The sequence below is a fragment of the Cypionkella sp. genome (assembly GCF_028290025.1).
Lineage (GTDB): Bacteria > Pseudomonadota > Alphaproteobacteria > Rhodobacterales > Rhodobacteraceae > Cypionkella.
In genome coordinates this window covers 1-47,851 of record NZ_JAQGKQ010000065.1, presented here as the reverse complement: position 1 = coordinate 47,851, position 47,851 = coordinate 1, and the positions used below count along the sequence as shown (strand labels likewise).

Genomic DNA, 47,851 nt, shown 5'->3' with positions numbered 1-47,851 from the left:
GACGGCCCCGGACCCAATCTGGTGATCGAGGTGACCGGTGTAGCCAATGGCGAAATCGTCATCGACCTGAACCCTGATATTGCGCCCAAACACGTGGCGCAGATCGTCACCCTCGCCAAAGCGGGCGCTTACAACAACGTGGTGTTTCACCGCGTGATCGACGGCTTCATGGCGCAAACCGGCGACGTGCAAAACGGCAAGGCATCGGGCGATACTTCGATGGCTGGCATGGGTGGGTCGGATTTGCCGAATATCCCGGCAGAGTTCTCGGCGGTCCCGTTTGAGCGTGGCATCGTTGGCATGGCGCGGTCCTCTGACCCGGATTCCGCCAACAGCCAGTTCTTCATCATGTTCGCACCGGGCGATTTTCTGAACGGCCAATATACTGTGGTCGGCAAAGTGATCAAAGGCATGGACGTGGTTGACGCCATCCAACGCGGCGAGCCGCCAGCCAAGCCTGACGTGATGACCAAAGTGACTGTGCAGGAATAATAGTTTTACCGCACAATTTAAAAAGCGGCCCGGATCAACCGGGCCGCTTTTTGTTTGCGCTCATAAATCTCCGCTGATTCGTGCGACATGGTTAACCGCTTAACCCCGCCGAAAAATCGGCGATTTATATGGCCGCTTTCCATACGGAATATGGCCGCTTTCTGGGTCGTTAACCTTTGATTAAATCGGCCAGTTAACGCCGCGCTCTCAAGCCCTTAGAGCGCAGGCCGCTCGCCTAATCCAAAACCACCAATGCATGACGCTTCTTGCCCGCCGTCAGCTTCAACGGCTCCGCCAACATGCCAGCCCCAACACGCAAGCCCGCATCCGTCACCACCTCATCATTCATCCGCGCTCCACCCTCTTGGATCAGCCGTTTGGCATCCTTGCCGGTCGCTGCCAGCCCGGCCCGCACGAACAGTTGCACGATGCCCAGACCCTCAACCATCTCCGCAGCCATCACCCGCAAGGTCGGCAAATCGTCACCAACGCCGCCCTTTTCAAACACTTCCCGCGCCGTCGCTTCCGCCGCAGCCGCAGCCTCCGCGCCATGCAGCAAAGTCGTCACTGCATTGGCGAGAACGATCTTGCCATCGTTGATAGCCGAGCCTTCAAGCGCCCCCAAACGGTCACATTCCTCCAGCGGCAACTCGGTATACAGCTTCAAAAACCTACCCACATCGGCGTCGGTGGTGTTGCGCCAATACTGCCAAAACTCATACGACGAATACATGTCCGCATTCAGCCAAACCGCGCCATTTTGCGACTTGCCCATCTTTTTGCCATCCGAAGTGGTCAGCAGATGCGAGGTCAAACCATAGACTTCATGGTCCACCACCCGCCGGGTCAAATCAACGCCGTTAACGATATTGCCCCACTGATCCGAGCCGCCCATCTGCACCAAGCAGCCATAACGGCGGTTCAGCTCCAGAAAGTCATAAGCCTGCAAAATCATATAGTTGAACTCTAGGAACGATAGGCTTTGCTCCCGGTCCAACCGTGACTTCACGCTCTCAAAACTCAGCATCCGGTTGACGGAGAAATGCTTGCCAATGTCGCGCAGGAAGCCAAGGTAGTTCAGATCATCCAGCCATTCAGCATTGTTGACCATCACCGCATCGGTAGGCCCATCGCCAAACGTCACATACGGCGAAAACGCCCGCTTGATGCCAGCGATATTGTCATCAATCTGCGCGTTGGTCAGCAAAGGCCGCTCGTCCGCGCGGAACGAAGGATCGCCCACCTTGGTCGTCCCTCCGCCCATCAACACAATCGGCTTGCCGCCGCATTTCTGCAACCAGCGCAGCATCATGATCTGAATCAGCGAACCCACATGCAGGCTTTTCGCCGTCGCATCAAAGCCGATATAACCCGGCACCACGCCCTTGGCCAAAGCCTCGTCAAGCGCCTGATAGTCCGTGCAATCGGCGAGAAAGCCGCGGGTCATCATCACGCGCATGAAATCAGATTTCGGATGGTAGGTCATGGTACACTCATGCTTTAAGGTAGGGCGGGTATAGCGGGCGAGGGGGCCAAGGGGAAGATGGCGAAACAGCGCGCAATTTGGGTTTTGGGGGCAATGTCGGGCACGTCGCTGGACGGCGTCGATGCCGCGATGGTGCGTACCGATGGGCATGAGATATTCGAGTTTGGCCCCGATGCCTACCGCCCCTACACCCCAGCTGAGCAGGCCACCATCCGCAAAGCCTTCGGCCAATGGCCCGGTCATCCAGACGTCGCAGCCGCCGCCGAAATCGTTGAAACCGCCCATGCCGAGGTGCTCTCGCGCTTTTCTGGCGCCGAGATGATCGGCTTTCACGGCCAAACCCTTGCGCATGATCCGAGCCATGGCCGCACCCATCAGGCGGGCAGCGGGCAACTTCTGGCTGAGGCGCTAAACCTGCCTGTGGTATGGGATTTTCGCTCCAACGACGTGCTAATGGGCGGGCAGGGCGCGCCTTTAGCACCGTTTTTCCACCACGCCTGCGCGCGCTGGACCCGCGCCACCGAGCCGCTCGCGATGCTCAATCTCGGCGGCGTCGGCAACGTCACTTGGATCGACCCGAGCCTTCCCAGCCCTGAAACTCCCGGCGCGCTGTTGGCCTTCGACACCGGCCCCGCCAACGCCCCCATCAACGATCTGATGCAAACCCGCCTTGGCCTTTCCCAAGACGCAGGCGGCGCTTTGGCCGCGAGCGGACGCGTCGATGAAAAGTTGGTGCAAGCCTTCCTCGCCCAAGCCTATTTCCACAAAATCCCGCCAAAATCGTTAGATCGCAATGACTTCCAGCCGTTCTTCAAAAAAACCCACAAACTCTCCGACGCCGATGCCGCAGCCACCTTAACCGCCATCGCTGCTGCCTGCGTCGCCAAAGCCGCCGAGCATTTCCCGCGCCCCGTCACCCGCCTTCTGGTCGCAGGTGGAGGCCGCCACAACGCGACCATGATGGCGCAGCTGAGCCAGCGCATGAACTGCACCGTCGAACCGGTTGAAACTGTTGGGCTAAATGGAGATATGCTAGAGGCGCAAGCCTTCGCCTACCTTGCCGCCCGCGTCGCATATGGCCTGCCAACGTCCGCCCCAAGCACAACCGGAGTGCCCGCAGCGATCGGCGGCGGCCAAATCAGCCGCCCGTAGCCTACTTCCCCACAGCCCGCGCTTGGCGTACCATCGACACCGTATAGATCACCAGCGCCACCCAGATCATCGGAAAGGCGATCATTTTGCCGCGCCCGAATGGCTCGCCGAATAGAAACACCGCCGTCAGGAAGATCATCGTCGGCGCGATATATTGCATGATGCCAATGGTCGACAGCCGCAGCAATTTGGCGCCATTGGCATAAACCATCAGCGGCACCGCCGTCACCAATCCGCAAGACAGCAGCAGCACGGTATCCGACGTCACGCCCACCATGAAATGACTGCGCCCGGTCACTTGCGCCCAGACCACATAGGCGAGCGCAAACGGCAGCAAAATCAGCACCTCAAGGAAAAACCCTTGGTTCGGCCCAATTGGCAGCGACTTTTTCAGATACGCATAAATCCCCCAAGTCACCGTCAGCCCCAAAGCCACCAGCGGCAGCCGGCCCGCCTCAATCGTCAGCACCACCACGGCCAAAGCAGCCAACGCAATCGCGCATTTCTGCGCCACGCTCAACCGCTCCCCCAGCAGCATCGCGCCGAGAAACACCGAGAACAGCGGGTTGACGTAATAGCCCAAAGCCGCATCCAGCGCGTGACCTGCCCCGATCGACCAGACATAAATCCCCCAGTTGACCGAGATCAGCGCCGCCGTCGCAAGCCCCATCAGCAGCATTTTCGGGTTGCGCAAAGCCACCCACAAATCCGCCGTCCGCCCCGTCGCCCACAACACAGCGCCCGCAATCGGAATTGACCAGATCACCCGATGCGCGATGACTTCCGCAGGCGAGATATGCCCGACCGCCTTCATAAATATCGGCAAAAACCCCCACAGCAGATAGGCAGTGAGCGCAAAGCCAAAGCCACGCAGCGAGTCTTCGTTCTTGGGGGGTAAATTTTCCATGCGCCCTAGCTACCCCCGCGCCAAGCCCCACGCCACGGCTAACTTGTAACCATTACATTCGCCGCGCGAGATAGCCCTTGGTAAACGCCGCATAGCCGTCCGCCGTCACCCGCAACTCCGCCTTCATCAACCGATGCAACGCAGGCAGTTGGTGAAACGGCACCGCCGGATAGACATGGTGTTCGACGTGATAGGGCATGTTCCACGCCAAAAATCGCATCAGCGCGGTGGTAAAAGTAGTGCGGGTATTCTCAAACATATTCGCCACCTGCGGACAGTCGCCATGCTCGGCGAGCAGATACAAACGCAGCGCAGGTTGGCCCAACAGCACGGGCAGCAGCCAGACCCAAAACAGCAGTGGGCTTACAAACAAACTCCCCAGAACCAGCGCGTAGCCCAGCAGCATCCACCGCGCCTCGGTCACAATCCGGGGCAGGGCGCTGATGGGCAGATACTCGCCCTCCGCCCGTCCGCGACCCAGATCAAACAACAGCCGCGCGCCTGAGATCCAGTAGGGCAGACCCGACACATGCCAGACCCAAGCCCTAAGATTACCGGGCTTTTCCGAAGCCAATTCGGGGTCTTTGCCCGCAATGTTGGTCCAGCGGTGATGCGCCAAATGGAAGTAACGAAACCACTGGGAAGGCAGCAGCAACAGAAACCCGCAGAGATGCCCGACAGCCTCATTCAACCGCTCGGATGCGAAGGGGGTCTTATGCGTCGCCTCATGCTCCAGCGTGAACAAAAACACGATCAACACACCCTGCACGGCCAGCAGCAGCCACCAGCCGGGGACGCCAAAACCAATCAGCGCGCCCGTCAGAAGTATCGCGCCAAGATGCCCCGCCAGATGCAGCAACCCCGCGCGGTCAGACCGTGCCAACAGCCGCGCTTTGACCGCTGGCTCCAGCCCAGAAACAAAACTTTTGTGATCCATGCGGCCAGTTTGCCGCAAGCAATTTTGAGCCGCAAGGCCCCCTTTTCAAGCCCGCTGCATCCTGTCAGCCTATAGCGAAAAGGAGCAGTCATGCCGAAAACCATCAATATTGTCGGCGCAGGCATCATCGGTGCCAATCTCGCCTTTCAACTGAGCCGCCTCGGCGCGCAAGTGACGGTGTTTGAGTCCGAAAAACCCGCCGATGCCGCTTCGGGGTGCAACTTTGGCTGGATCAACGCTAGCTTTTACGAAAACCCCGCGCATCGCCGCTTGCGGGTTGAGGCTATGGCCGCGCATCGCCGTCTGGCGAGCCTGATGCCAGCCTGCGCGCCCAACTGGCAAGGCACGCTTTGGTTTGAGGATGAGGGCGCTGGCTTTGACAGAATGGCGGCCGATCTTGCTGGTTTCGGCTATCCCGTTGCCCAACTTACCCGCGCTGAAATCGTCAAGTTAGAGCCGCATCTGGCCCACCCACCCAGCCGTGCTTTGCACTTTCCAAACGAAGGCGCGGTCGATGCGGCAGCCTTAACGCACGCCTTGCTCGCAGCGTCTGGCGCGCGGCTCCTAAGCGGCATTGCGGTGAAATCGCTGATCGAGACCGCTGATCAGATCACGGGCGTGCGCACCGCAATCGGCCCGTTTATCGCCGATCACAACATCGTTGCGGCGGGCGTTGCATCGCCCGCATTGCTTGCGCCGCTGGGCCTAGATCTGCCGATGCTCAGCCGCCCCGGCGTGCTTGTCCACACCAAGCCGGTCGATTGGCGCGTCCACCATATCCTTGTCACACCCGATCAGGAAATCCGTCAGGATGCGACCGGTCGGCTGCTCGCCCCCGGCATCGCCAACCATCAGGCGGATGCGCGCGAAGTCATCGATGATCCAGCGGCCGAGGCCGAGGCCACGGTTGCACGGCTGCGTCTGCGGTTTGATGCGCCCGATTTGGCACTGGATCGGTGGCTGCTGGGGCATCGTCCGGTGCCGGGAGACGGTCTGCCGCTGATCGGTGAAGTGCAACAGGGCCTGAGTCTTGCCGTGATGCACTCCGGCGTGACACTGTCGGCGCTGGTGGGTGAGGCTTTGGCAGCGGAGATCATGGGGCAGGGCGATCATCCGTTGCTGGCCGATTTCCGCCCCTGCCGACTGTTGAAACCGCTGCCCTAGCCCATGAAAAAACCACGCAAAGATGTGCTTTGCGTGGTTCAATTCTTGGTTCAATCGCTCTGATAACCTTAGCCGCGCAGGATCGAGCGCCCAGCGTATTCCGCCGTCTCACCTAGCATTTCCTCAATACGGATCAACTGGTTGTATTTTGCCAACCGATCCGAGCGCGACAGCGAGCCGGTTTTGATCTGGCCGCAATTCGTCGCAACTGCCAAGTCAGCAATCGTGCTATCCTCAGTCTCACCCGAACGATGGCTCATCACGTTTGTATAGCGCGCACGATGCGCCATATCGACGGCTTGCAACGTCTCGGTCAGGGTGCCGATTTGGTTGACCTTCACCAGCATCGAGTTGGCGCAACCAGCCTTGATGCCTTCGGCCAAACGGCGCGGATTGGTCACGAACAGATCGTCACCAACCAGCTGGATTTTATCGCCAAGCTTGTCGGTCAGCAGCTTCCAGCCAGCCCAATCGTCTTCCGAGCAACCATCTTCAATCGAGATGATCGGGTAGTCCGCCGCCAGACCCGCGAGGAAATCGACGTTCTCCTCGACGGACAAGGATTTGCCCTCACCCTTCATCTCATACTTGCCGCCCTTGAAGTATTCAGTGGCAGCACAATCCAATGCGAGGAACATATCCTCGCCGGGGCGATAGCCGGCCTTCTCGATAGATTTCAGAATGAAATCAAGCGCATCGCGGGCGGAGTTCAAGTTCGGAGCGAAACCGCCCTCATCACCGACATTGGTGTTATGACCCGCCGCCGACAGCTCTTTTTTCAGAGTGTGGAACACTTCCGACCCCATCCGAATGGCCTCGCGGATGTTTTCCGCGCCCACCGGCATGATCATGAATTCTTGAATATCAATCGGGTTATCAGCATGTTCGCCGCCATTGATGATGTTCATCATCGGCACTGGCAACATCCGCGCCGAGGTGCCGCCGATATAGCGGAACAGCGGCTGTCCAGTGAATTGCGCTGCGGCCTTGGCGACTGCCAAAGACACGCCCAAGATCGCATTGGCGCCCAGACGCGACTTGTTTGGTGTGCCGTCCAACTCGATCATGGTGCGGTCAATGCCAACTTGTTCGGTCGCATCGAAGCCGACGATTTCTTCGGCCAACTCGCCGTTGACTGCGGCCACAGCCTCCAACACGCCCTTGCCCATGTAGCGCGATTTGTCGCCATCGCGGCGCTCGTTCGCCTCATGCGCGCCAGTCGAGGCACCCGACGGCACCGCCGCACGACCCTGGGCGCCGCTTTCCAGCAGCACGTCGACTTCAACGGTGGGATTGCCGCGGCTGTCAAGAATTTCGCGGGCGTGGATATCAATGATCGTGCTCATGTCAGGCCTCCAAATGGGCGGATATGGTGCTCTCTCGGGCGTATTAGCCGAAGGGTGCGCTCAAGGAAAGCGCGCGTTTGCGGTATCGTTCGCGCGCGAAGGAATAGAGCCCCGACGCCACGATAAGCCCCGAGCCGCACAGGGTTATGACATCAGGCCATTCGTGAAATACAAACGCACCGATCAGCACGGCAAACACCAAGCGCACATAGCGGAAAGGGGCTACGACCGAAACTTCGCCGGTCCGGGTGGCTCCGATGATCGCCCAATAGCCGCCGGTGCCAAACACCAGCGCACCGATCAAAGCGTAGCATTCCCATAGGGTTGGCACGGCAACTTCACCTGATCCAGCCATCATCAGCGCGCCAAGTAATGTCACCGCAATCAGCCCCCAAGCCGAGACTTGCGCGGTAGAGCTTTCCGGTGGGATCTTGCGCGCCGCCAGATCGCGTAAGGTCAAGCCTGCCACCGTGATCAGCACCCACAAAGCCTCGGGGCGAAAACCGTCCAAGCCCGGACGGATAACCAGCAGCACGCCCGCAAAACCGACAGCGATCGCCAACCAGCGGCGCCAGCCCACTTGCTCTTGCATGAACAACGCCGCAGCCATCGTCACGGCCAACGGCATCGCTTGCAAAACCGCCGAGACGGTAGACAACGGCACAGTGGCAAGCGCCGTGATATAGGCAAACGTGCCAATCATTTCCCCGAGGCCGCGCGCAAGGACCCAAGGGTGCAAGCCAGCCTTGGTGAAGACTTTCTGACTTTGCTGCCATGCCATAAGCACGATCACCACGACGCCAAACACGCCTGAGACAAACACAATCTCACCCACCGGAAGGCTGGCGGCGGCCCATTTAAGAAACATATCTTCAAGCCCGAACAGGGCCATCGACACCACCATCAACAGGATGCCGCGCAGGTTATCCGAGGCCAAACTTTATCCCTTCTTGACCGGAACGCCGAGCAGTTCCAGCCTGTGCCCGATCAAGCGATAACCCAGCCGAGCCGCAATGCGTTCCTGCAAGGCTTCAATTTCCGGATCAACAAATTCAATGACTTGCCCGGTGTTCACGTCAATCAGATGGTCATGGTGATCACGCTCGGCATCTTCATAGCGCGCGCGGCCATCGCCAAACTCCAAGCGTTCCAGCAGGCCACATTCTTCGAACAGCTTCACGGTGCGGTACACCGTGGCGAGCGAGATTTTTGGATCGACCTGCGCCGCGCGCGCATAAAGTTCTTCGACATCAGGGTGGTCGTCGGCCACCGCAATCACCCGGGCTACAACGCGGCGCTGGTCGGTCATTCGCAAGCCCTTGGCGACCCCGCGTGAGATCAGATCGGTCATGGCTTGGCTCCCCGTCCCTTGGATAATGCGCGTTTACGGCAAAGCGTATGGTGCTGCCAGCAGTTTTGCGCGGCTTGACTTAACCGGGCTGCCCCCGGCAGGTTGGCGCGAAAGCGAGGGCAATGATGCGCAAAGAGCGGCTGGACGGTATTGGCTTGGCGGCGCTTATCGTGGTGACCTTGCTGCTGGCAATCAATCAAATCGCAGTGAAAGAGGTCAATCGGGGCCTGCAACCGGTGTTTTTCGCGGGACTGCGGTCCGCCTTGGCGATCGTGTTCGTATATGGCTGGCTGAGATATCGTGGACTCTGGGCGCGGGTTCGGGTCGCAGACCTTGGCCCCGGCCTCGCACTTGGCAGCGTATTCGCGATCGAGTTTATGTGCCTTTTCATGGCGCTAGACTTAACAGCGGTGGGCCGGGCCTCGGTCATCTTCTATTCAATGCCGCTTTGGTTGGCCGTCGCTGCGCATTTTTGGCTACCGAATGAGCGTATTACACCCAAACGCGGGTTTGGTCTTGGGTTGGCCTTTATTGGCACAGCTTGGGTGATTCTCTCTAAAAGCCCGTCCGGTCATGCAAGCATCGCAGGAGACCTTTGCGCTTTGGTGGGCGCGTGGGGCTGGGCAGGCACGGCACTTTTGGCGCGCAAAACCCGGTTGCGTGAAGCGGGGCCAGAAGCACAGTTATTCTGGATGGTGTTGATTTCGGCGCCAATTTTGCTGGCGGCAAGCCCATTCTTCGGCCCGCTGATCCGCGAGGTAGAACCAATCCACTGGGTCTGGCTCGTACTGCAGGCGGGGGTCGTGGTGGCCGGAGTTTTCATCACTTGGCTGTGGTTGCTGTCGGTTTACCCGACTTCGACCGTCGCCAGCTTTTCCTTCCTTACGCCGCTGTTCGCGATCATTTTGGGCCATTTTATTTTCAACGAAGCGTTGTCTTTTGGCCTCATCATGGCAGCGGGATTGATTGCGGCGGGAATCGTTTTGATTAACCGGCGGTAGCGCAGAAGATCAGACGCAGCTGTCTAGGGAATCGCTCTGCTACGACTCGTTCTCAACAAGAACCGGCAAGCGTGCCACGATACTTGGGTTTTTGCAGCAGTTGCGACCCTACATTAAGCACGCTTTTTGCACGAAACTCCTCGAATGCGCGGACAGGGACATGGGTAGATGTAGGGACACGTCCTCCGTCAAGCACAAAATCTGGTGTATAAGTCAAAATTTCATTTGATGCGGTCGAAGATTTGCGACAGTTTGACGACGCGCCGTACAAGGCCACAAGATGTAGTGTGCCAGTGAACTCCTGCAACAGTTTTCCAGACCCGCAATAAGGGTCTTTCCCAACCTAATCGGCAGGGATGGCAAGCTGTGGAACGGGTGGCGACAGTATAGCAAAATGACGCGGCTTATTAGAAACCGCGCTAAAACATGGGATAGGCAGATGAAAATCGAGCGGAAGTTTACCACCGAAGCAACCGGTGCCTACGGCGCGATTGCGTTTTCGACCACCGTGTCAGAGATACGCAATCCCGATGGAACAATTGTGTTCCGCAACGAAGCCGTCGAGGTTCCGCAGGGTTGGAGCCAAGTTGCCTCCGACGTTTTGGCGCAGAAGTATTTCCGCAAAGCTGGCATCCCGGCAGTTCTTAAACGCCTGAAAGAAAAGAATATTCCGAACTTTTTGTGGCGTTCTGTCCCGGACGAAGATGCCTTGGCTAAACTCCCCGTCGAGGATCGTCTTGTCGGCGAGACCTCTGCCAAGCAAGTATTCGACCGTCTTGCAGGCGCGTGGACGTATTGGGGTTGGAAGGGCGGTTATTTCAGCACTGAATCCGATGCGCGCGTCTATTATGACGAGATGCGTTTCATGCTGGCGCGTCAAATGGCAGCGCCGAATAGCCCGCAGTGGTTCAACACTGGTCTGCACTGGGCTTATGGCATCGACGGCCCATCGCAGGGTCATTACTACGTTGATCATCTGACGGGCGTGCTAACTAAATCTAGTAGCGCTTATGAGCATCCGCAGCCGCACGCCTGCTTTATCCAATCGGTTAAGGATGATCTGGTCGGCGACGGCGGCATCATGGACCTGTGGGTGCGTGAGGCGCGGCTGTTCAAATACGGCTCGGGCACCGGCACCAACTTCTCAAGCCTGCGCGGCGCGGGTGAAAAGCTGTCAGGCGGCGGCAAATCTTCCGGCCTAATGGGCTTCCTGAAAATTGGCGACCGGGCAGCGGGCGCTATCAAATCCGGCGGCACCACGCGCCGCGCTGCCAAAATGGTGATCTGCGACATGGATCACCCCGATGTTGAGGCTTTCGTAAATTGGAAAGTCATTGAGGAACAAAAGGTTGCCTCGCTGGTGGCAGGCTCCAAAGCCCATGAATTGAAGCTGAATGAGATTTTTACCGCGATCCGTCAATGGGATGGCGCTGGCGATGACTCGGTTGATCCGGCGAAGAATCCGGCGCTGAAAGCTGCGATCCGCTCGGCGAAAAAGGCGATGATCCCTGACACTTACACCAACCGCATCCTGCAATACGCCAAGCAAGGCTTCACCAGCATCGAATTCCCGACCTATGACGTCGATTGGGATTCCGAAGCCTACATCACGGTTTCCGGCCAAAACTCGAACAATTCGGTGCGTGTCACCGATGCGTTCCTGACCACCGTTAAGGATGACGCCGATTGGGCGCTGATCCGCCGCACCGACGGCAAGATCGCAAAAACGCTGAAAGCCCGCGATTTGTGGGATCAGGTCGGCCATGCCGCTTGGGCCTGCGCCGATCCCGGCATCCAGTTTCACGACACGGTTAACGCGTGGCACACTTGTCCGGAAGATGGCGCCATTCGCGGCTCTAATCCTTGCTCGGAGTATATGTTTCTCGACGATACAGCTTGTAACTTGGCGTCGATGAACTTGCTGACCTTCTTCAAAGACGGCCAGTTTGACAGCGACGCCTACATTCATGCCACTCGGCTTTGGACGGTCACACTGGAAATCTCGGTAATGATGGCGCAATTCCCATCGAAGGAAATCGCGCAACTTTCCTACGATTTCCGCACCTTGGGCTTGGGTTATGCCAACATCGGTGGCCTTTTGATGAACATGGGGCTTGGCTACGATTCCATCGAGGGCAGGGCGTTCTGTGGCGCTTTGACAGCGCTGATGACCGGGGTGGCTTACGCGACTTCGGCCGAGATGGCGGCGGAACTCGGTGCCTTCAGCGGCTATGCCCGCAACGCCCAGCACATGCTGCGGGTGATCCGCAACCACCGCGCGGCGGCTTATGGTAAAACAACTTACGAGGCAGTTAACGTCAATCCGGTCGCCTTGGATGCTGCCAACTGCCCGGATCAAACCTTGGTCACTTTAGCCAAATCCGCTTGGGATGAGGCGTTGACGCTTGGCCAAGCCCACGGCTTCCGCAACGCGCAAACCACGGTGATCGCGCCCACGGGCACCATCGGTCTGGTGATGGATTGCGACACCACCGGCATCGAGCCTGACTTCGCGCTGGTGAAATTCAAAAAACTCGCGGGCGGTGGCTATTTCAAGATCATTAACCAATCGGTCCCGGCGGCACTCGAGAAACTTGGCTATTCCACCAGCCAAGCCGCTGAAATGGTGGCCTACGCGGTCGGTCACGGCTCCATCGGCAATTGCCCGGGCATCAACACCACTTCGCTGGTCGGCCACGGCTTTGGCCCCCGCGAATTGGAAAAGATTGAAGCAGCACTGCCCTCGGCTTTCGACATCCGCTTTGTGTTCAACCAATGGACGATTGGCGAGGATTTCTGCAAGAAAACCCTTGGCATCCCGGCTGAAAAGCTGGCCGACCCTAGCTTTGATTTGCTGCGCCACCTCGGCTTTACCAAAGCGCAGATTGACGCCGCGAACGATCATGTTTGTGGCACGATGACGCTGGAAGGCGCACCCTTCCTGAAACCGCAGCACTATTCGGTGTTCGATTGCGCCAATCCCTGCGGCAAAACCGGCAAGCGGTATCTCTCGGTGGAAAGCCACATTCACATGATGGCGGCGGCGCAGTCGTTCATCTCGGGGGCGATCTCCAAGACCATCAACATGCCAAATTCTGCAACGATTGCAGAGACTTTGGCCGCCTATGAGCTCAGCCACTCGCTTGGCATCAAGGCCAACGCGCTCTATCGCGACGGCTCGAAACTGTCGCAGCCCTTAGCCTCGGCCTTGGTTGAAGACGATGAGGAGGCCGAAGAAATCCTTGCCTCGGGCTCCAACCAAGAAAAAGCCGCCGTTCTGGCCGAAAAAATCGTCGAAAAGATCATCTACAAGGAAATCATCCGAACCAATCGCGAAAAGCTGCCCGAGCGCCGCAAAGGCTACACGCAAAAAGCCATCGTTGGCGGCCATAAGGTCTATCTGCGCACCGGCGAGTATGTTGACGGTCGCTTGGGCGAGATTTTCATCGACATGCATAAGGAAGGCGCCGGCTTCCGCGCCATGATGAACAATTTCGCCATCGCGATCTCGGTTGGCCTGCAATATGGGGTGCCGTTGGAGGAATATGTCGATGCGTTCACCTTCACGCGCTTTGAGCCTGCAGGCATGGTGCAGGGCAACGACAGCATCAAAAACGCCACCTCAATCCTCGACTATATCTTCCGCGAGTTGGCAATTTCTTACCTCGACCGCACCGACCTTGCGCATGTCAAACCCACCGGTGCTTCGTTCGATGATCTCGGCCGCGGTGAAGACGAGGGCAAGCGCAACGTCTCGGAGGTCTCGGATCAGGCCGCCACCCGTGGGTTGGAGGTGCTGAAGCAAATCAGCTCGACCGGCTATCTGCGCAAGCGTCTGCCTTCCGAATTGGTGGTGCTGCAAGGCGGTATGGGGGCCACAGCACTGGCAAATGGCACCGATCCGGTCTCGGCCTTGAACATGCTGATCCCCGATACCGCCCGCGCGCTGGCTGGAGCGATGGGCAGCATGATGACCAGCGGCACCGCACTCGGCACCGGCACAGTCACGATGGATTTGCGGGTGAAAGCCAAAATGCAAGGCTACGAGGGCGACCCCTGCGGCGAATGCGGCAACTACACCCTTGTCCGCAACGGCACCTGCATGAAGTGCAACACCTGCGGTGGCACGAGCGGGTGTAGTTGAGAAGAATTGAGCTTGGGGTGTGCCGCGCCAACGGCACACCCCAGCTTTCCAGCGTGTATAAGGCACAGCGCCAGAAGCTGTCTCGCCCCTCGCGGGACGATGGTTCTTTAGGACCATGGTTTTCGGAAACAGCAATACCGCGCCTGAAACTGTCCACCGTTTACAGCGAGGCCGTGGATAAGTGTGGATAACTTGAAAGGAGATTTGCCATGAACGGCAAGTCAAAAATTACTGTAACCAGTGAGTCTGAAACAGGACGCAATACCCGATTCAATGTGCAAGGTCAGGGTGATATGTCTCGTCGTGAGTTGGTTCAACAAATTCGGGCGGGCGAACATGACGGCTACCATGTTCGGATTATCAACGGGCTGGCAACTCCAGTGTCAAATCCAAACGCAACTGATCGCGACAACCTAGGTTGAAACGCCTGGTTCGGTAAAATCGCGCGGATACTGCTGCTAACAGACGGGCGGGTTCTGCTACTCGCCCGTTTCAATTATAAACCGCATCGTTAGATTGCGATTCAGACACTAAGCTCGCTTAGCGCAACGACAAAAATACGTCCACCTCATTGAAGTTGGCTGGGGCGGGAGGGCATTATTACAACTTTTTTTAAGCCCATGTTTTCCTGTAACTATGTGACATATCTTGACTATCCTGCGAAAAAATGTAACACATGACTGTAACGCACGACCGTTCCACATGTGACAGGGCAGGGCAAAATGAGCAACCTTCTGAGACGCGGTGCAAGTTATTCTGCGCGCATCCGTGTTCCTGTTGATCTGGTTGAAGTGATCGGCAAAACCGAACTTGTGAAAGCCTTAGGCACCAAAGAGTTGTCAGAGGCCAAACGGAGGCTGCATCCGCAAATGCAAATGTGGCACCTTGAGTTTGAAGATCTACGCGCCCGCAAGAGCCTAACCAAAGACGACGATGCGGCAGCGGCGTGGTCGCACTACAACCAGACACTTGCCGACGACGAAGCCGCGCGGGTGAACCTGCCGACCGAAGGCGACGTGCAAGCGGCTAAGGCCGAGGCAGTTGCAACAGTGCAGGCCGAGGGACTGGACCTGACCGACCGTCTGGCGATGCTGGCGGCGACCGTGGGATTTCAGGCGAAGCAAAACGCCGCAGACTTCAACAGCGCCATGCGCAAGGCGAAGCTGGCCGATACGCGCGCGAACCTGATCAAGGGTGAGATGACGCCCATCGCCGATGACGTGAACGAGTTCCTGCGCGCAAACCGGCTGTATGCAGCGCCCGGTTCGCCTGAGTGGGTGGGCATCGCCCGTGCTATGATGCGTGGCGGCATAGAGGGGCTACAGCGCACCCTAGAGCGCGATGCTGGTGATTATGCTGGCGAACCCCGCGACCAGCTGGTGCGGCCCGCCAGCGGGCGGCGCCGCGCCTCTGCGAAGCCGGGTGAGACGATCATGGACCTTTTCGCAATCTTCACCAGAGAAAACCCCAGCGGCGTTGCTGTTGATCGGCTTCACCAGATGCGCCGTGACATTGGCACGTTCGTTGAACTGGTAGGTGCCAGCTTTCCCATCGCCTCGATCAGCAAAGTCGAAGTGCGAAACTGGAAGCAGTTGCTTGTCAAATACCCTGTCAAGGCGACCGAAACCAATGTGTTCGCGGGCATGACCATATCGCAAATCGTCAAGGCGAATGAGAAGATCGGCAAGCCGGTGATCGCTGACCGGACCGTAAACCGCTACCTGTCCAGCCTTGGCGCGTTTCTGTCGTGGGCTGTGGACAACGGCTATGTGAACGAGAACGTCACCTTGGGCTTGGCACTCAAGAAAGAGACAAAAACCACCACGCTGCCGTTCAACACCGACCAGCTAAAAGCGCTGTTTGCTTCGCCGTGGTTTGCAGGGTGCCAGAGTGATGATGAATGGCGCAAGCTAGCAAAACCCGGCAACTTCCTGATCCGCGATCATCGTTATTGGCTGCCGTTGATCATGCTGTTCTCTGGCGCGCGGCCCGCAGAGATCGGTCAGCTTGCCGTCAACGACGTTCGGCAACAGCACGGCCACTGGATCATGCACGTCACGACCGAAGGCGACGAAACCACGCAAGGCAAGTCGGTGAAAACCGAAGGGTCGATGCGGGTGATCCCGGTTCACCCGGAACTGATCAGGCTTGGCTTCATCACTTACCACGAAACCCGCGTTAGAGAGGGCGGCACGGCGTTGTTCCCCGGCGCGGTGCGAAACCTGCGCGGTCAGATGATGGCCGATGTGTCGCGTGAGTTCGGGCGGTATCTGACAAGGATCGGGCTGAAAACGGGCAGGGGGCTTTCGCTTTATTCATTCCGGCATGGCGCGGCAGATGCTTTGCGACGTGGTGGTTTTCTCGATCAGCAGTTCGGTTTTATTTTAGGTCACACTGAAAAATCTATGACAGGCAGATACGGCATCATGCCGCAAGGTATGCTTGAACAGCGCGTGGAACTGGTAAACGCAATTCTGTATCCCGGTCTAAATCTCGATCATTTAGTTCTTGACAAAATAAAATAACGCAAACCCCTTACAACTGATTCGGCAGATTCTACATTGAACCTATGACCTTGCTTCATAGGACGAACGCCGATGACTGGATTTCTCGACACCGTAAAATCGGCACTTGGTTTTAAGCCAGAGGTCAAATCATTTTCGCTTTCAGACGATGAAGCCTTTTCCGTTTTCGGCGGTATCTCAAATATCGGCGGTCTGTCTTTTAGCGCTTCGGGCGCAATGCGTATCCCGGCTGTCGCTTGCGCTGTCGCGTTAATTTCTGAAACCGCTGGCACGCTGCCCGTAAAACTCTTTGAGCGGGACACTAAGGCGACGGCAAAGGATCACCCGGCCTACCACCTGATCCACGACGAGGCGAATCCGTGGACCTCTGCCGAAGCCCTACGCACGACCCTGACCGCAGACGCTCTGTTGCACGGTGCGGGCTATGCCGTGGCTGTCCGCGCCGCCGATGGCACCCCCCTTGAGCTTCACCGCCTCGACCCTGCCTCTGTCCAGTTCAAGCATGATGATGACGGTGAACCATATTATCTGATGCAGACTGCGCGCGGCACAGTGCGTTATCCATACACCGAAATCCTGCATATCCAGCCGTTTTTTGACGCTTCCCCAATAAGCTTAGGCCGTGAAGCCCTCGCTACGGCAGCAGCACTTTCCAGCCACCTCGCGAAGTTGCTGGCGAACGGTGCATCACCCGGCGGCATCATCACCGCCCCTAAGTCGGTAACAGAAGAAGGTAAGGGCAAGCTGAAAAAGGCGTGGACCGACACCCATTCCGGCCCGAAATCTGGCGGCGTGGCGCTGCTTGATGAAGGCATGGCCTATCAGCAAATCACCATGACGCTGACAGATGCGCAATTCAGTGAAAACCGCCTTGAGCAAATCCACGAAGTCGCGCGCATTTTTAGAGTGCCGCCAACAATGCTTTTTGAATTGTCGCGTAGCACTTGGTCAAACGCCGAAGAAATGCAGCGCCAGTTTATTCAAACCACGCTTCGGCCTTGGCTTAATAAGTGGCAGGCGGCTTATGCGCGCGTGTTGCTGACACCAGAGGAACGGCGCGCTTATTATATCGAGTTTATCACCGAAGATTTATCCACGGTAAAACTTGCCGAACGCGCCACAGCCTACGGTCAATTCCGTTCAATGGGTGCGATGACAGCTAACGAGGTTCGCGGTGGTTTGAACCTGCCCGCCCATGCCGAAGGCAACACCCTGCAAAACCCCTACACCACGACAGGCGAAAATGACGCCGTTAAAAAGGAACCTCAAGATGCCTGATAAAATCTCACATCGGGGGTTCTTTGGAACAACCGATTACACTTTTTGCCTGACCGATGAAATGCTTGCTGAATTGGAGCATATGACGGCCCGCGGCATTGGCGCAATTTACGCCGACTTCATTGCGGGGCAATTCACCGCAGAGATGCTGCGCGAAATCATCCGACTTGGGATGATCGGCGGCGGCGCTGGACCTGACTACGCCCTGCGCAAGGTAAACGCCTACGCGACCAACCGCCCGCTGGGTGAACTGGTGGCGCTGGCCTTGAGTATCCTTGATGCCCGGTGGTCAGGCGTTCCAGAGGTGGCGGCATGACCGACCGTATCGAGTTCAAGGCGGCGTTCGCTGTTGACGACGCGGGCGAGATCACAGGCACCGCATGGCCGTTCGGTTCACCTGATCGAGTTGGCGACGTTATCACCAAAGGCGCGTTCACCGCCCCGGCCTCGCTGCCGATGCTGTTTGCGCATGATCAGGCACAGGTGATCGGCGTCTGGAATGAGATCACTGAAACCCCGGACGGTTTAACCGTCAAAGGCCGCTTGCTTGTCGATGACGTGGCCCGCGCCGCTGAGGTTCGCGCCATGATCCAAGCTGGCGCTGTTTCCGGCCTCTCAATCGGTTTCGTCACAAAATCGGCCACGCCTCGCCCCCGTGGTCGCACGATCACCGCCCTCGATCTCCACGAAATTAGCGTTGTCGCCATCCCGTCCCACCCCGGCGCGCAGATCACTTCCATCAAAGCCGCAAACGCGGCCAACACCCCAGAGGAAAACACAATGCTTGACGAAACCCAAACACCGGCCAACGCTCAGCAGATCGACACCAAAGCGTTCGACGCGATGAAAGCCCGCCTCGATCAGCTTGAGGCCAAGAGCAACCGCCCGCGCGGCAACAACGCATCGGTGATCTACGGTGCCGACGACCAGACCGAAAAGAAGGCATTTGCAGGCTTCCTTCGCACTGGTGATGCGACTGAAGTGAAGGCGCTGTCAGTCGGCGCGCCCTCGACTGGTGGCATCCTCGCCCCTGAGACCGTCGCCTCGACTATCCTCGAAAAGGTGGCTGAGTTTTCGCCCGTCCGCACGCTGGCACAGACCCTCGCTATGTCCGGCCCGCTGCTGCAGCTTCCCCGGCTGGTGAACGAGATCACCGTGGGCGACGTGACCGAGATCAGCACCCGGCCCGAAAGCGAACCCACCTTTGAACAGATCGACCTCAAGCCGCACGAGATGGCAGTCATCTTGCCGATCACCAAGACATTGCTTGAAGATGCGCAGATCGACCTTTCGGCCTACCTGTCTAACCACGTTGCGCGCCGCTTCGGTCAGAAAGAGGCCGCGTGGTTTGTGAATGGCAACGGCACCAGTCAAGCCGAAGGCGTGCTGAACTCGACTGAGGTGCAAAATACCCAGATCGCCAACATCGCTGCTTTGACCTCTAACGCGCTGATTGACTTGTTCTACAGCGTCAAGAGTGTCTACGCCGCCAACGGTGCTTGGCTGATGAATCGAGCAACGATGGCCCGTATCCGCAAGCTGCAAGACACCCAAGGTTCTTACTTGTGGCAGAGCGGTATCGCCGCAGGCCAGCCGCCAACCCTGCTTGGCCGCCCGGTCTACGAGTCGGTGGATATGCCTAACGCCGTGGCGGCCGCATCGCCCATCATTTTTGGTGACTTCGCATCCGGCTACGTCGTTGCAGATCGCATCGGCTTTGAGATCGTGCGCGATGATCTTACTGGGGCAGCGAACGGTCTGGTGAAGCTGGTGGCACGCCGCCGTGTCGGTGGTCGCGTCATCATGGGCGAAGCCCTGTCCAAGCTGTCGCTGGCAGCATAAGCCATGAACCCGCTGGCCGCAGAGACAGAGTTCACGCTTTCGCACGGTGGCAACACCGTGCGGCTGCGCGCGTCTTTGCGGTCAGCACTTCGGCTTGAGCGCCTGCATGATGGCTTCGGCCCGCTGATCACCAAACTCGATCAATTCGACACCGCCACCATCGGCAACATGATCAAGATCGCAGCGACCGATCACAGCGCCGCACAGCGCTTCCTTGCCTCAATCAGCACCGAACCCCTGCAAGTCTACAAGCAGGCCGTCACAGGCACGCTATCGAGTCTGCTGGCGGCTTTCCTGCCCACACCCGCCACCGACACCACCAGCGGCAAGCCCAAAGGCAAAACGCTTTCGTGGTCAGAGGCATACGCGCAGCTTTACCAGATCGGCACAGGCTGGCTTGGCTGGACCCCGGCAGAGACTTGGCACGCAACACCGACCGAGATCACCGAAGCCCTGACCGGGCATATCGCCCGCCTAGAAGCCATCAACGGCACCACAGCCGACAAAGATGACACCACCCAAACCGAGGCAGATCGTGACGCCAATATCGCCGCTGGCCTCGATCCGACCTTTGACCGCGCAGGCTTTGAAGCCCTGCGCCTGATGACCTTTTGAGGCCCGCCATGTCCAGACCCCCACACCTCTGCAACTGTGGCCGCACCGTCGCGCACGGCACCCGCTGCCAGTGTCAGATCGCTGCCACCCGCGCCCGCAATGCCCGCCATGACGCCAAGCGCCCGACTGCCCGCCAGCGTGGTTACAGCCGCAAATGGGAACAGGCGCGCACAGAATGGCTGTTCCATCATCCGTGCTGCGCAATGTGCGGCAAGGCTGGTGCAACCGTGGTTGATCACATCATCCCGCACCGTGGCGACGAAAAGCTGTTCTGGGATTGGCGCAACTGGCAGTCGCTTTGCGCCCGCTGCCATAACAGCGCAAAACAACGGCTGGAGCGCCGCGCATGAAACGCACCATCGCATTACCCGTCAAGCGCCCCATCGACGTCAGCGCCATCAGCTTCGGCGGTGAAACCCTGACCATCAAAGAGTGGTCGCAGCGCACAGGTATCCCGGCATTCACGATATACAGCCGTCTCACCTTGGGGTGGTCAGAGGCCGACGCCATAGCAAAGTCGAACGAGATAAAGCAGATCGCAGCACGCACAAAGACCGGGCCGAAGCTGATCACCTATCAAGGCGAAACTCTCACGATCCCTGAGTGGTCAGAGCGCACAGGCATCGGCATCAAAGTGATCCACAACCGTCTGCGCTCCAACTGGACACCAGAACGCACCCTCACAGAGCCGCTGAACGATATGACCAAATTCGTTCGGAAGGCACAGCGGGGGGTGGGTAACGATTTTGCGGAGTGTCAGGGGACCGGCGGGGGGAGGCTCTTACAAGAGATGGCCGAAATAGCTTTTTCGGGTGAAGACCATGTTTGACCTACTTAGCGCGCGGCTGCTTTGGTTCCCACCTGTCCAGAGTGCGACCGAACCCTACGGTTTGGGCGAGGCCACGCTTGCGAATAATTTCAAGAGAACCCGAACAACCGCAAGTTTGGGTGTTTCCGGGGCAGGCACAACCTTCACAAATCGCACCGTCTGCCATCGCATCCGACCAATCACCCACGGCAAAAACTCCCTAATGCCAAACGTTGTATCGTTATCTACAGAGATTGAGGCAGCACTATGACATCACTTACACTTCTTAGCCTGCTGAAATCGCAGATGAATATCGAACATGATCTCGACGACGTGCTGTTACAGCACAAGATCGAAGCGGCCGAAGGCTACGCGCATAGCTACAGCGGTGATTGGGTCAGTGACCCGGCACCCGCTGCTTTCACCCAAGCCGTGCTAATGCTGGCGGCATACTGGTATGAAATCCGCGAAGCCGCCGTGGTCGGTGGCAACGCCTACATGATCCCGTTCGGCGTGCATGACCTTTTGCACCCCTATCGCAGATGGGTGGTGTAAGATGGCTTCGCAATCGTTTGATCTCGCTGCGCAATCTCGCGCTTTGGCGAAGCGCCTTGAGGCCATCCCGGCTGAAATCGTGGCACACGTTCGGCCCGCGCTGATTGCGTCTGCCGAGGAACTTGCCGCGACCATGAAGGCGCTGGCACCTCAAGACGAAGGCGACTTGATCGCCTCGATTGCAGTTACCGCACCCGGCCAAACGACCCCGCCCTACGCCGCTGGTGGTGGCAAGCGCACCGCTGCCGAAAATGAGGCGCTGGTGACTGTCGGCAACCCCGATATGCGCCACGGTCATCTGCAGGAATTTGGCACCGTAAACCACGAGGCACAGCCGTTTATGCGCCCGGCCGAACGACTGACCCGCGCAAAGTTCAAGGCGCGCATCGGCCGTGCCGTGGGTGCCGCCATCCGCGCGGCCGCAAAAGCCGGGGGTGCAACCGATGCTTGAACCCACACTCGCCTTCCAAGATGCAACCGCCGCCGCGCTGGTGGCCTCGCCAGAGGTGCTTGCTCTGGTGCCAGTGGCGCATATTCGCGCAGGCTCGACCCGGCCCGACAAAACGCCGTGCATCATTCTTGCGGGTGCGCAGACCGAATATCTTGGCCGCGCGCCCGTATCGCAGCACGTCGCGCGCGTTTTTCTCGATCTGCATATCTGGGCGATTGAAGACGGTGCAGAGACGGCCAAGGCCATCGGCATGGCGGTGTTGCAAGCCCTGATCGACGCCCCGGCTGGCATTGGCTTTGCCGTGGATGAATACGCCAAGCCCCGCACGATCTGGATGCGCGACCCGCAACCTGACCTCGCCTACACGCACGGGGTTATGACGCTGGAAGCCGTTATTCGGTGGGGGTTCTGATCATGGAAGCTGGAAAACTTGATCGCATCATCACTGTGCAACGCGGCGTTGAAACAGTCTTACCGGGCCGGGTGCCAACAATCGCCTGGACTAATTTATTGACCGTTCGGGCCGAGGTGCGCGAACAAAACGCGGATGAGATTGCCACAGGCTTCGGTCAGGCCGAAGCGGAAACGCTGATTTTCGTTGTTCGCTGGCACCCGACGCCGATCACCACAGGTGACCGCATCCTGTTCCAAGGCCGCACCTACGACCTGAAAGCAATCACAGAGATCGGGCGGCGCGACGGCTGGAAACTGCGCGCGGTGGGGGTGGTGCTATGAGTATTCACAACCGAGGCATAAAGCCCGCCCTGACCACCGATGATGACGCCCTGACCAAAGCGCCGCCCGTGCCGTCATGGCTGGCACCCCATGCGAAAGCAGAGTGGAAACGCATCATGCCGCAACTGATCACGCGGCAGATCATCACCCGCGCCGATCTGGCGGGCGTGGAAAACTACGTCACCTGCATCGGTATCATCCGGCAGATCGAGACTGACCGCCAAGCCATCGGCGGCATGATCGACGCCAAGTTGTTCGGGGTTCTTAACCGGGCTGCGCAGACCGCGCGCCAGTTGGCCGCCGAATACGGCCTGACACCCACAAGCCGCGCACGCATCGGCAACAACGCCGAAGCCGACGACGACACCGACAACCCGCTGGCGGTGTAGCATGACCGCCACCACATACCCGGCATGGATATACGACAACAGCCCGATCCCGGACCCGTTCGGCTTCGGTGAACGCGCCGTGCGTTTCTTGCGCCTGTTGCGCCACCCTAACAGCACCATGCCGAAGCGTGCTTTCCAGTTGTTTCCTTGGCAGGAACGTATCGTGCGGCGCATCTACGGCCCGCGCCACCCGGATGGCAGCCGTATCGTGCGCAACGTCTTTCTGATGATCCCACGCGGAAACCGCAAAACCAGCCTCGCTGCTGCGCTGGCGTTGCTGCACACCATCGGCCCGGAAAAGGTGCCAGCCGGACAGGTGATCTTTGCCGCATCTGACCGCGAACAAGCTGGCATCGGCTTTCGGGAAGCGGCGAATATCGTGCGCATGGATAATAGGCTGGTGGCGGCAACCAAAATCTATGACGCCCACAACAGCGCCAAAAAAATCGTGCTCAAAGCGCAGGACGTGACCTTGATCGCCGTTTCCAGCGACGGCGGCGCGCAGCACGGCAAAACACCTAGCTTCACCCTGATCGACGAAATCCACGTCTGGAAAGGCCGCGACCTCTGGGAAGCCCTGAAATCCGGCATGGTGAAGGTGGATCAAAGCCTGACCGTCATCGCCACCACGGCGGGGCGCGGTTCTGAAAACCTAGGCGCAGAGCAATACAGCTACGCGCGCCGGGTGGCTTTGGGCGAAATCGACAACCCCGAATATCTGCCGATCATATTTGAGGCCGCACCCGATGACGATTGGCTTGACGAAACGGTATGGCAGCGGGTGAACCCCGGCCTTGTCCACGGCTTTCCAAGCCTAGGCGGGCTGCGCGCAGCGGCCAAAGAAGCCGAAGGCCGACCATCCGACCGCTACGCCTTTCAACAGTTCAACTTGAACCTCTGGATGGCACACAGCCGCGATCCGCTGTTTGACCTCGATACCTATGACGCCCGGTGCTTTGCCGATGACCTGACCGACCTAGAGGCGCTGCCGTGCTGGATTGGCGTGGATATGTCGATCAGCGGCGACCTTACCGCCGTTGTGGCAGCGTTCCTGCATGATGACGGGCAGATCACGGTCAAACCGTGGTTCTTTGTGCCGGGTGATGATCTGAAAGAGCGTGGCGACCGCGACGGGGTGCCATATGAGCGCTGGCGTGACGAAGGTCTGATCACCGCGGTTCCCGGCCCGATCATCGCACCAGCCGCGGTTGAAGATTGTGTGCGTGAACTTTGCGGGCGGTTTGACGTGCAAGAGGTGGCCTTTGACCCGCACCTTGCGCGCGTCACCATGCAACACCTCTATGATGACGGCATCCCAACCGTGGAAATGCGCCAAGCACCTCTGACTATGGGTGTAGCGGCAGGCGACCTAGAGCGCACCGTGAACGGTCATCTTATCAGGCATGATGGCAACCCGATCTTGCGCCATCACTTCGCCAGCGTGGTCGCCAGCCGCAGCGATGCTGGCGTGATCAGGATGCACAAGGGCAAAAAAACTGATCGCATAGACGGTGCTATTGCGGCCGCGATGGCTGTCTCACGCGCCTGCGCGGCCGAAACAAATCAGTCTGCTTACAATGCCGCCGACGCGGACCTGTTCACTTTCTAGGAGTTACCGCCATGACCGAATTACCCGGCTTAATTATCCCGCTTGAGGCCCGTATCGACGGCCTTGAGCGCGCCCTGAAAAAAGCGAACGGCGCACAGCGTAAGTTTGCCACCGACCTGCAACGCAACAGCAAAAAGTCAGCCGACGCGATGGCGAAAAGCTATGAGTCCGCAGGCACCCGTATGTCTGCCGCGTTCAAAGGCATCGCCATGCCTAAGATCGCGGGCTTGGCCGGAACTGTCGCAGGCATCGGCGTGGCAGGTGGTGTTGCTGCCGTTCGGCAGACGGTGAAAGGCATCGCAGAGATCGGTGATGCAGCCAAGCGCGCAGGTATGCAGACTTCGGCCTTTCAAGAATGGTCTTTCGTTGCTGATCAAAACCGCATCAGCGTTGACGCGCTGGTGGACAGCTTCAAGGAAATGTCACTTCGGTCTGACGAATTTATCGTGAACGGCAGCGGCAGTGCCGCAGAGGCTTTCCAGCGCCTTGGCTTTAGCGCCGTGGACCTGAAAGAGAAGCTGAAAGACCCTTCGGCCCTGATGCTTGAGATCATCAAGCGGATGGAAGGACTTGATCAGGCTGCACAGATCAGGGTCGCAGATGAGATTTTCGGCGGTCAGGGTGAGCAATTCACGCAGCTACTCGACAAAGGCGCGGCTGGCATCACCGCGCAGATCGCCCGCGCCCGTGATCTTGGCTTGGTGCTTGACGAAGGCGCAGTGAAGAAAGCCGCCGAACTGGACTCGAAATTCAGTGAGGTGGAAACCCGGCTGGCATCTGTTTGGCGCACAGGCGTTGTCGAAGCCGGATATTTCTTCGGCTTGATTGACCGAGAAACACCAAAGCTGACCTTTGACCCTGTTGATACCGCGCGGTTGCTTGGCAAGGGAACGACCGGGCAGCTTTCAGAATTGCCAGAGGTTCCGCAAGACGCGCTTGAACAGATCGAAGCCCTCAAGATCGAGTATAGTGATCTGGCAACCGAAGCGCGGTTGCTTGTCCCGGCTTTGAGCGAAGCCTCGACCATGCTGCGCGGTGTTGGCAATGAAGCGGGTGCGCAGGCACTCACTGGCCTTGCGACGAAGATCGGTGAGGCAGCGCGTGAATTTGAGGCAGGCACGATCAGCGGCGAGCAATACGCGGCCAAGCTGCGCGACGTTGTGACAGACGCACAAGACACCCTGACCGCGATGGGTGAACTCGATCAGGCGCGGCTTGCTGGCGTCATCGGCCAAGTCAGTTCGTTGTTAGAGTGGATCGGGCTGCTGCCCGGTGCGGCCAAAGCTGCGCGCGATGCTGTCGCAGGCATCTCTTTGATGGACAGTGGCACCCCGCTTACCGCTCGCGGTGATCTGTTGCCGCCTGAACCCGGTTCGCCGCTGGCACCCACAACCAGCGTCAAGCCTAAGCGCGCGCCGAACGATCCTGACTTCGGCGTTCCGGACGCCCCCAAAGCGGCTGGTGGCGGTGGTGGTGCGGCCAAGCAAGATGACTTTGCCAAGGCGCTGGCCTCGATCCAGCAAGAAACAGCGGCGCTAGAGCGTGAAGCCGTGGTGATGCTTGCGGTGGCGGCTGGCGGCAAAGATTATGGCGATGCGCTAGAGTTTGCCCGGCAAAAGGCCGAGTTGCTGACCGCTGCGCAGGCCGCAGGCAAGACGATAACCCCGGAACTTGTGGCCCAAATTGACCAGCTTGCGGGTGCTTATGCGACCGCAGGCCAGAACGCCGAAACCGCCACCGATAAGCTGCAACAGATTGAACAAGCCGGGGCGAAAGGCGCGCAAGCCCTGACCGACATTTTCATGGGTATGGCCGATGGCAGCATGACGGCGGGTGAAGCCTTGAAAGGTTTGCTGTTGCAGATGCTCAGAGTGGCGGCACAGAAAAAGCTGATGGCAATGTTTGAGGGCGCTGGTGCGGGTTCTTTCATGGGTTTCATCGGCGGGCTGCTTGGCTTTTCGGGCGGTGGCTACACTGGCGACGGTGGCAGGCTTGAACCCGCTGGCGTGGTGCATCGCGGCGAGTTCGTCATGTCCAAAGCCGCCACGCAACGCCTTGGCGTGGCAAACCTCGAAGGACTCCATAGGAGCGCGCTACAGGGCTACAACGACGGCGGGGCGGCGGGTGTAGCAAAAAAGGCCGCAAGGGCGTCTGGTGACTCGCCTATGAGTCGTGGCGGTGTATCTGCCCCCAGCGTGACCATTAACGCGCCTGTCACCGTGAACGCCAGCGGTGGGACGCCAGAGCAAAACTTCGATCTTGCCAAGCAGGTGGCGCGTGAAACCGAACTGTCTATGCGGGCGGTGGTGCGGGATGAACTTGGCCGTCAGTTCCGACCGGGTGCAATGCTGAATAAAAAGGGGTAAATTGCTTCAGGTTCGCCTCGTCAAAGGCTCGCTCTGCTTCCTTGTCTTTCTGGACTTGTTCATCAAAGCGGGCCTTTCGAAGTTTAAGATATTCGAATGTGCTTTCTGAGTGCTCGATTTTCTTGATTTTGTAGGCATTGAAGAAATCTACCGACAAAGCGTAGGCGTCCAGCGCAGCCTTGTATTGCGCGGACAACCCACGCACTTCGTCGGGTTCGTCATCTGGTCCCATCAAATCCTCAAAGCCAGCGCTGATGCCGTCATTTTCATATTCAACCCACGGGCCAAACCCGAACGCTCGCCGAGCAAGTGCGTGGTCAATATCGGACCATGCGGCATCTTCAACCGCAAGTTTTGGTGGCGTGGGTATCAGGAGATTGAACTCGCCCACATGACCACTGCTTGAAATGTGGTTGTGAGTGCTCGTGATGTTGTCCACGCAAGCGCGAAAGTATGCCTCAAACTGAATGCCTGTTTTCATGGCCAGCATTCTCGCTTTCCGTGTTCGTTCGTAGCGGGCAGGAAACAGTGTGAAGATTGCCGAGATGATCGCACTGATCACACCCGCAGAACCCGCAAAGGCAACAAAATCCCAGAACGTCCACACCATCCTGCAAGTTCCTCATTTTCTGCTGCGTTTTAGCTTTCAAGCTGAAACCCTACTACAGTCGCCAGAGGCCCGTCTATCGCCGTAGCGCCGGAACGCGGCAGATGATCCACCCCATGCCGAGGTGAGGGCGCAAGCCCGATCCAAACCGGGGTATGATCATCTGCCAGCCGGGGATGCCTGACCCCTACGGGACCGAGAGGTGTTCTTTCCAGCCGGAAGGGTTTCTCGCCAGCCGGAAGGGTTCAACCTGTCACCGTCATGCTTTTGCCCGAAGTTATAGAAAACCAAGAAAGTAAAGAATAACTATAATATGCTTTCTTACTTAATATCTCTTAAGACGTGCAAAAGCATGACGCTGGCGCTGACCATCCCGGCTGGAAAAGACCGGGCAAAAGCATGATGTCGGCACAGTTCCCGGTTGGAAAAACGCCGGGCAAAAGCATGACGGCTTTCTTTTCAGCACCCCCTTGCATGTCACAACCAGAGGCCCGAAATGAAGATGGCCGGGAGCGCTTGCGACGCAACCCGGCCTAAAACAGTGTGTGAGATCAATATGACCCAACTTACCCAAACAAACAAGGCTTTCTCGTTCGATCACGATGAAGTTGACGAGGAATATCCCCCGGCGGTGATGATCCGCGAGGTGGTGCTGACACGGTATGACAAAGCCCATCAGAAGGTGCGCACCGCCGAGGCGAAGTGTGACGCCATGCGGGCGCTGCCCAACCTGACGCCACGCCAGCGCCAGCAACTCGGCGTCTACGAACGCGATCTGGTCAAAGCACAGGCGGCTTTCAGCAAAGAGATGGCGCGCGGCATGACCGACGAAGGCCGCAAGCAAGACCGCCTTGATGCTTATCGCAAAACGCCCGAAGGCAGGGAAATCTACAATACATCGCGGCGCAAAAATCGTGCCACCGCGAACGCTGATCTGTCCGGCATGACCACCGAGGAAAAAGCTGCGCACAAGCGCGAACAGAACGCCATCTCGGCACGCCTGTATCGCCAACGCGCGAAAGATGCTGTGGCGCAACCACTTCTCGCAGACGCGCAGCCTGACGCCTACACAAACGAGGAACTGACTCTGGCGCTTTGTGACGTGCTGCAAGCTGCGGTGGCAATCGCAGCACCCGCACCCATCCCGGAAATCAATGCGGACTTCGCCACACACGAAGCAACGATCGAGAGCATGACGAACCTCGCAAGAAAATCTGGCCTCGCTGGTCCACTGGAACTGAGCGAGCCGTTTCTGTCGAAATACCTGAGTGCTATGGCCGCGCTTGGAAGGCCAATCTAAGACAGCTCAAGCCGAATGCCGGTGATCTAAGACCTGTAAAAATGTTATTACCGGATTACATATTAACTTGACAAAAATATCAAATAGTGGGTTGCAGAGTTGATTCGGGCGAACTAGGTTGATTCTGTGGCGAACGAAGTAAGGCGCGTTCGACATTCTCCGGTGCCAAAGCCGGGGGCGGCAGTTCAGTCATCTTGCCGCCCCCAGCGACCCAAATCATCAATCAAGGATACCAAAAATGCCCGAACAGTTGTTCGTCCGGTCTGCGCTTTTCCACGCCCTTGTCGCAAAAATCGCAAGCCTCGACAAAGACCACCCTGAGTTTGAAAATCAGATCGTCACCACGTTAGGCGAAGATGGCGGTATCTGGCCGGACTCGATCCAAGCAGAGGCAGTGGAAGCATGACCACGCTTCGCCAGACCATCGCTGTGCAGCTAGACGCCGAACTCGCCAAGAGTGGCTTGCTGGACGCGGTGAAGACGCCAGACGACAAGAAGGTGTTTGACCGCCACCGCCGCACCCTGATCGACAACGCTATGATGACGGTGAAGTTGGGTCCGATGCCACGGACCTGACCGCGCCTGCGGACCAGCGTGAACCTCGTGATGCTTACACAGTGAAAACCGAACCACCGTGTCGCCAACCGGGGTGACGAAGCGTCCTATGCAGGCTAACCTGTCGGCGGATAACCTTGGGGTAAACTGATTTGGCAAAAGTGTTTTCTGGAATGTTTGGTGACACGGCAGGCTGGATGCTGGTCAACGACTACACAATTCACGAGGAAAGGCGTCTTTCGGATCGGCCATTTATGCTAACGCGGGTTCCGAACCGAGTCAGCGTTGTGATGCACAACGTTCGGGCAGTCGAAAGTATCGAGTGGGCTAACAACCACTGGACTGGTGACCTGACCGTTGACGACGACGGCAATCTTGTTTCTGGAGACTCGGCTAAGGACCGCAACGAGGGCTATGCTCGAAGGCGAATAATTACCGGCTCTGGAACGTTTGACGACAAGATTACCGTCTTTAACTTGGAAGAAGGTGCTGTCGCGCACTTTACGTCGTTTGATAACATCAGAATCGAATCACTTCCACGCGGCAAAGTCGGCGGGAAACACAAGGCAACCACGTCGGACGGTATCAGTTTTTCTGGCATGTCGTCGCGTGATGTGCCAGCTCGCGGCTTGATGGAGGGCGAACCGGGCAAGCTTTGGGTTGACGACGGCAAGCATGAGCCTACTGAAAAGCCTGAAACCTTGAACGCCGAACTTTACATTGACGAGGAACAATTCGACGAAATTTTCCATGCTATCCGCGACGGTGCGCAGAACATTGAAGCAGTGCATCTTGGCATCGTGGCAGAGCTGTTCGAGAGCGAGGTGGACGCATCATTATCGGATTGGTGGATGTCTCACGAATACGGCATGCTCAAGAAAAAAGACTGGGTGCAGACCCGTGCGCGGTTGGATAGCATTCGTGCTTCGTTCTGTGGCAAACTTCTGCCTGAGCCGACTGACACTAACGAAATGGACGAACAGGAAGATGAGTCTGACATTGAGAAAGATCAGTCGGAAAAAACCGCGACGATTAATACTCTTGCGTATGTCGCCGAAACGTATGCCCAGCTCAAGCGCTTGAACGCACGCGGTGGATGGACGCTGGCAGCGCTGGTCATTCTAGTCATCGTAACCTTGCTGAAATGACAAGCGCGCGCACGACGCACTCGACCCTAATCACACCCACGATTAAAGCCGCCGGGTTCACAGACCCGGCGGGCTTTATACTTTTCGCAGCGCCGTGGACAGACAGAGGATTCAGGCGCTACGGTGCATTAACCTTTGGAGGAATCATTTATGCGCCGTCTGCTTTTCACAGCTTCCATTTTTCTTGGGCTTGCCGCCTGCGGTGCGACACCGACCGCAACACAAGACCCGGCCTACTACACCTCTATGAGCACCAGTTCGCTTTGGGCGGCGCAAGCAAGTTCGCAGTCACCACAACAACTCGCCTTTGTTGAAGCCGAGTTGGGTGCGCGCGGTCAGACTGCCAGCGGTTCTGCATATCTCGGACAACGCACAGCAAGCGCGCTCGGCCGCAAACTCTACTCTCGCACAGGCGCAGCGGGCAGCACTGTCGCGGGTGGTGGCAAATCCTGTTCGGACTTTGGCAGTTCGGCGCAGGCACAGCGTTACTTCCTTGCCCTTGGCGGCCCTCTTTCTGACCCCTCAAACCTTGATGGCGACGGCGACGGTCTTGCGTGTGAGTGGGGAACTACGGTCGCGCGCGTCGCCAAAAGCCACAGGGTCAAGGCAACTGCATATCGCAGCTATTCGACACGCCGCTCATCTGGCGTCTGCCACACAGGCCCGAGAGGCGGCACCTACACAATTACTTCAAGCGGGAACAAGAACTATGATGGCTGCTGACAACTTCTAGCCTCGATCACACCCACGATTAAAGCCGCCCGGTTCGCGCCGTGGCGGCTTTTTTCATGTGTTCACGATGATGAAGAAAGGCCCGCATGTTACACACACCAGACTGTAACACATCGGCCCACCGAGGGTCCGCTAAGCACTTGATTTTACACAATAAAATGAGTTGGCTGGGGCGGGAGGGATCGAACCTCCGTATGTCGGTACCAAAAACCGATGCCTTACCGCTTGGCGACGCCCCAACTGCGGCGGTTATTAGCGAAGCCACCCGGGGGGTGCAAGGGGGTTTTCGCGAAAATCTTCATGTGGTTGTCACGCGCGGGTCTGGCGGCGTATGAGGGGGGATGGAACAGGTTGATGTGATCGTTTTAGGGGCCGGTGCTGCGGGGATGTTTGCGGCCATTGAGGCCGGGCGGCGTGGGCGGCGGGTGTTGGTTATTGATCACGCCAAGGCTGCGGGCGAGAAGATCAGAATCTCGGGCGGCGGGCGGTGTAATTTTACCAATCTCGGCATCGCGGCGGATCGGTTTATCTCAAAGAACCCACGGTTTGCTTTGTCGGCTTTGAAGCGGTTCACTCAATGGGATTTTATCGCGCGGATGGATGGCGCGGGGATCGCTTGGCATGAAAAGACGCTGGGGCAGCTGTTCTGTGACGGCTCGGCGAAGCAGGTGGTCGACATGCTGCTGGGTGATATGGGGCGGGCTGGGGTGGCGTTGTGGCTCGGCTGTGGCGTGACGGCCGTGCGGCGTAGCGGTGCGGGGTTTGAGGTTGATACCGCGCGGGGGATGGTGCGGGCGGCTTCGGTGGTGGTGGCTACTGGCGGTAAGTCGATCCCGAAGATGGGGGCGAGCGGGTTTGGCTATCAGGTCGCGGAAAGCTTCGGGCTGCCGTTGCTGGAAACGCGGCCTGGATTGGTGCCGCTGACCTTTGCGGCGCAAGAGTTGGAATGGATGGTGCCGCTGGCTGGGGTTGCCGTGCAGGGGCGGGTTTCGGCGGGTAAGGTCGGGTTTGCTGAGGCATTGTTGTTCACGCATCGCGGGCTTTCTGGACCTGCGGTGTTGCAGGCTTCAAGCTATTGGCGCGAGGGTGACGAGGTGCGGCTCGATCTGGCACCGGGGCGGGATGTGGTGGCGGAACTCGCGCAGGCCAAGCGGGACAGCGGCAAAGTGGCGCTTAGGACGGCGCTGGGGCGGATCGTGCCCGAGAAACTGGCGCGGCATATCGAGGCTAGCTTGGGCATCACGGCACCGCTGGCGGAACTGGGGCGGGGCGAGTTGGAGCGGGTCGCGGTGTTGGTCAAAGATTGGCGGCTGCGGCCTGTCGGTTCTGAGGGTTATCGGACGGCAGAGGTGACTTTGGGCGGGGTTGATACTGACGCTTTAGATGGCCGCACGATGATGGCGCGGTCGGTGCCGGGGTTGTTTTTTGTCGGCGAAGTGGTCGATGTGACGGGCTGGCTGGGTGGTTATAACTTCCAGTGGGCTTGGTCTTCGGGATGGGCTGCGGGGCAGGTGGCCTGAGGCTGTCCATGCGTGGACAATCATGCGCCTGTTTAATATCAGTGGGTTAACGGGGCATCGTTCACACTCTTTTAACACTTTGCCTAAAATCCATCTAAAATTGTCATCCCCTGTGCTCAGATATCCCGGGGGCGCGGGGGCTGGCACCCGCTGCTTTTGCACATCAAAACACCGTCTCAAACGTGTAGCGGATCAGCCTTGGCCAAGCGATCAAACGCCATCAGACTGGCTATCAGCGCCGCCATCTGATCGAGCGGTATCATGTTTGGCCCATCCGAGGGTGCTGTATCGGGGGCCTCGTGCGTCTCAATAAACACGCCCGCGATGCCCAATGAAACGGCCGCGCGAGCCATCACTGGCGCGAACTCGCGCTGACCACCGCTGGAGCCGCCCATACCGCCGGGTTGTTGCACTGCATGGGTCGCGTCCATTATCACCGGATAGCCGGTGCGCGCCAAAATAGGCAGGCTGCGCATATCGGTGACAAGGGTGTTGTAGCCAAAGCTGGCACCGCGCTCGGTCAATAAAATCCGCTCATTGCCGGTCGAGGCAACCTTCTCTGCGACATTGGCCATATCCCAAGGCGCGAGAAACTGGCCTTTTTTGATGTTGACCACTGCGCCGGTGCCGCCCGCCGCCAGCAACAGATCGGTTTGACGGCAAAGGAAAGCTGGGATTTGGATCACATCGACCACATGCGCCGCCTCACGGGCTTGTTCGATGTCATGGATGTCGGTCAGCACTGGAATGCCACTGGCGCGTATCGCCTCCAGCACTTTCAGCCCGGCAGCCATGCCCATGCCACGCTTGCCGCCAAGCGAAGTGCGGTTGGCTTTATCGTAGCTCGCTTTGAAGACATATTGCGCACCCACCGCGGCACAAGCCTGAGACATGACGCCCGCAATCATCTGAGCGTGGTCTAGGCTTTCCAACTGGCATGGCCCGGCAATGACCAACAAAGGCCGATCATTGCCAACGCACAAATCCCCGATGGCGACCTGCTTCATCCCGAGGTTACCTGCTCGTACAAGATCGCAATGGTCATCGAGATCATCAGATAGATGCCAAGCAAGATCATCATAACCACCAAAGTGCTTTCAAAGGCGCGTGGATAGGCGGCTTCATCGGCGACCACAGGATTGACCGATACCGACAGGTAGCGAGTTTGGCGATTGGCTTCGTTGCGCGAAAGCTCCATCGCTTGCACCGATTGCGACAGCAACAACTGCCGCATCGCGACATCAGCCTGAGCCACCAGCAATTCGGACTGCACCCGGGCGAGCGACAGCCCATTGGCATCATCCTCGGTCAGTTTGCGACGTAATTGGGAGATCTGGTCGTTCAGCGTGGCGATGCGGCGCTTTACCGGCTCCATCCTGGCCTGATTTGGGTTTTCATTGGCTTCCATTTGCGCCAGCGACAGTTTTTCAGTGGTCAGCTGGGTGTCGAGCTGGCCGATTTGGGTGGTGATCAAGCTGACCTCAACCTCAGACGAGAGCACTTTGTTTTTCTCTTGTAGATTGACCACGCGCTCGTTGGCAGCGGCCAGTTTGGCTTCGGCGTCGTCGTAGCTTTCGTGCGCGCCTTTCATCTGATCGCCGCGCACTTGCGAGGTCAGCTGGTCTGCACGCTCTTCGGCATAGCCGATCAGTGCCTTGGAATATTTCACCGCCATTTCGGGCTCGGGTGTGATCACCTCCATTTTGATCACGCCTTCCGTGGGATCATAAGAGATTTTCACGAACTTCTTGTAGGCTTTGTAGACGGCGGATTGCGAGGCATCCGCATCAAGCCGCTGCAACGGATCAAGATGTGCTGCCGAAAACTCTTTCCGAAAGCCGATATCTTCATCCAGCCGTATCATTGCGTCTTGGCTTTGCAGATAGCCTTGCACCGTGATCGAGTCTTGCGAAGTGGCCATTGCCGAGCCCTTCATCAGCGAGCTGAGACCGGATGGTGCGGCATCATTCTGCTGGATGACGAACTCGCTGTGCGAGGAGTACATCGGCGTGGCGATGGTGTAATAATAAAGTCCAGCCAGCAGCGTCGGCAGGCCCACGAAAATGAACAAGCGGGCGGCGAGCAGAATGGATTTCTTCCGCCTGCGCGCCACGATGTCGCGCTGGATGTTGCTGACTTCGGCAAGATGCGCCCGTTCCAGTTGATCTTCGCTGGACGGCAGTTGAATTGGCTTGACGGTTTGCGGCAGTTGCACACCATCGCCGCCCGGCGTAAGCGCCAGCGCCCGCGAACCCGGCACCAGCGGCGGGCCGCCCGCAGACGAGACCAGTTCCAGCACCGCATTGGCTTGAAATGGGTCAATTCCGGCATTGCGCAGCAAGCGCACCGCGTCAAAATCCGAGGTCGCGGGCAGGCCATGCTTTTGCGCCAAACGACGCGCCATGCGCAATTGGCGGCCCGTCAGCCCTTCTTGCCGGATGGCATCTATATGCGCAGGTGCGTCTTGGATTGGGGTTTCGGTCGGAATTGCGGTCTGGGCGGTGGGGAATGTCATGCCGGCAAAGCCGTCATCATCCTCGGTCGGGAAGAAAGCGTCGTCACCGATAACTGGTTGTCCGTTCGGCTTCGCAGTTTTGGCGGCGCTATTGGTCGCAGTGGCACCGGTGATCGGGCCAATTCCCGCGTTCGGGCCAATTCCTGCATTCGGGCCAATTCCTGCATTCGGGCCGGGACTCGGGCGCGTTGAGGGGCCAGTGCTTGGGTCGGCTGACGCGCGCATGATCGTGCCGCTGCCATTGCTGGTGCCAGTGATCGTGCCAGCGCTGGCGCCCGGTAGCGGAGTGGGGGCCGCGATCAGATCGGGGCGGCGGGTGCGGAACCGTTGAACCTTAAGTTTGATAGTCATAAAGCCGCTTCGCCTCTTCCAGAGTTTCAAACATATACAACTGACCATTACGCAACACCGCGGCCGAGCGGCAGAATTTCTCTAGCGTGGCAGCTTGGTGTGACACCACCACCACGGTGGCATTTTTTAACCGTTGTCGCAGCACTTGGCCGGCTTTGCGGTTGAAATCAACATCGGTGGACGCCGGCATGCCTTCGTCGATCAAGTAGATATCAAACTCCAACGCCAGCATAAGCGCAAAGGAAAACCGCGATTTCATACCCGAAGAATAGGTGCCGACTGGCATGTCGAAATATTCGTTGATGCCCGCAAGCCAGCGGCAAAAGCTTTCGACATAATCGGGATCAAGGCCGTATAGCCGCGCGATGAAGCGGGCGTTTTCGGTGGCGGTGTGTTTGCCAAGAATACCGCCCATAAACCCCAGCGGAAACGATATCCGCGAAGTGCGCAGAACCTTACCCTCATCCGGTTTTTCAAGCCCCGCCATCATGTTGATGATGGTGGTCTTGCCGGTGCCGTTTTTGGCGAGGATGCCCAGGGAATTGCCGACTTCAACACTAAACGAGGCGCGGTCAAGGATCACCTTGCGCGACTTACCTGTCCAGAAGGACTTGCTGACATTTTCAAACGCGATCATGGCTGCCCCGGTCGGGTCTGCCTCCTGCTATGCACTACATTAACAGCCGGTTGTCAGAGCCAAGCTGGCACCCATGTCCGACTTTACCGCGGAGTGTTAGCGCCCGGTTCGCGCCGCCTACAAGGCCCAAATCGAAGCCTAAACAAGATTTGGGGCATCATTATGTCGTATCCGGCGACAATGCTGCGGTATGGCGGGGGTGGACGCGGTTTTAAGGTTATTTCACAGGCTTGTGATGGGGCGTGGCGTTTGCGGCGCGATGTGGTGGTTGGCTGCGATTCTGTGAAAGTTTAGCGACCGGTCACGCGGCCGAGGCTAAGCGCGCAAGCTCCGGCCAGAAGCGATAAAGCGAGGCCAAGGCGGGCGGCTTCGGCCATGCCGCCACCGGGCAGGGCTGTGTCCAGAGCCAGCACCGGAACGGTGAAGCCCACGCCGAGCAGCAGGGCAATCAGCACCAGATCGCGCGGGTGGACGCCTTTTGGCAGCTGCAATCCGGTGATTTTTGCCGCAAGCCCGCAACCCAACAGGAAACCCATGGGTTTGCCGATCCAGAAAGCCGCCAGAAGTGTCAGGGTGGTGGGGGCAAAGGCTAACAGGTCGATGCCGCCTTGGGTCAGACCGAACAAGAACAGCACCAGCGCCAATGGGCGGGCCAGAAGATGTGCGAGACGGTTCAGCGGGTCATGCAGAAAATTCTCCGCCTCGGCAAAGAACCCGAAAGAGCGATCGGCGTGCGGGATGGCGGGGATTACTGGCAGCAGGCCCAGTGCGGGCGGCAGGCCAGCGGCGGCGATACCGATGTAAGAGATCGCTCCGGCAACGATGTACGGCCACAGCATCAGCCCACGACGCCGGGCAGCCTCAGACGCGTTCAGGCGCTGGCGGCGACCGTAGAACGCCCAAACCCCGACGCTGGCGATCAGCGGCAGCGCAAGCCAGCCAAGCCGGAACAATCCGCCGCTGGGGTAGGACAGGCCCAACACCAGCAGCCCAAGAAAATCGCAGGCAATGGTGACAAGCAGCAGCACATGCAGCGCAGGATGGCCCGCGCCAAACACCCGGCGACCCAGAACGTAACCCAGCACAACGTCTGAGCCGAGCGGCACTTGCCAGCCTACGGCGAAGCTCGCTTCCTCGGCAGTCTCTATCAGCGCGCCGACAGTGATCCACACCAATGCGGCCCCCAAAGTCGCCCCGATCACGCCGCCGAGTGGCACCAAGGATTGCGGCCCGGACAGCGCGCCACGCTCCAGGATCAGCGCCTCCCACAATTCCTTGCCGACAAAGAACATGAATAGCGCCATCAAGCCGTGCGAAGTGATGGAAGCAGGCGTCAGCGCCGGGCTTTGCACGCCCCATTGCGTCAAGGCTTCGGGCAGGAAAGAAGGCGCATGCAGATCAGCCAGCCGCCATTCGATAAAATCGTAATAGCCTGAAGGGTTTAGATTGACCCACAACGTCGCAGCCAGAATGCCGAGACACAAAGCAAGCGCGAAATGGCGCACAAACGGCGAGACACGATACATAACGATATCCGGGACGGGGAGGTGTTGCGGTCTCAATATCTTGCAGGTCGGTCGCTCACAACGGACGTTTGGCAGAACTTGCCGACTGTGGCAGGATAGTTGCGGCGCAGGTTGGTTTTGGGCCGGGATTGTTGTCGCAGGATGGTTGCGGGCAGGCGTTATGATCGAATATGCAGCAGGTTGGCTGGGACAACGCCGCCAAAATCGGAGGATGCGATGAGCGATCTGGATCAGGCTTACGCGGCCATGCAGGCGGGGGATGAAGCTGCGGGCCTGCGGTTTTATCGGCTGCTGGCGGATGCGACGTTGTTCCTGCTGTTGGAGCGTGAGGCTGAAGGTGAGCGGGTGGACCCTCGGGTGTTCGATCTGCCCGATGGCCCGGTATTGCTGGCCTACGATTCCGAGGAGCGTTTGGCGGTGATGGGCGACGGGGCGACTGGCGCGGGGCTGCCCTACGCGGCTTTGCCGGGGCGGCTGATTGCGCAGCAGATGTTGGGGCAGGGGCTGTCTTTAGGGTTAAACTTCGGCTCGGGGGCGGCGTCGGAAACCCTGCTGCCGCCGGAAGCGTTGCGCTGGCTGTGTGAGATGCTCGATGCGGTGCCTGCCGAAATTGAGGCAACGCCTGCGCAATTTTATGCGCCCAAGGGTCTGCCCGAGGCGTTAAGCGATGCGCTAACCTTTACCTTGAGCGGGGCGGCAGGGCTGGCGCGGGCGGCTTTGCTGGCGGGAGTGCGTTACAGTGACGGGCGGCTCGGGCATATGCTCGCGGTGATTGATGCGCAGCCGGGAGCGGAGCAGGCTTTGGCGCGGGCACTGGGCGAGGCGCTGGTGTTCTCGGGGCTTGAGGCCGGGGAGTTGGATGTGACATTTTTGGGCTCGGCTGACGCGGCGGTGGTGGAATTGGCGCGGGTAGCTGTGGTGTTTGAGGTGCCTGACTTGGTTGTTGAGGCGCAGGCAGAGCGGGCAGCGCCGGGGATGGATGGCAAGCCGCCGCGTTTGCGGTGAAGGCTGGGGGTTTCACACCCCCCATGCCATTGGTCTCTTGAACCAGTGGCGATACCAATGGCAAACCCCGTGGGATATTTGGGCCAATGCTAAAGCAATTTTTAGTCAAATTGTTTGTAGTCATACTGGGGTATTATAATACCGCATTTTTCAAGCCGTTGTATATGCTCATTATTATGTTCGATCACGCGCTTGACGCTGCAATGCAACTGGGCGATAAGCCGTCATCCGAAATGCGAGAGGTGACTCTCGCCCTCTCTCTTATGGGTTCAAGATGAAAACCTTCTCCGCTACGCCTGCGGACATTGACAAGAAATGGGTTCTGATCGACGCCGAAGGCATCGTTCTGGGCCGTCTTGCGACGATCGTGGCTTCTATCCTGCGCGGCAAAAACAAGCCGACCTTCACCCCCCATATGGACATGGGTGATAATGTTATCGTCATCAACGCTGATAAAATTCAGATGACCGGTAACAAGCGCAACGACAAAATCTACTACTGGCACACCGGCCACCCGGGCGGCATCAAGCAGCGCACCGCCAAGCAAGTCTTGGAAGGTGCTCACCCCGAGCGCGTCGTGATCAAAGCTGTAGAGCGTATGATCACCCGCAACCGTCTGGGCCGCGTTCAGATGACCAACCTGCGCGTTTACGCGTCGGCTGAGCATCCGCATGAGGCGCAACAGCCCACCGTTCTGGACCTCGCGGCCATGAACCCGAAAAACACGCGGAGCGCGTAATCATGTCCGAAATCAAATCTCTCGACGATCTGAAATCGGCAGTTGGCGCTGCTGCTCCGGCAGCACCCGCTGCTATCGTGCGCGTCGCTGTGCGTGACAAGCTGGGCCGCGCTTATGCAACCGGCAAGCGCAAAAACGCAGTTGCGCGCGTCTGGATCAAACCAGGCTCGGGCAAAGTGACCGTGAACGGCAAAGAGATGGCGGTTTATTTCGCGCGTCCCGTGCTGCAAATGATCCTGCGTCAGCCGTTCACCGTGGCTGGCGTTGAAGGCCAGTTCGACGTGATGGCAACGGTTGCTGGCGGTGGGCTTTCGGGCCAAGCTGGCGCTGTTAAACATGGCGTTTCGAAAGCTTTGCAGCTTTATGAACCCGCTCTGCGTGGCGCGTTGAAAGCCGCTGGCTTCCTGACTCGCGACAGCCGTGTGGTTGAGCGTAAGAAATACGGCAAGGCGAAAGCCCGTAAGTCGTTCCAGTTCTCGAAGCGTTAAGCTTTACAGTCTTGGATTATGCAAAAGGCCCGTGGTGTTCCACGGGCCTTTTGTTTTGGGTTGATGAGGCTTTTTCCAGCAATGTAGCTGCGGGCGTTTTGTTTTACCGCGACGGGCAGGGTGGGCATAAAAAAACGGGCCGGTTTGAACCGACCCGAGGTTGGGGAACAGGGAGAATAAGGTCAGGCGCGCCAGAACGGCTTTTCAGCCTCTAGGTTGGCGTGGCTTTCGGAAAGCCCAATGTCGCGCAGCATGTGTTTCGGCATCTGTGCCAACTGCTTTCGGGTGCGATAACGCAGCTCCCATGCCGCGACGGTCAGCGCCAACGAGACTGCAACGCGCGAAATTGGCGGCAAGGCTTGGGCATTCAGAGCGAGGGCTTGGTTATACGACATTTGCTTCATCCGATTGTATTGATACAAGATGCAGTTGCCTGCTATGATTGATACAATGCCATTGGGCGAATCGCCAGAGGAACATTGTTATGAGTACAATCTGGATGCCAGATCTCGCTGGTGACGAAGGGCCGAAGTATTTGTCGCTAGCCCGAGCGTTGCGAGAAGCGATCCGCACCGCGATCCTGCCGCAAGGCACACAATTACCCACCGTGCGCGATCTGGCCTATCGGCTGTCGGTGACGCCGGGCACGGTCAGCCGGGCGTATCAGATTGCGACGCAGGAAGGTTTGCTAGAGGCGACGGTGGGGCGTGGCACTTTCGTGGCAGCGCGCAAGCCTAGGCTCGGGCCAACGCAGCCGTTGTTTGTGGAGCGTGATCCGGGGGTGGATGAGGGTCGGGTTGATCTGCGCTCACCGCAACTTCCCGACGTTGGGCAGACCGAGATTTTTAGCACTATCATGCGGAAAATGTCCGTGAGCATCGACGCGCAATGGCTTGATTATACAACACAACACGCCGAAGCGCCGTTGCGGCAGGCGGTGGTGAATTGGCTTTCCAACCGTGTGCTGGGGCCGATCAGCGAAGACGATGTGATGCTGACGCACGGCGGGCAAAGCGGCATCGGTCTGATCCTTGATTGCTGCCTGCGCGGCGACCGTCCGGTGGTTTTGATCGAGGATTTGGCCTATCCGGGGTTTCGTTATGCAGCGCGAGCGGCGCGGGCTGAGGTGATCGGGATTGAGCTCGACGATGAGGGTATCCGGCCGGATGCGTTAGAGGCCGCCTGTAAACGCTATGGCGCGCAGGTGTTGTGTCTCACCCCCAGTGCGCAGAACCCTACGACAGCGCGGATGGGCCCAGAGAGACAATCGCAGATTGTATCCATCGCACGGCGTTATGATCTGCAAATCATCGAGGATGAGTGTTATCTTTATTCCGGCGCCCCTGATCCGGCTCTGCGGGCTTTGGCACCGGAACGGGTTTGGTATGCGGGCAGTTTGTCGAAATCGGTGTCGGCGGCGCTGCGGTTTGGCTATGTGATTTGCCCGGTCGGGATGGGTCCGACCGGACGATTGGCGGCGCAACATGCGTTCTTTGCGCTATCAAAGCCACTGTCGTGCTTTGCGCTGGAATTGTTCAATTCAGGTGCGGCGGATACCATTCGCGCGTCGGTTGAAACCGAGTTTTCCTGTCGTTTACAGATGGTTATCAACCGTTTAGGTGCGTTTGATCTGTCATGGCAGAAAGGCATTCCCTTCGCTTGGCTGCGGCTGCCGCAGGGTTGGCGGGCCTATACGTTCACTCGCATGGCGGAAGAACAGGGCGTGTTGCTGCGCGCTGCCGATCAATATGCGATGAGCAATGGCCGTGCGCCAAACGCGGTGCGCTTGGCAATCGCGGGCGGTATCCCGCGTCAACAACTCGACGCGGGGTTGGCTGCGATGGGCTATATGCTGCCACGACCGCCCAGCGATATGGCGGTATAATTGTGTGACTTTCCGGACTCGGATGCCACACAATCTCTGTTACGGTGATTGACCGAAAGCCGCTTCAGAGCGCAAATTCAAGCCCGAGCAGCAGATAAACATAAAAGAAAGGCCCGCCAATGGGACTTCAAACCACATTTCACGCGCCCGGCAGTGGTGCGGATTTTCTAGGTATGCGCAAATCACGCGCCGGATCGACCGAGATTGTCTATGATGATGGCGGCAAACAACGCTTGGTCTGGCGGGTGTCGGACGGCGCAGGCGATCAGGTGATCGCGGATGTTTTGCAAGCAGCCGTCGGTGCGCAAAAGGTGCTGGCTTGTCTCCATGCAGAGCTTAAAAAGCGGGCGATCCATATCGAACGCATTTAAAAATCGCCTGTTTCGCTTGCGTCAAACCCGCTGCACGGCAATGATCAGTTAACGCTTGCGCGGTCTCATGGCTTGCGCTTAATTTGATCAAAATACGCGAAAAGTGCCCGCCAAGGCGCAACAGGGGGACGGGATGCATTCCAAGCCAAAGGTGCGCTTCAGAGGATCCGAGGCGGCCAACGGGCTGCTAATGATCAGCCCTACCGCGATTTATGCGATTTTGCTGCTGGCAGCGCCGCTGGCGATGATCTTCGCTTACAGCTTTATGACCGATGGTTATCTGAAGATTATCCCGCAGTTTCAACTGTGTAACTACTTTGGAGAGTGTCATTCCTATAAAGACGTCAACGGTGTGATGACCGAGGCGCAGACCTACAAGGGCGTTTGGTCGGACCCGTTGGCGATGACGCTGATGTTCCGATCCCTAATGATCTCGATGATTGTGACGGCGGTGACGGTGCTGCTGGCTTTTCCGGTGGCGTATTATGTCAGCTTTTATGTCGCCCCGTCGAAGAAGTCGCTGTGGCTGTTTTTGATAACCATTCCGTTTTGGACCAGCTATTTGATCCGGGTGTTTTTGTGGAAAGTGATTTTGGGCACCGGCGGGCCGATCAACTTCGCTTTGCTAGAGATTGGCTTGATCCAAGAGCCGATTACATGGCTGCTGTATAACGTCAATTCGGTGGTGATCACGCTGGCGCACGCCTATGCGCCGTTTGCGATTCTGCCGATTTTCGTCTCGCTAGAGAAAATTGATCGCTCTTTCCTAGAGGCTGGCCGTGATCTGGGCGAAAGTCCGTTTATGACGTTCTGGCGGGTGACGCTGCCACTGGCGATGCCGGGGGTGATTTCCTCGGTGCTGATCGTGTTCATCCCGACCATCGGCGACTATGTAACGCCGAGTTTGGTGGGCGGGCCAGAGGGCAAGATGGTCGCCAATCTGGTGGAGCTTAACTACAAGAAACTGGACAATTACCCGCTCGGGTCGGCGCTTGCGGTGTCTTCAATGGCGCTGGTGATGGCGGTTAGCCTATTGTTCTTGTTTATGAACCGACGATTCTTGCGGGGGAATAAGCGATGAAGGGCGGCTGGTTTCGCGGCTATACGATCTTCTACCTGATCTTCCTTTACGCGCCGATTGTGCTGCTGCCGATCTTTGCGTTTAACAACGCCACCACGATTGCCTTCCCGCTGAACGGTTTCACCACGTCGTGGTTTGGCAAGCTGTGGGAAGATCCGGCCTTGCATAAGGCGCTGACAAATTCGCTGATTATCGGCTGTAGTGCTGCTGTGATCTCAACCCTGCTGGGGATTTTCGCCTCGCGCGCATCTAGCCGCTACGCGTTCCCGTTCAAGACACCGCTGATGGGGCTGATCCTGCTGCCGTTGGTTATGCCGGACATCATTCTGGCAGTGGCGCTGCTGACGGTTTTGCTGGGGATCGGTATGCCGCTGAGCCTGTTTACGGTGATATTAGGGCACGTTCTGGTCTGCACGCCGTTCTCGATTGCAATTCTGTCCACGGCATTCCAGTCGTTAGATCAATCCCTGGAGGAGGCCGCCTATGACTTGGGCGAAAGCCCGGTGTCGGCATTCCGTCTGGTGATCCTGCCGCTGGTTTTGCCGGGGATAATCTCAAGCCTGCTGATCACCTTCACCATCAGCCTTGACGAATTCATCATGGCGTTCTTTTTGGCGGGCAACGAAAACACCCTGCCGGTCTATATTTTCGGCCAGTTCCGCTTTCCGCAAAACGTGCCGGTCATTCTGGCTTTGGGGACGATTCTGGTCTGTCTGTCCATCGCCTTGCTTGCAACCGCAGAATATTTCCGCCGCCGTGGCATCGCCAAAACCGGCGGTAAGGATACTGGAGGATTTGTCTAAACGATCAAAGTCGCCTTATTTTCGGCTGTTTTGAAAAGAAAATATTGAGTTAAATCAATTGATTAAATAGAAAACGACCAGCAAGCCTTTAATTTCATTTGACAACTTTTTCGAGAGACTTCATGGAACATCCACGGTTCCAGATGAGGGGTTTTCTTATGAATGCTGCAACGCGGCGTAACTTCCATGCACTCAAAGCAAAAGACGTCGAAAAGGCTATGAAGGGCCAGTTGCCGGATGGTCGGCATGGTGACGGCCAAGGGTTGTCGTTACAGGTACGCAACAATGGTGGCGCTGCATCATTTGTGTTTGTGACTAATCCGCCCCTACCAGCCAAACAGCGGCAGTACTCTATCGGGTCTGTGATGGTGTTGGCGCGTGGCTGCGGTGATCCAGACGTTTACACGCAAGCCGCATACGCACTGAAAATGGCACGGGCTGCGGCTGCAAAGATGCGCGAGAACATCGCGAACGGGATGCCAGCTAGGAAAGCAAAAGCCGTGGCACGAACTGTCGTCACGTTGCAAAATATCGTGGATTACTACTGCGAACAAAAGAGTGTGCCTTACTCGAAAATTCAGAAATATGTTGAGCCGTATCGAGCAATCGTGAAAGCCAATGTTGATGGTGTGTTCAATCGAGATATGAGCCTTCAATACCGCGATAAGCTGCTGAAAACCCTGAAGCCCGTAACCGTCAAAACCAACCTCAAAATGTTGTCGGCCATGTTTTCATTGTACATTATCGACAAAGAAAGCGACATGCGAAACCCATTCCTGAAGGTATCCGTGCAGGATGCTGAAAGCGAAATGGGCAGACGTGATCCAATGCCTATCGAAACCATCAAAGCAGTGCGGGCGAATCTTAAGGGCGACTATCAAACGATCTGGAATTTGTTGACGCTATCGGGCGCAAGGTTAGGTGAAATAGTAGGGATCAAGTCAGCCGATGTTCTGGATAACGGATTTTTGAGGATCGAAAGCAACGATAAGCGGACACTCAAAAATGCAAGTTCACGGCGTATCATCCCAACTTTGATAGACCTGCCCAAGCGTGAGTCTGAATACTATTTTGAACAAACCGTTAACGCTGCAACTGCCCAACTCAGCAAAGTTATCCGCACTGTAACGCCCGATACCAAGATAACCACTCACAGCTTACGGCATAGCGTCACTGATAAGTTGCGCGAGGGGAATGTTCAAACTGAACAACAAGACATGTATCTTGGACATGCACCAAACTCGATTGCAGCGAAAACTTATGGTGGTTTGGAGTCGAGGGCCAAGGTGCTTGCCCAAAATATTAACCCGGTTATGAAAGCGTATGCGAGTGTTTGCGGGATTGAATTTGCGGGCGATCAAGAGATACTTCAAAAGTCTTTCGATACATGGTCTGAAAAGACTTTTGAAGATTCATCAAAATCAGATGATGGAAAGGATTGACTAACATGGAAATGCGTCCATATCTGTTTCAGTCGATTCGCAAACCCGAAGGATTAGTGCAAATGGTTGACATTACCAAAGACCAACTTTTGAAGTTGTCACTTGCCGAACTTGACGCGCTGTCAAATTTGGTTGCGGAAACTCGGAAAGAGCGGGCGATTGCGCTTAAACAGGATGTGAAAAGCCGCATTGAAGCGATGGTTCGCGAAGCCGGAGTCTCCATTGGAGAACTGTTTGCAGGCTTTGGGGCAAGCGATGATAAGCCCAAAGGCAAGCGGACTTATACTAAATCTGATGGAACAAAGGTTGCCAAAGCCAAGGGTGAACCAGTGTTTCGTCACCCGGAGAATCCTTCGCTAACGTACTCGGGCAAGGGCAGGCGTCCTGCTTGGTTTGCCGATCACATTGCAAACGGCGGAAGTGAAGCCGATCTGCGTATCAACAAAGCTGCTTAACGACTGAAAAATGCCCCTACCAATTGTTTGGCGGGGGCATTTTCGTTTGTCATGCTGCGAGTTTCCGCCATGCAGTTGGCGTATAATTTGCATTAGCTGACGTTTCGATACATTTGCATCCAGCTTCATCCATAGTGATTGAAACAGCATATTTTCCAGATTTTCCATAATTGCGCACAGTGACTTCTATGTGCTTATTGAAATCCGCTTTCTTGATGCCATGTTTCTTGCAATAGTCTTTTACGAATACGGCGGCATTTGATCGAATGAATTTGATCGAAACTTTGCTACCCAAAACGATTGAAACTTTGAATAGATTTTCAATCCAATCGTCTGCATAGCTTTCATCAACAACGGGTGATTGTTTCAGGTGCTTATCCACTTTCGATTGTTTAGCCTTAGTTGTTGGCGTCCAATCAAGCGTGAGATAATCGTTAGCAAGAATTTGATGGCACTTAATCAGATAATCGTGAGGGTGAATATCGGGGTTTTGATTGTCTACACCGTATCGTTCAATCGTCGCTGCATATTGAATGTCGGAATTTAAGTTCTGACAAAGACAATCCCAATCGGTCAATTCAACTGCACATTCAGCGTTTACCAAACAGCCGGATAAATCGTATTGATTGATCCTATAATTATAATTTGCCGGATTTCTGTCGAGGTCGTCCTTCACCATGAATGACGGGACATGAATGTTGTCAGGGTTTTCCGTAATATTATATATTGGCCGAATGCCCCTGATCAGATGAGACTCGATTGCCAATGCAGTCTTATCGCCTTTGTCCGTGCGTTGTATAGTGCAGACGTCCCAATCTTCATACCAAAGCGTGTGTGCATAATGCGACGTCATCCGGTTTGCGGGTGAAGTAGTGAAGCCAATATAAATCGGTTTAGCAGAGTCATTTTTGTAATACATGTAAATGAAATTCGACATATCAAAATCCTTTCGTAAGTCCAAATTCTTTAACCAATCAAGCGGCTAAGTTAAATTCTGGCAAATATTCGTGCGGCACAAACGCACCCGCTTCGACTGCTTTGTTAAAAATAAAGTATGACCTTGATGGATTAATTCTTAGCTTCAAGGTTGCAAACTCAATGATCCGGGCTTGGTCGATGGATTTGCCAGAAAAGCGTTGAAACAAATCTTTGGCCTGTTCAACGAAATCAGCAATATCATTTTCGCCCAACACCGGGATTGGTGGAGTATGGCGTGGCTTACGGGCGATTGCAGGCGTCACTACAGGCGCTACAGGCGTCACTACCTGCGGCATGATTGGGATCACGGCGGGGATTGCTTGGCCGATGGCTTTGGAGACGGGTTGCGGGCCATAGGGCAAAGACAAATCCGACTGTGATAGCAGATTATTCTCATCGAAAATAACCGTTTCCAACTCGGCCCTAGTTGTTGCGGTGTAGAAAAGCCGTTGATCAACTTCGGCGTCAAGGATGAAAGCAACTCGATTCCACTGTCCACCTTGTGCTGCATGAACGGTTACACAGTAGGCTAACTCAAAAGGAATAGCTTCGTTCTTATT

49 protein-coding genes and 1 tRNA gene are annotated in these 47,851 nt (G+C 57.3%); 35 read left to right on the top strand and 15 right to left on the bottom strand.

All coding sequences use genetic code 11. The features are described 5' to 3' along the window. Nucleotides 1-492 (top strand): peptidylprolyl isomerase (locus tag JWS10_RS10845; RefSeq protein ID WP_299507265.1); only part of this gene is annotated, 492 nt, incomplete at its 5' end. A 235-nt stretch (nt 493-727) separates the two neighbouring features. On the opposite strand, the gene tyrS is transcribed toward JWS10_RS10845, so the two are convergent. Further along, entirely contained in the window at nt 728-1,978 is a 1,251-nt protein-coding gene (gene tyrS, locus JWS10_RS10840; RefSeq protein ID WP_299507263.1) for a tyrosine--tRNA ligase, read from the bottom strand. Nucleotides 1,979-2,035: 57 nt separating this feature from the next. Here tyrS and JWS10_RS10835 point away from each other — a divergent pair, with 57 nt between their 5' ends. Then, a complete protein-coding gene (locus JWS10_RS10835; RefSeq protein ID WP_299507260.1) occupies nt 2,036-3,130 on the top strand; it encodes an anhydro-N-acetylmuramic acid kinase in 1,095 nt (364 codons plus the stop codon). A gap of 1 nt (nt 3,131) precedes the next feature. On the opposite strand, the gene rarD is transcribed toward JWS10_RS10835, so the two are convergent. Further along, a complete protein-coding gene (gene rarD, locus JWS10_RS10830; protein ID WP_299507257.1) occupies nt 3,132-4,037 on the bottom strand; it encodes an EamA family transporter RarD in 906 nt (301 codons plus the stop codon). A gap of 52 nt (nt 4,038-4,089) precedes the next feature. Further along, on the bottom strand, nt 4,090-4,974 hold the full coding sequence (locus JWS10_RS10825; RefSeq protein ID WP_299507255.1) for a fatty acid desaturase: 885 nt from the start codon (nt 4,972-4,974) through the stop codon (nt 4,090-4,092). A gap of 90 nt (nt 4,975-5,064) precedes the next feature. On the opposite strand from JWS10_RS10825, the gene JWS10_RS10820 reads away from it, so the two are divergent. Next, nucleotides 5,065-6,138 carry an FAD-binding oxidoreductase gene (locus JWS10_RS10820; protein ID WP_299507253.1) on the top strand — a complete coding sequence of 358 codons (1,074 nt, stop codon included), beginning with the start codon at nt 5,065-5,067 and terminating at the stop codon, nt 6,136-6,138. Between the two features lie 68 nt (nt 6,139-6,206). Here JWS10_RS10820 and eno read toward each other — a convergent pair whose 3' ends face one another. From eno to JWS10_RS10805, 3 genes are read right to left on the bottom strand one after another with little or no spacing between them, the layout of a single operon-like run. Continuing rightward, the gene (gene eno / locus JWS10_RS10815; RefSeq protein WP_299507251.1) at nt 6,207-7,484 is read right to left on the bottom strand and encodes a phosphopyruvate hydratase; all 1,278 of its coding nucleotides are present in this window, start codon (nt 7,482-7,484) and stop codon (nt 6,207-6,209) included. 43 nt (nt 7,485-7,527) lie between these two features. Further along, a complete protein-coding gene (locus JWS10_RS10810) occupies nt 7,528-8,421 on the bottom strand; it encodes a DMT family transporter (protein WP_299507249.1) in 894 nt (297 codons plus the stop codon). A 3-nt stretch (nt 8,422-8,424) separates the two neighbouring features. Next, nucleotides 8,425-8,835 (bottom strand): Fur family transcriptional regulator, encoded by a 411-nt coding sequence (locus JWS10_RS10805; protein ID WP_299482501.1) that lies wholly within the window; start codon nt 8,833-8,835, stop codon nt 8,425-8,427. 122 nt (nt 8,836-8,957) lie between these two features. Here JWS10_RS10805 and JWS10_RS10800 point away from each other — a divergent pair, with 122 nt between their 5' ends. From JWS10_RS10800 to JWS10_RS10720, 17 genes are all read left to right on the top strand, one after another. Further along, nucleotides 8,958-9,836, top strand: a complete 879-nt coding sequence (locus tag JWS10_RS10800) for a DMT family transporter (RefSeq protein ID WP_299507247.1) — start codon at nt 8,958-8,960, stop codon at nt 9,834-9,836. A gap of 439 nt (nt 9,837-10,275) precedes the next feature. Then, on the top strand, nt 10,276-13,980 hold the full coding sequence (locus JWS10_RS10795) for a vitamin B12-dependent ribonucleotide reductase (protein ID WP_299507245.1): 3,705 nt from the start codon (nt 10,276-10,278) through the stop codon (nt 13,978-13,980). A 209-nt stretch (nt 13,981-14,189) separates the two neighbouring features. After that, nucleotides 14,190-14,402 (top strand): hypothetical protein, encoded by a 213-nt coding sequence (locus JWS10_RS10790; protein ID WP_299478951.1) that lies wholly within the window; start codon nt 14,190-14,192, stop codon nt 14,400-14,402. 300 nt (nt 14,403-14,702) lie between these two features. Beyond that, nucleotides 14,703-16,505 carry a site-specific integrase gene (locus JWS10_RS10785; protein ID WP_299507243.1) on the top strand — a complete coding sequence of 601 codons (1,803 nt, stop codon included), beginning with the start codon at nt 14,703-14,705 and terminating at the stop codon, nt 16,503-16,505. 72 nt (nt 16,506-16,577) lie between these two features. Next, nucleotides 16,578-17,783 carry a phage portal protein gene (locus JWS10_RS10780; protein WP_299507241.1) on the top strand — a complete coding sequence of 402 codons (1,206 nt, stop codon included), beginning with the start codon at nt 16,578-16,580 and terminating at the stop codon, nt 17,781-17,783. Further along, complete coding sequence (locus JWS10_RS10775) at nt 17,776-18,099, top strand: gene transfer agent family protein (RefSeq protein WP_299507239.1); 324 nt, start codon at nt 17,776-17,778, stop codon at nt 18,097-18,099. The genes JWS10_RS10780 and JWS10_RS10775 overlap by 8 nt, the downstream gene beginning before the upstream one ends. Next, nucleotides 18,096-19,625, top strand: coding sequence for a phage major capsid protein (locus JWS10_RS10770; RefSeq protein WP_299507237.1), 1,530 nt, complete (start codon nt 18,096-18,098; stop codon nt 19,623-19,625). The genes JWS10_RS10775 and JWS10_RS10770 overlap by 4 nt, the downstream gene beginning before the upstream one ends. A 3-nt stretch (nt 19,626-19,628) precedes the next feature. Next, nucleotides 19,629-20,240 carry a hypothetical protein gene (locus tag JWS10_RS10765; RefSeq protein WP_299507234.1) on the top strand — a complete coding sequence of 204 codons (612 nt, stop codon included), beginning with the start codon at nt 19,629-19,631 and terminating at the stop codon, nt 20,238-20,240. An 8-nt stretch (nt 20,241-20,248) separates the two neighbouring features. After that, nucleotides 20,249-20,590: an HNH endonuclease signature motif containing protein gene (locus JWS10_RS10760; protein WP_299507232.1), complete on the top strand. Its 342-nt coding sequence runs from the start codon at nt 20,249-20,251 to the stop codon at nt 20,588-20,590. After that, entirely contained in the window at nt 20,587-21,069 is a 483-nt protein-coding gene (locus tag JWS10_RS10755) for a hypothetical protein (protein WP_299507229.1), read from the top strand. The genes JWS10_RS10760 and JWS10_RS10755 overlap by 4 nt, the downstream gene beginning before the upstream one ends. Nucleotides 21,070-21,315: 246 nt before the next feature. Beyond that, nucleotides 21,316-21,603 carry a head-tail connector protein gene (locus JWS10_RS10750; protein WP_299507226.1) on the top strand — a complete coding sequence of 96 codons (288 nt, stop codon included), beginning with the start codon at nt 21,316-21,318 and terminating at the stop codon, nt 21,601-21,603. A 1-nt stretch (nt 21,604) separates the two neighbouring features. Further along, nucleotides 21,605-22,054 carry an HK97-gp10 family putative phage morphogenesis protein gene (locus tag JWS10_RS10745; RefSeq protein ID WP_299507223.1) on the top strand — a complete coding sequence of 150 codons (450 nt, stop codon included), beginning with the start codon at nt 21,605-21,607 and terminating at the stop codon, nt 22,052-22,054. Further along, the gene (locus JWS10_RS10740) at nt 22,047-22,466 is read left to right on the top strand and encodes a DUF3168 domain-containing protein (protein WP_299507221.1); all 420 of its coding nucleotides are present in this window, start codon (nt 22,047-22,049) and stop codon (nt 22,464-22,466) included. The genes JWS10_RS10745 and JWS10_RS10740 overlap by 8 nt, the downstream gene beginning before the upstream one ends. Before the next feature lie 2 nt (nt 22,467-22,468). Next, the gene (locus JWS10_RS10735) at nt 22,469-22,789 is read left to right on the top strand and encodes a phage head closure protein (RefSeq protein WP_299507218.1); all 321 of its coding nucleotides are present in this window, start codon (nt 22,469-22,471) and stop codon (nt 22,787-22,789) included. After that, the gene (locus JWS10_RS10730) at nt 22,786-23,178 is read left to right on the top strand and encodes a phage terminase small subunit P27 family (RefSeq protein ID WP_299507215.1); all 393 of its coding nucleotides are present in this window, start codon (nt 22,786-22,788) and stop codon (nt 23,176-23,178) included. The genes JWS10_RS10735 and JWS10_RS10730 overlap by 4 nt, the downstream gene beginning before the upstream one ends. Before the next feature lies 1 nt (nt 23,179). Continuing rightward, nucleotides 23,180-24,787 carry a terminase TerL endonuclease subunit gene (locus tag JWS10_RS10725; protein WP_299507212.1) on the top strand — a complete coding sequence of 536 codons (1,608 nt, stop codon included), beginning with the start codon at nt 23,180-23,182 and terminating at the stop codon, nt 24,785-24,787. An 11-nt stretch (nt 24,788-24,798) separates the two neighbouring features. Further along, nucleotides 24,799-27,153: a phage tail tape measure protein gene (locus tag JWS10_RS10720; protein ID WP_299507209.1), complete on the top strand. Its 2,355-nt coding sequence runs from the start codon at nt 24,799-24,801 to the stop codon at nt 27,151-27,153. On the opposite strand, the gene JWS10_RS10715 is transcribed toward JWS10_RS10720, so the two are convergent. Next, nucleotides 27,080-27,763 carry a hypothetical protein gene (locus JWS10_RS10715; RefSeq protein ID WP_299507206.1) on the bottom strand — a complete coding sequence of 228 codons (684 nt, stop codon included), beginning with the start codon at nt 27,761-27,763 and terminating at the stop codon, nt 27,080-27,082. The two genes, JWS10_RS10720 and JWS10_RS10715, sit on opposite strands and share 74 nt — an antisense overlap. A 553-nt stretch (nt 27,764-28,316) precedes the next feature. On the opposite strand from JWS10_RS10715, the gene JWS10_RS10710 reads away from it, so the two are divergent. The 5 genes from JWS10_RS10710 to JWS10_RS10690 all read left to right on the top strand — a co-directional run bounded on the left by JWS10_RS10710 (nt 28,317) and on the right by JWS10_RS10690 (nt 31,486). Beyond that, on the top strand, nt 28,317-29,060 hold the full coding sequence (locus tag JWS10_RS10710) for a hypothetical protein (RefSeq protein ID WP_299507203.1): 744 nt from the start codon (nt 28,317-28,319) through the stop codon (nt 29,058-29,060). Between the two features lie 238 nt (nt 29,061-29,298). Further along, on the top strand, nt 29,299-29,466 hold the full coding sequence (locus tag JWS10_RS10705; protein ID WP_299507200.1) for a hypothetical protein: 168 nt from the start codon (nt 29,299-29,301) through the stop codon (nt 29,464-29,466). Further along, complete coding sequence (locus tag JWS10_RS10700) at nt 29,463-29,636, top strand: hypothetical protein (RefSeq protein ID WP_299507197.1); 174 nt, start codon at nt 29,463-29,465, stop codon at nt 29,634-29,636. Before JWS10_RS10705 ends, JWS10_RS10700 begins: the two co-directional genes overlap by 4 nt. Nucleotides 29,637-29,767: 131 nt before the next feature. Continuing rightward, on the top strand, nt 29,768-30,763 hold the full coding sequence (locus JWS10_RS10695; protein WP_299507195.1) for a hypothetical protein: 996 nt from the start codon (nt 29,768-29,770) through the stop codon (nt 30,761-30,763). A 150-nt stretch (nt 30,764-30,913) separates the two neighbouring features. Beyond that, complete coding sequence (locus JWS10_RS10690) at nt 30,914-31,486, top strand: excalibur calcium-binding domain-containing protein (RefSeq protein ID WP_299507193.1); 573 nt, start codon at nt 30,914-30,916, stop codon at nt 31,484-31,486. 173 nt (nt 31,487-31,659) lie between these two features. Here the strand turns inward: JWS10_RS10690 and JWS10_RS10685 are convergent. Then, a tRNA-Gln gene (locus tag JWS10_RS10685) sits at nt 31,660-31,734 on the bottom strand. A gap of 102 nt (nt 31,735-31,836) precedes the next feature. On the opposite strand from JWS10_RS10685, the gene JWS10_RS10680 reads away from it, so the two are divergent. Further along, on the top strand, nt 31,837-33,015 hold the full coding sequence (locus JWS10_RS10680; protein WP_299507191.1) for an NAD(P)/FAD-dependent oxidoreductase: 1,179 nt from the start codon (nt 31,837-31,839) through the stop codon (nt 33,013-33,015). A 176-nt stretch (nt 33,016-33,191) separates the two neighbouring features. Here JWS10_RS10680 and kdsA read toward each other — a convergent pair whose 3' ends face one another. From kdsA to JWS10_RS10660, 4 genes are all read right to left on the bottom strand, one after another. Continuing rightward, the gene (kdsA, locus tag JWS10_RS10675) at nt 33,192-34,022 is read right to left on the bottom strand and encodes a 3-deoxy-8-phosphooctulonate synthase (protein ID WP_299507188.1); all 831 of its coding nucleotides are present in this window, start codon (nt 34,020-34,022) and stop codon (nt 33,192-33,194) included. Continuing rightward, nucleotides 34,019-35,881 carry a capsule biosynthesis protein gene (locus tag JWS10_RS10670; protein ID WP_299507186.1) on the bottom strand — a complete coding sequence of 621 codons (1,863 nt, stop codon included), beginning with the start codon at nt 35,879-35,881 and terminating at the stop codon, nt 34,019-34,021. Before JWS10_RS10670 ends, kdsA begins: the two co-directional genes overlap by 4 nt. Next, nucleotides 35,865-36,518 (bottom strand): ATP-binding cassette domain-containing protein, encoded by a 654-nt coding sequence (locus JWS10_RS10665; protein WP_299480430.1) that lies wholly within the window; start codon nt 36,516-36,518, stop codon nt 35,865-35,867. The genes JWS10_RS10670 and JWS10_RS10665 overlap by 17 nt, the downstream gene beginning before the upstream one ends. Nucleotides 36,519-36,808: 290 nt before the next feature. After that, the gene (locus JWS10_RS10660) at nt 36,809-38,044 is read right to left on the bottom strand and encodes a Na+/H+ antiporter NhaA (protein ID WP_299507183.1); all 1,236 of its coding nucleotides are present in this window, start codon (nt 38,042-38,044) and stop codon (nt 36,809-36,811) included. A gap of 216 nt (nt 38,045-38,260) precedes the next feature. On the opposite strand from JWS10_RS10660, the gene JWS10_RS10655 reads away from it, so the two are divergent. The 3 genes from JWS10_RS10655 (at nt 38,261) to rpsI (ending at nt 40,276) form a co-directional block, all read left to right on the top strand. Beyond that, the gene (locus JWS10_RS10655) at nt 38,261-39,049 is read left to right on the top strand and encodes an SseB family protein (protein WP_299507180.1); all 789 of its coding nucleotides are present in this window, start codon (nt 38,261-38,263) and stop codon (nt 39,047-39,049) included. Nucleotides 39,050-39,323: 274 nt separating this feature from the next. Next, entirely contained in the window at nt 39,324-39,788 is a 465-nt protein-coding gene (gene rplM / locus JWS10_RS10650; protein ID WP_299480421.1) for a 50S ribosomal protein L13, read from the top strand. A gap of 2 nt (nt 39,789-39,790) precedes the next feature. After that, on the top strand, nt 39,791-40,276 hold the full coding sequence (gene rpsI / locus JWS10_RS10645) for a 30S ribosomal protein S9 (RefSeq protein ID WP_284323376.1): 486 nt from the start codon (nt 39,791-39,793) through the stop codon (nt 40,274-40,276). A 182-nt stretch (nt 40,277-40,458) separates the two neighbouring features. Here rpsI and JWS10_RS10640 read toward each other — a convergent pair whose 3' ends face one another. After that, complete coding sequence (locus JWS10_RS10640; RefSeq protein ID WP_299480413.1) at nt 40,459-40,671, bottom strand: DUF1127 domain-containing protein; 213 nt, start codon at nt 40,669-40,671, stop codon at nt 40,459-40,461. A gap of 89 nt (nt 40,672-40,760) precedes the next feature. On the opposite strand from JWS10_RS10640, the gene JWS10_RS10635 reads away from it, so the two are divergent. The 6 genes from JWS10_RS10635 (at nt 40,761) to JWS10_RS10610 (ending at nt 46,313) form a co-directional block, all read left to right on the top strand. After that, a complete protein-coding gene (locus tag JWS10_RS10635) occupies nt 40,761-42,161 on the top strand; it encodes a PLP-dependent aminotransferase family protein (protein WP_299507177.1) in 1,401 nt (466 codons plus the stop codon). Between the two features lie 119 nt (nt 42,162-42,280). Next, a complete protein-coding gene (locus JWS10_RS10630; RefSeq protein ID WP_299507174.1) occupies nt 42,281-42,532 on the top strand; it encodes a hypothetical protein in 252 nt (83 codons plus the stop codon). Between the two features lie 133 nt (nt 42,533-42,665). Further along, nucleotides 42,666-43,613: an ABC transporter permease gene (locus JWS10_RS10625; RefSeq protein WP_299507171.1), complete on the top strand. Its 948-nt coding sequence runs from the start codon at nt 42,666-42,668 to the stop codon at nt 43,611-43,613. Then, nucleotides 43,610-44,416, top strand: coding sequence for an ABC transporter permease (locus tag JWS10_RS10620; protein WP_299507168.1), 807 nt, complete (start codon nt 43,610-43,612; stop codon nt 44,414-44,416). The genes JWS10_RS10625 and JWS10_RS10620 overlap by 4 nt, the downstream gene beginning before the upstream one ends. Nucleotides 44,417-44,574: 158 nt before the next feature. Then, a complete protein-coding gene (locus JWS10_RS10615) occupies nt 44,575-45,858 on the top strand; it encodes an integrase arm-type DNA-binding domain-containing protein (protein WP_299507165.1) in 1,284 nt (427 codons plus the stop codon). A 5-nt stretch (nt 45,859-45,863) separates the two neighbouring features. After that, entirely contained in the window at nt 45,864-46,313 is a 450-nt protein-coding gene (locus tag JWS10_RS10610; protein ID WP_299507161.1) for an H-NS histone family protein, read from the top strand. 49 nt (nt 46,314-46,362) lie between these two features. On the opposite strand, the gene JWS10_RS10605 is transcribed toward JWS10_RS10610, so the two are convergent. Next, entirely contained in the window at nt 46,363-47,250 is an 888-nt protein-coding gene (locus JWS10_RS10605) for a GIY-YIG nuclease family protein (protein WP_299507158.1), read from the bottom strand. Between the two features lie 37 nt (nt 47,251-47,287). Then, nucleotides 47,288-47,851, bottom strand: a 564-nt coding sequence (locus tag JWS10_RS10600; protein ID WP_299507155.1) for a helicase C-terminal domain-containing protein, incomplete at its 5' end; no start/stop codon positions are given.

Bases quoted from the DNA above. Each gene is read 5' to 3' on its own strand.
- JWS10_RS10615 (WP_299507165.1), top strand. From the start codon at position 44,575: ATGAATGCTGCAACGCGGCGTAACTTCCATGCACTCAAAGCAAAAGAC.
- JWS10_RS10665 (WP_299480430.1), bottom strand. From the start codon at position 36,518: ATGATCGCGTTTGAAAATGTCAGCAAGTCCTTCTGGACAGGTAAGTCG.
- JWS10_RS10790 (WP_299478951.1), top strand. From the start codon at position 14,190: ATGAACGGCAAGTCAAAAATTACTGTAACCAGTGAGTCTGAAACAGGA.
- JWS10_RS10660 (WP_299507183.1), bottom strand. From the start codon at position 38,044: ATGTATCGTGTCTCGCCGTTTGTGCGCCATTTCGCGCTTGCTTTGTGT.
- JWS10_RS10835 (WP_299507260.1), top strand. From the start codon at position 2,036: ATGGCGAAACAGCGCGCAATTTGGGTTTTGGGGGCAATGTCGGGCACG.
- JWS10_RS10635 (WP_299507177.1), top strand. From the start codon at position 40,761: ATGAGTACAATCTGGATGCCAGATCTCGCTGGTGACGAAGGGCCGAAG.
- JWS10_RS10690 (WP_299507193.1), top strand. From the start codon at position 30,914: ATGCGCCGTCTGCTTTTCACAGCTTCCATTTTTCTTGGGCTTGCCGCC.
- rplM (WP_299480421.1), top strand. From the start codon at position 39,324: ATGAAAACCTTCTCCGCTACGCCTGCGGACATTGACAAGAAATGGGTT.
- JWS10_RS10630 (WP_299507174.1), top strand. From the start codon at position 42,281: ATGGGACTTCAAACCACATTTCACGCGCCCGGCAGTGGTGCGGATTTT.
- JWS10_RS10735 (WP_299507218.1), top strand. From the start codon at position 22,469: ATGGAAGCTGGAAAACTTGATCGCATCATCACTGTGCAACGCGGCGTT.
- JWS10_RS10640 (WP_299480413.1), bottom strand. From the start codon at position 40,671: ATGTCGTATAACCAAGCCCTCGCTCTGAATGCCCAAGCCTTGCCGCCA.
- JWS10_RS10795 (WP_299507245.1), top strand. From the start codon at position 10,276: ATGAAAATCGAGCGGAAGTTTACCACCGAAGCAACCGGTGCCTACGGC.
- JWS10_RS10740 (WP_299507221.1), top strand. From the start codon at position 22,047: ATGCTTGAACCCACACTCGCCTTCCAAGATGCAACCGCCGCCGCGCTG.
- JWS10_RS10610 (WP_299507161.1), top strand. From the start codon at position 45,864: ATGGAAATGCGTCCATATCTGTTTCAGTCGATTCGCAAACCCGAAGGA.
- JWS10_RS10820 (WP_299507253.1), top strand. From the start codon at position 5,065: ATGCCGAAAACCATCAATATTGTCGGCGCAGGCATCATCGGTGCCAAT.
- JWS10_RS10805 (WP_299482501.1), bottom strand. From the start codon at position 8,835: ATGACCGATCTGATCTCACGCGGGGTCGCCAAGGGCTTGCGAATGACC.
- JWS10_RS10620 (WP_299507168.1), top strand. From the start codon at position 43,610: ATGAAGGGCGGCTGGTTTCGCGGCTATACGATCTTCTACCTGATCTTC.
- rpsI (WP_284323376.1), top strand. From the start codon at position 39,791: ATGTCCGAAATCAAATCTCTCGACGATCTGAAATCGGCAGTTGGCGCT.
- kdsA (WP_299507188.1), bottom strand. From the start codon at position 34,022: ATGAAGCAGGTCGCCATCGGGGATTTGTGCGTTGGCAATGATCGGCCT.
- JWS10_RS10605 (WP_299507158.1), bottom strand. From the start codon at position 47,250: ATGTCGAATTTCATTTACATGTATTACAAAAATGACTCTGCTAAACCG.
- JWS10_RS10825 (WP_299507255.1), bottom strand. From the start codon at position 4,974: ATGGATCACAAAAGTTTTGTTTCTGGGCTGGAGCCAGCGGTCAAAGCG.
- JWS10_RS10700 (WP_299507197.1), top strand. From the start codon at position 29,463: ATGACCACGCTTCGCCAGACCATCGCTGTGCAGCTAGACGCCGAACTC.
- JWS10_RS10780 (WP_299507241.1), top strand. From the start codon at position 16,578: ATGACTGGATTTCTCGACACCGTAAAATCGGCACTTGGTTTTAAGCCA.
- JWS10_RS10680 (WP_299507191.1), top strand. From the start codon at position 31,837: ATGGAACAGGTTGATGTGATCGTTTTAGGGGCCGGTGCTGCGGGGATG.
- JWS10_RS10725 (WP_299507212.1), top strand. From the start codon at position 23,180: ATGACCGCCACCACATACCCGGCATGGATATACGACAACAGCCCGATC.
- eno (WP_299507251.1), bottom strand. From the start codon at position 7,484: ATGAGCACGATCATTGATATCCACGCCCGCGAAATTCTTGACAGCCGC.
- JWS10_RS10760 (WP_299507232.1), top strand. From the start codon at position 20,249: ATGTCCAGACCCCCACACCTCTGCAACTGTGGCCGCACCGTCGCGCAC.
- JWS10_RS10750 (WP_299507226.1), top strand. From the start codon at position 21,316: ATGACATCACTTACACTTCTTAGCCTGCTGAAATCGCAGATGAATATC.
- JWS10_RS10755 (WP_299507229.1), top strand. From the start codon at position 20,587: ATGAAACGCACCATCGCATTACCCGTCAAGCGCCCCATCGACGTCAGC.
- JWS10_RS10710 (WP_299507203.1), top strand. From the start codon at position 28,317: ATGACCCAACTTACCCAAACAAACAAGGCTTTCTCGTTCGATCACGAT.
- JWS10_RS10625 (WP_299507171.1), top strand. From the start codon at position 42,666: ATGCATTCCAAGCCAAAGGTGCGCTTCAGAGGATCCGAGGCGGCCAAC.
- JWS10_RS10705 (WP_299507200.1), top strand. From the start codon at position 29,299: ATGCCCGAACAGTTGTTCGTCCGGTCTGCGCTTTTCCACGCCCTTGTC.
- tyrS (WP_299507263.1), bottom strand. From the start codon at position 1,978: ATGACCTACCATCCGAAATCTGATTTCATGCGCGTGATGATGACCCGC.
- JWS10_RS10800 (WP_299507247.1), top strand. From the start codon at position 8,958: ATGATGCGCAAAGAGCGGCTGGACGGTATTGGCTTGGCGGCGCTTATC.
- JWS10_RS10655 (WP_299507180.1), top strand. From the start codon at position 38,261: ATGAGCGATCTGGATCAGGCTTACGCGGCCATGCAGGCGGGGGATGAA.
- JWS10_RS10775 (WP_299507239.1), top strand. From the start codon at position 17,776: ATGCCTGATAAAATCTCACATCGGGGGTTCTTTGGAACAACCGATTAC.
- JWS10_RS10765 (WP_299507234.1), top strand. From the start codon at position 19,629: ATGAACCCGCTGGCCGCAGAGACAGAGTTCACGCTTTCGCACGGTGGC.
- JWS10_RS10770 (WP_299507237.1), top strand. From the start codon at position 18,096: ATGACCGACCGTATCGAGTTCAAGGCGGCGTTCGCTGTTGACGACGCG.
- JWS10_RS10785 (WP_299507243.1), top strand. From the start codon at position 14,703: ATGAGCAACCTTCTGAGACGCGGTGCAAGTTATTCTGCGCGCATCCGT.
- JWS10_RS10720 (WP_299507209.1), top strand. From the start codon at position 24,799: ATGACCGAATTACCCGGCTTAATTATCCCGCTTGAGGCCCGTATCGAC.
- JWS10_RS10730 (WP_299507215.1), top strand. From the start codon at position 22,786: ATGAGTATTCACAACCGAGGCATAAAGCCCGCCCTGACCACCGATGAT.
- JWS10_RS10670 (WP_299507186.1), bottom strand. From the start codon at position 35,881: ATGACTATCAAACTTAAGGTTCAACGGTTCCGCACCCGCCGCCCCGAT.
- JWS10_RS10715 (WP_299507206.1), bottom strand. From the start codon at position 27,763: ATGGTGTGGACGTTCTGGGATTTTGTTGCCTTTGCGGGTTCTGCGGGT.
- rarD (WP_299507257.1), bottom strand. From the start codon at position 4,037: ATGGAAAATTTACCCCCCAAGAACGAAGACTCGCTGCGTGGCTTTGGC.
- JWS10_RS10745 (WP_299507223.1), top strand. From the start codon at position 21,605: ATGGCTTCGCAATCGTTTGATCTCGCTGCGCAATCTCGCGCTTTGGCG.